Origin of the sequence: Caballeronia ptereochthonis (assembly GCF_001545075.1) — a bacterium.
GTDB lineage: Bacteria > Pseudomonadota > Gammaproteobacteria > Burkholderiales > Burkholderiaceae > Caballeronia > Caballeronia ptereochthonis.
Window position 1 is genome coordinate 1 of the sequence record NZ_FCOB02000006.1, and the last position, 56,284, is coordinate 56,284.

At 66.1% G+C, this 56,284-nt stretch carries 54 protein-coding genes and 1 pseudogene (1 of these 55 cut by a window edge); 23 read left to right on the plus strand and 32 right to left on the minus strand.

What is annotated here, in order from left to right; translation table 11 throughout:
* Positions 1–211: 211 nt before the first annotated feature.
* The 6 genes from pcaF (at position 212) to AWB83_RS07730 (ending at position 10,559) form a co-directional block, all read left to right on the plus strand.
* Positions 212–1,414, plus strand: a complete 1,203-nt coding sequence (pcaF, locus tag AWB83_RS07705; RefSeq protein WP_087043938.1) for a 3-oxoadipyl-CoA thiolase — start codon at positions 212–214, stop codon at positions 1,412–1,414.
* A gap of 12 nt (positions 1,415–1,426) precedes the next feature.
* Positions 1,427–2,947 carry a 3-hydroxyacyl-CoA dehydrogenase PaaH gene (gene paaH / locus AWB83_RS07710; RefSeq protein ID WP_087043940.1) on the plus strand — a complete coding sequence of 507 codons (1,521 nt, stop codon included), beginning with the start codon at positions 1,427–1,429 and terminating at the stop codon, positions 2,945–2,947.
* A 32-nt stretch (positions 2,948–2,979) separates the two neighbouring features.
* Positions 2,980–4,320, plus strand: a complete 1,341-nt coding sequence (paaK, locus tag AWB83_RS07715) for a phenylacetate--CoA ligase PaaK (protein ID WP_087043942.1) — start codon at positions 2,980–2,982, stop codon at positions 4,318–4,320.
* A 243-nt stretch (positions 4,321–4,563) separates the two neighbouring features.
* A complete protein-coding gene (locus AWB83_RS07720; protein WP_087043944.1) occupies positions 4,564–7,752 on the plus strand; it encodes an efflux RND transporter permease subunit in 3,189 nt (1,062 codons plus the stop codon).
* Between the two features lie 27 nt (positions 7,753–7,779).
* On the plus strand, positions 7,780–9,000 hold the full coding sequence (locus AWB83_RS07725) for an efflux RND transporter periplasmic adaptor subunit (protein WP_087043946.1): 1,221 nt from the start codon (positions 7,780–7,782) through the stop codon (positions 8,998–9,000).
* Positions 9,001–9,095: 95 nt separating this feature from the next.
* Positions 9,096–10,559 (plus strand): efflux transporter outer membrane subunit, encoded by a 1,464-nt coding sequence (locus AWB83_RS07730; RefSeq protein WP_341866687.1) that lies wholly within the window; start codon positions 9,096–9,098, stop codon positions 10,557–10,559.
* A 264-nt stretch (positions 10,560–10,823) separates the two neighbouring features.
* Here the strand turns inward: AWB83_RS07730 and AWB83_RS07735 are convergent, their stop codons facing one another.
* From AWB83_RS07735 to AWB83_RS07745, 3 genes are all read right to left on the minus strand, one after another.
* Entirely contained in the window at positions 10,824–11,513 is a 690-nt protein-coding gene (locus AWB83_RS07735; RefSeq protein ID WP_244197617.1) for a class I SAM-dependent methyltransferase, read from the minus strand.
* 203 nt (positions 11,514–11,716) lie between these two features.
* Positions 11,717–12,340, minus strand: a complete 624-nt coding sequence (locus AWB83_RS07740; RefSeq protein ID WP_087043951.1) for a hypothetical protein — start codon at positions 12,338–12,340, stop codon at positions 11,717–11,719.
* 18 nt (positions 12,341–12,358) lie between these two features.
* On the minus strand, positions 12,359–13,753 hold the full coding sequence (locus tag AWB83_RS07745) for a selenium-binding family protein (RefSeq protein ID WP_087043953.1): 1,395 nt from the start codon (positions 13,751–13,753) through the stop codon (positions 12,359–12,361).
* A gap of 183 nt (positions 13,754–13,936) precedes the next feature.
* Here AWB83_RS07745 and AWB83_RS36430 point away from each other — a divergent pair, with 183 nt between their 5' ends.
* Positions 13,937–14,092, plus strand: a complete 156-nt coding sequence (locus tag AWB83_RS36430) for a hypothetical protein (RefSeq protein WP_016345378.1) — start codon at positions 13,937–13,939, stop codon at positions 14,090–14,092.
* Positions 14,093–14,181: 89 nt separating this feature from the next.
* Here AWB83_RS36430 and AWB83_RS07750 read toward each other — a convergent pair whose 3' ends face one another.
* Together AWB83_RS07750 and AWB83_RS07755 are read right to left on the minus strand one after the other, a co-directional pair.
* Entirely contained in the window at positions 14,182–14,502 is a 321-nt protein-coding gene (locus AWB83_RS07750; protein WP_087043955.1) for a hypothetical protein, read from the minus strand.
* A gap of 85 nt (positions 14,503–14,587) precedes the next feature.
* Positions 14,588–15,058: an Lrp/AsnC family transcriptional regulator gene (locus tag AWB83_RS07755; protein WP_087043957.1), complete on the minus strand. Its 471-nt coding sequence runs from the start codon at positions 15,056–15,058 to the stop codon at positions 14,588–14,590.
* A 113-nt stretch (positions 15,059–15,171) separates the two neighbouring features.
* Here AWB83_RS07755 and AWB83_RS07760 point away from each other — a divergent pair, with 113 nt between their 5' ends.
* Both AWB83_RS07760 and AWB83_RS07765 read left to right on the plus strand, forming a co-directional pair.
* Positions 15,172–16,110: a DMT family transporter gene (locus AWB83_RS07760; RefSeq protein WP_087043959.1), complete on the plus strand. Its 939-nt coding sequence runs from the start codon at positions 15,172–15,174 to the stop codon at positions 16,108–16,110.
* Between the two features lie 53 nt (positions 16,111–16,163).
* A complete protein-coding gene (locus AWB83_RS07765) occupies positions 16,164–17,075 on the plus strand; it encodes a recombination-associated protein RdgC (RefSeq protein ID WP_087043961.1) in 912 nt (303 codons plus the stop codon).
* 10 nt (positions 17,076–17,085) lie between these two features.
* Here the strand turns inward: AWB83_RS07765 and AWB83_RS07770 are convergent, their stop codons facing one another.
* From AWB83_RS07770 to AWB83_RS07790, 5 genes are all read right to left on the minus strand, one after another.
* Positions 17,086–18,147, minus strand: coding sequence for a GGDEF domain-containing protein (locus AWB83_RS07770; RefSeq protein WP_087044324.1), 1,062 nt, complete (start codon positions 18,145–18,147; stop codon positions 17,086–17,088).
* Positions 18,148–18,187: 40 nt separating this feature from the next.
* Entirely contained in the window at positions 18,188–18,982 is a 795-nt protein-coding gene (locus AWB83_RS07775; protein ID WP_087044326.1) for a hypothetical protein, read from the minus strand.
* A 626-nt stretch (positions 18,983–19,608) separates the two neighbouring features.
* A complete protein-coding gene (locus tag AWB83_RS07780) occupies positions 19,609–20,502 on the minus strand; it encodes a DMT family transporter (RefSeq protein ID WP_244197618.1) in 894 nt (297 codons plus the stop codon).
* Between the two features lie 66 nt (positions 20,503–20,568).
* Positions 20,569–21,480, minus strand: a complete 912-nt coding sequence (locus tag AWB83_RS07785) for a YihY/virulence factor BrkB family protein (protein ID WP_087043963.1) — start codon at positions 21,478–21,480, stop codon at positions 20,569–20,571.
* A 95-nt stretch (positions 21,481–21,575) separates the two neighbouring features.
* Positions 21,576–21,845, minus strand: a complete 270-nt coding sequence (locus AWB83_RS07790) for a hypothetical protein (RefSeq protein ID WP_143750027.1) — start codon at positions 21,843–21,845, stop codon at positions 21,576–21,578.
* 65 nt (positions 21,846–21,910) lie between these two features.
* Here AWB83_RS07790 and AWB83_RS07795 point away from each other — a divergent pair, with 65 nt between their 5' ends.
* The gene (locus AWB83_RS07795; protein WP_208636724.1) at positions 21,911–23,392 is read left to right on the plus strand and encodes an NCS1 family nucleobase:cation symporter-1; all 1,482 of its coding nucleotides are present in this window, start codon (positions 21,911–21,913) and stop codon (positions 23,390–23,392) included.
* A gap of 7 nt (positions 23,393–23,399) precedes the next feature.
* Here AWB83_RS07795 and AWB83_RS07800 read toward each other — a convergent pair whose 3' ends face one another.
* The 8 genes from AWB83_RS07800 to AWB83_RS07835 all read right to left on the minus strand — a co-directional run bounded on the left by AWB83_RS07800 (position 23,400) and on the right by AWB83_RS07835 (position 33,402).
* Positions 23,400–23,717, minus strand: a complete 318-nt coding sequence (locus tag AWB83_RS07800) for a hypothetical protein (protein ID WP_087043967.1) — start codon at positions 23,715–23,717, stop codon at positions 23,400–23,402.
* Positions 23,718–23,990: 273 nt separating this feature from the next.
* On the minus strand, positions 23,991–24,434 hold the full coding sequence (locus AWB83_RS07805; protein WP_087044332.1) for a diacylglycerol kinase: 444 nt from the start codon (positions 24,432–24,434) through the stop codon (positions 23,991–23,993).
* A 156-nt stretch (positions 24,435–24,590) separates the two neighbouring features.
* Positions 24,591–26,834, minus strand: a complete 2,244-nt coding sequence (locus tag AWB83_RS07810; protein WP_087043969.1) for a CHASE2 domain-containing protein — start codon at positions 26,832–26,834, stop codon at positions 24,591–24,593.
* Positions 26,831–27,529 (minus strand): Crp/Fnr family transcriptional regulator, encoded by a 699-nt coding sequence (locus tag AWB83_RS07815; RefSeq protein ID WP_087043971.1) that lies wholly within the window; start codon positions 27,527–27,529, stop codon positions 26,831–26,833. Before AWB83_RS07815 ends, AWB83_RS07810 begins: the two co-directional genes overlap by 4 nt.
* A gap of 11 nt (positions 27,530–27,540) precedes the next feature.
* A complete protein-coding gene (locus AWB83_RS07820; RefSeq protein WP_087043973.1) occupies positions 27,541–28,188 on the minus strand; it encodes a FecR family protein in 648 nt (215 codons plus the stop codon).
* Positions 28,189–28,196: 8 nt separating this feature from the next.
* Positions 28,197–29,960, minus strand: a complete 1,764-nt coding sequence (locus tag AWB83_RS07825) for a ShlB/FhaC/HecB family hemolysin secretion/activation protein (RefSeq protein ID WP_244197619.1) — start codon at positions 29,958–29,960, stop codon at positions 28,197–28,199.
* The gene (locus AWB83_RS07830) at positions 29,933–32,296 is read right to left on the minus strand and encodes a two-partner secretion domain-containing protein (RefSeq protein ID WP_244197620.1); all 2,364 of its coding nucleotides are present in this window, start codon (positions 32,294–32,296) and stop codon (positions 29,933–29,935) included. The genes AWB83_RS07825 and AWB83_RS07830 overlap by 28 nt, the downstream gene beginning before the upstream one ends.
* Before the next feature lie 188 nt (positions 32,297–32,484).
* Complete coding sequence (locus AWB83_RS07835) at positions 32,485–33,402, minus strand: LysR family transcriptional regulator (protein ID WP_087043979.1); 918 nt, start codon at positions 33,400–33,402, stop codon at positions 32,485–32,487.
* Positions 33,403–33,623: 221 nt separating this feature from the next.
* Between AWB83_RS07835 and AWB83_RS07840 the strand changes: the two genes are divergently transcribed.
* The 3 genes from AWB83_RS07840 to AWB83_RS07850 all read left to right on the plus strand — a co-directional run bounded on the left by AWB83_RS07840 (position 33,624) and on the right by AWB83_RS07850 (position 34,844).
* Positions 33,624–33,947 (plus strand): hypothetical protein, encoded by a 324-nt coding sequence (locus tag AWB83_RS07840; RefSeq protein WP_087043981.1) that lies wholly within the window; start codon positions 33,624–33,626, stop codon positions 33,945–33,947.
* A 29-nt stretch (positions 33,948–33,976) separates the two neighbouring features.
* On the plus strand, positions 33,977–34,222 hold the full coding sequence (locus AWB83_RS07845) for a hypothetical protein (protein WP_244197621.1): 246 nt from the start codon (positions 33,977–33,979) through the stop codon (positions 34,220–34,222).
* 88 nt (positions 34,223–34,310) lie between these two features.
* The gene (locus AWB83_RS07850) at positions 34,311–34,844 is read left to right on the plus strand and encodes a cupin (protein WP_208636725.1); all 534 of its coding nucleotides are present in this window, start codon (positions 34,311–34,313) and stop codon (positions 34,842–34,844) included.
* A gap of 15 nt (positions 34,845–34,859) precedes the next feature.
* Here AWB83_RS07850 and AWB83_RS07855 read toward each other — a convergent pair whose 3' ends face one another.
* A complete protein-coding gene (locus AWB83_RS07855; protein ID WP_087043983.1) occupies positions 34,860–35,810 on the minus strand; it encodes a DMT family transporter in 951 nt (316 codons plus the stop codon).
* Positions 35,811–36,169: 359 nt separating this feature from the next.
* On the opposite strand from AWB83_RS07855, the gene AWB83_RS07860 reads away from it, so the two are divergent.
* Positions 36,170–36,625 carry an ElaB/YgaM/YqjD family protein gene (locus tag AWB83_RS07860; RefSeq protein ID WP_087043985.1) on the plus strand — a complete coding sequence of 152 codons (456 nt, stop codon included), beginning with the start codon at positions 36,170–36,172 and terminating at the stop codon, positions 36,623–36,625.
* A gap of 94 nt (positions 36,626–36,719) precedes the next feature.
* A complete protein-coding gene (locus AWB83_RS07865; protein ID WP_087043986.1) occupies positions 36,720–37,175 on the plus strand; it encodes a response regulator in 456 nt (151 codons plus the stop codon).
* A 58-nt stretch (positions 37,176–37,233) separates the two neighbouring features.
* Here AWB83_RS07865 and AWB83_RS07870 read toward each other — a convergent pair whose 3' ends face one another.
* Positions 37,234–37,509: a DUF1488 family protein gene (locus AWB83_RS07870; protein WP_087044338.1), complete on the minus strand. Its 276-nt coding sequence runs from the start codon at positions 37,507–37,509 to the stop codon at positions 37,234–37,236.
* Positions 37,510–37,707: 198 nt separating this feature from the next.
* Complete coding sequence (locus AWB83_RS07875) at positions 37,708–37,932, minus strand: FmdB family zinc ribbon protein (protein ID WP_087043988.1); 225 nt, start codon at positions 37,930–37,932, stop codon at positions 37,708–37,710.
* A 164-nt stretch (positions 37,933–38,096) separates the two neighbouring features.
* Here AWB83_RS07875 and AWB83_RS07880 point away from each other — a divergent pair, with 164 nt between their 5' ends.
* Complete coding sequence (locus AWB83_RS07880; protein ID WP_087043990.1) at positions 38,097–38,645, plus strand: DUF4142 domain-containing protein; 549 nt, start codon at positions 38,097–38,099, stop codon at positions 38,643–38,645.
* Positions 38,646–38,690: 45 nt separating this feature from the next.
* Here the strand turns inward: AWB83_RS07880 and AWB83_RS07885 are convergent, their stop codons facing one another.
* Positions 38,691–39,392 (minus strand): carbonic anhydrase, encoded by a 702-nt coding sequence (locus tag AWB83_RS07885; protein WP_087043992.1) that lies wholly within the window; start codon positions 39,390–39,392, stop codon positions 38,691–38,693.
* A 274-nt stretch (positions 39,393–39,666) separates the two neighbouring features.
* Between AWB83_RS07885 and AWB83_RS07890 the strand changes: the two genes are divergently transcribed.
* Positions 39,667–39,978: a TFIIB-type zinc ribbon-containing protein gene (locus AWB83_RS07890; RefSeq protein ID WP_087043994.1), complete on the plus strand. Its 312-nt coding sequence runs from the start codon at positions 39,667–39,669 to the stop codon at positions 39,976–39,978.
* 79 nt (positions 39,979–40,057) lie between these two features.
* The gene (locus tag AWB83_RS07895) at positions 40,058–40,564 is read left to right on the plus strand and encodes a CBS domain-containing protein (protein WP_087043997.1); all 507 of its coding nucleotides are present in this window, start codon (positions 40,058–40,060) and stop codon (positions 40,562–40,564) included.
* On the opposite strand, the gene AWB83_RS07900 is transcribed toward AWB83_RS07895, so the two are convergent.
* A complete protein-coding gene (locus AWB83_RS07900; RefSeq protein WP_087043999.1) occupies positions 40,565–41,338 on the minus strand; it encodes a hypothetical protein in 774 nt (257 codons plus the stop codon).
* 859 nt (positions 41,339–42,197) lie between these two features.
* Here AWB83_RS07900 and AWB83_RS07905 point away from each other — a divergent pair.
* The 3 genes from AWB83_RS07905 to AWB83_RS07915 all read left to right on the plus strand — a co-directional run bounded on the left by AWB83_RS07905 (position 42,198) and on the right by AWB83_RS07915 (position 47,378).
* The gene (locus AWB83_RS07905; protein WP_244197622.1) at positions 42,198–43,529 is read left to right on the plus strand and encodes an O-antigen ligase family protein; all 1,332 of its coding nucleotides are present in this window, start codon (positions 42,198–42,200) and stop codon (positions 43,527–43,529) included.
* Positions 43,526–44,845 (plus strand): cellulase family glycosylhydrolase, encoded by a 1,320-nt coding sequence (locus tag AWB83_RS07910; RefSeq protein ID WP_087044001.1) that lies wholly within the window; start codon positions 43,526–43,528, stop codon positions 44,843–44,845. The genes AWB83_RS07905 and AWB83_RS07910 overlap by 4 nt, the downstream gene beginning before the upstream one ends.
* Before the next feature lie 172 nt (positions 44,846–45,017).
* Entirely contained in the window at positions 45,018–47,378 is a 2,361-nt protein-coding gene (locus AWB83_RS07915; protein WP_159463024.1) for a polysaccharide biosynthesis tyrosine autokinase, read from the plus strand.
* A gap of 65 nt (positions 47,379–47,443) precedes the next feature.
* Here the strand turns inward: AWB83_RS07915 and AWB83_RS07920 are convergent, their stop codons facing one another.
* The 3 genes from AWB83_RS07920 to AWB83_RS07930 are packed head-to-tail and all read right to left on the minus strand — an operon-like array spanning position 47,444 to position 49,774.
* Positions 47,444–48,205, minus strand: a complete 762-nt coding sequence (locus AWB83_RS07920) for an SDR family oxidoreductase (RefSeq protein ID WP_244197623.1) — start codon at positions 48,203–48,205, stop codon at positions 47,444–47,446.
* 1 nt (position 48,206) lies between these two features.
* Positions 48,207–49,193: an NAD(P)H-quinone oxidoreductase gene (locus tag AWB83_RS07925; RefSeq protein WP_208636729.1), complete on the minus strand. Its 987-nt coding sequence runs from the start codon at positions 49,191–49,193 to the stop codon at positions 48,207–48,209.
* 35 nt (positions 49,194–49,228) lie between these two features.
* Entirely contained in the window at positions 49,229–49,774 is a 546-nt protein-coding gene (locus tag AWB83_RS07930) for a 2,4'-dihydroxyacetophenone dioxygenase family protein (RefSeq protein ID WP_087044007.1), read from the minus strand.
* 204 nt (positions 49,775–49,978) lie between these two features.
* Here AWB83_RS07930 and AWB83_RS07935 point away from each other — a divergent pair, with 204 nt between their 5' ends.
* Together AWB83_RS07935 and AWB83_RS07940 are read left to right on the plus strand one after the other, a co-directional pair.
* A complete protein-coding gene (locus AWB83_RS07935) occupies positions 49,979–51,667 on the plus strand; it encodes a methyltransferase regulatory domain-containing protein (protein WP_143750028.1) in 1,689 nt (562 codons plus the stop codon).
* A gap of 344 nt (positions 51,668–52,011) precedes the next feature.
* On the plus strand, positions 52,012–52,215 hold the full coding sequence (locus tag AWB83_RS07940) for a hypothetical protein (protein WP_244197624.1): 204 nt from the start codon (positions 52,012–52,014) through the stop codon (positions 52,213–52,215).
* A 153-nt stretch (positions 52,216–52,368) separates the two neighbouring features.
* On the opposite strand, the gene AWB83_RS07945 is transcribed toward AWB83_RS07940, so the two are convergent.
* From AWB83_RS07945 to AWB83_RS07970, 6 genes and pseudogenes are all read right to left on the minus strand, one after another.
* A complete protein-coding gene (locus AWB83_RS07945; protein WP_244197625.1) occupies positions 52,369–53,097 on the minus strand; it encodes a hypothetical protein in 729 nt (242 codons plus the stop codon).
* 46 nt (positions 53,098–53,143) lie between these two features.
* On the minus strand, positions 53,144–53,434 hold the full coding sequence (locus tag AWB83_RS07950) for a hypothetical protein (protein WP_087044016.1): 291 nt from the start codon (positions 53,432–53,434) through the stop codon (positions 53,144–53,146).
* Between the two features lie 178 nt (positions 53,435–53,612).
* Positions 53,613–54,215 (minus strand): annotated as a pseudogene (locus tag AWB83_RS37685) (helix-turn-helix domain-containing protein); the annotation flags it as partial.
* 204 nt (positions 54,216–54,419) lie between these two features.
* On the minus strand, positions 54,420–55,727 hold the full coding sequence (locus tag AWB83_RS07960; RefSeq protein ID WP_208636726.1) for an RNA polymerase sigma factor: 1,308 nt from the start codon (positions 55,725–55,727) through the stop codon (positions 54,420–54,422).
* The gene (locus AWB83_RS07965) at positions 55,724–56,122 is read right to left on the minus strand and encodes a VOC family protein (protein ID WP_087044018.1); all 399 of its coding nucleotides are present in this window, start codon (positions 56,120–56,122) and stop codon (positions 55,724–55,726) included. Before AWB83_RS07965 ends, AWB83_RS07960 begins: the two co-directional genes overlap by 4 nt.
* Before the next feature lie 136 nt (positions 56,123–56,258).
* A protein-coding gene (locus AWB83_RS07970; protein ID WP_087044020.1) for a YciI family protein crosses the window boundary here: on the minus strand, positions 56,259–56,284 show its 3' end. 328 nt of this gene lie beyond the right edge of the window; only the last 26 of its 354 coding nucleotides appear in the window; the start codon falls outside the window, past its right edge — the gene reads right to left on this strand; the stop codon is at positions 56,259–56,261.

Here is a 56,284-nt window from a genome sequence, read left to right on the forward strand (position 1 = left end):
CTTCGTGCTGACTTGCCAGTGTCATCCGGTGAGCGAGCGGGTGGTCGTGAGTTTCGACGAGCGCTGAGCGCCACGCATTTCCCGCGTCATGCGCATCGCAACGATGCGCGCGAAGCCGAAGCATTCAAACCAATCCATTCGCGAAGTCGTTAGCAATGCAAGCATTGCGCGACTTCGCCGCAATCAATCATTCTCCACATCGGGACTTGTCATGACAGCAGCCTTCATCTGCGATGCGATTCGTACGCCCATCGGCCGCTACGGTGGCGTCTTCAAGGACGTCCGCGCCGACGATCTCGGCGCCGTGCCGATCACCGCGCTCATGAAGCGCAACGCATCGGTGGACTGGTCGCAAGTCGATGACGTGCTCTACGGCTGCGCAAATCAGGCTGGCGAGGACAACCGCAACGTCGCACGCATGTCGAGCCTGCTGGCGGGCTTGCCCATCGACGTGCCCGGCTCGACGATCAACCGCCTGTGCGGCTCCGGCATGGACGCGGTCGGCAGCGCCGCGCGCGCCATCAAGGCGGGCGACGGCTCGCTCTATATCGCCGGCGGCGTCGAAAGCATGACGCGCGCGCCTTTCGTGATGAGCAAGGCGTCGAGCGCATTCTCGCGTTCCGCCGAGATCTTCGATACGACCATCGGCTGGCGCTTCATCAATCGCACGATGCGCGAGCGATACGGCGTCGACTCGATGCCCGAAACGGCGGAGAACGTCGCTGTCGATTTCGGCATCTCGCGCGACGCCCAGGACCGCTTCGCCCTGCGCAGCCAGCAGCGCGCGGCGCGTGCACAGGCAGACGGCACGCTCGCGCAGGAAATCGTCGCAGTGAACGTGCCGCAAAAGAAGGGCGAAACGATTTCGATCGATCGCGATGAACATCCGCGCGAAACCTCGCTCGAAGCGCTTGCGAAACTGAAGGGCGTCGTGCGTCCCGATGGCAGCGTGACGGCCGGCAATGCATCGGGCGTGAACGACGGCGCGTGCGCGCTCATCATCGCCAGCGAGGAGGCGGTCAGACGCAACGGCCTCACGCCGCGCGCGCGCATCATCGGCATGGCGACGGCAGGTGTCGAGCCGCGCATCATGGGCATCGGTCCCGCGCCGGCGACGCGGAAGCTTCTCGCGCGCACGGGCCTGACGCTCGATCAGTTCGACGTGATCGAGCTCAACGAAGCCTTCGCATCGCAGGGCATCGCGGTGCTGCGCCAGCTCGGACTCGCCGAGGACGATCCGCGCGTGAATCCGAACGGCGGCGCCATTGCGCTCGGGCATCCGCTCGGCGCATCGGGTGCGCGTCTCGTGACGACCGCGATGTACGAACTCGAGCGCCGCAACGGCCGCCTTGCGCTGTGCACGATGTGCATCGGTGTGGGCCAGGGCATTGCGATCGCGATCGAGCGCGTCTGAGGGCCACGAATCATGACGCAGCCTATTCAGACATCGGCGCTCGTCGGCGTGATCGGCGCCGGCGCGATGGGCGCGGGCATCGCGCAGGTCGCGGCGCTAGCGGGCCATACCGTGCTGCTCCACGACCTCGACGCCAAAGCACTCGACAAGGCGCGTACGGGCATCGCGGCGAACGTGCAGCGTTTGATCGACAAGAAGAAGCTCGATGCAATCGCGGGTCACGCCGCGATCGAACGCGTGCGGCCCGTCACGAATCTGGCGGACATGCGCACGGCATCGCTCGTCATCGAAGCCGTCGCCGAACGGCTCGACGTCAAGCGTGCGCTGTTCACGGAGCTCGAGAGCATCGTCGCGCCCGAATGCATTCTCGCGACCAACACGTCGTCCATTTCGATCACCGCTATTGCCGCGCCATTGAAGCATCCTTCGCGCGTGGTCGGCATGCACTTCTTCAACCCTGCGCCGCTGATGGCGCTCGTCGAAGTGGTCAGCGGGCTCGCCACGTCCGAAGCGGTTGCGCAAACGGTGTATGCGACATCGGCCGCATGGGGCAAGAAGCCGGTCTTTGCGAAGTCGACGCCGGGCTTCATCGTCAATCGCGTGGCGCGGCCGTTCTATGCGGAAGCCCTGCGCGTGCTCAACGAGCAGGGCGCCGACGCTGCTTCCATCGATGCGGTCATGCGCGACGCCGGCGGCTTCAGGATGGGTCCGTTCGAATTGATGGATCTGATCGGCCATGACGTGAACTTCGCCGTGACGCAATCGGTGTTCAACGCCTATTTCAATGATCCGCGATTCACGCCTTCGCTGATTCAGCAGGAGTTGGTGAACGCAGGCTTCCTCGGCCGCAAGACCGGCCGTGGCTTCTATGACTACGCCGCCGATGCCGCGAAGCCGGCAGCGCACATCGAGACGAACACGCGCCCGCCTTCGAGGATCGTGCTCGGTGAAAGCGCACCGCTCCATGAGGGGCTGCAATCCCGCATTGCGCAGAACATCGCGAGCGCGCGCCGCGGCGATCCGTCCGGCCTGATCGCGCAGATCGACGATGCCTACCTCTTCCTCACCGATGGCCGCACCGCGACCGAACGCGCGCATGCGCTCGGCATCGACAATGTCGTGCTCATCGATCTCGCGCTCGACTATGCGAATGCGCGCAGCGTGGCCATCACGCGCGCGCGTCAGTGCGCCGACGATGCGTACGCGGCCGCAGCCGGCGCGCTGACGAAGAGCGGGTACGCAGTGGTCCCGTTCAGGGATGTCGCGGGCATGGCCGTGATGTGCACGGTGGCGATGCTCGTCAACGAAGCGGCGGACGCGGTGAATCAGGGTGTCTGTACGAGCGCCGATCTCGATCTGGCGATGGAGAAGGGCGTGAACTATCCGCTCGGGCCGCTGGCCTGGGGCGAGCGCATCGGCATCGAGCGCATTCACGACGTGCTGCTCCATCTGGCGGCGCATTACGGCGAGGACCGTTATCGCGCATCGCCGCTCATTTCGGCCTTGCGTTACTCGGGCCAGCGCTTTCACTGAAGCGATTTCCGTCATCCATTTTTTGAGCCTTCATGCAGGAGACAACCGTGGTTCAATCCATTGCACAGCAAAGCGAACTGGAGCCGATCGAACGCGCGAGCCGGGACGAGCTTCAGGCGTTGCAACTCGAGCGCCTCAAATGGACGCTGCGTCACGCCTATGAAAACGTTCCGCACTATCGCCGCGCGTTCGACGCTGCCGGCGTGCATCCCGACGACCTGCGCGAACTCTCGGATCTCGCGCGCTTTCCGACCACGTCGAAAACCGATCTGCGCGACAACTATCCCTTCGGGCTGTTCGCGGTGCCGCGCGATCAGGTGGTGCGCGTGCACGCATCGAGCGGCACGACTGGCAAGCCGACGGTGGTCGGCTACACGGCGAAGGACATCGACACCTGGGCCAACGTCACCGCGCGCTCGATCCGCGCAGCGGGCGGCCGCAAGGGCGACACGCTGCACAACGCCTTCGGCTATGGCCTCTTCACGGGCGGCCTCGGCATTCACTACGGCGCGGAACGCCTGGGCTGCATGGTCGTGCCGATGTCGGGCGGCCAGACCGAAAAGCAGGTGCAATTGATCCGCGACTTCGAGCCGTCGATCATTCTCGTCACACCGTCGTACATGCTGAACCTGATCGACGAGATGACGCGTCAGGGCATGGACCCGGCGAAGACGTCCCTCAGGATCGGCATCTTCGGCGCGGAGCCGTGGAGCCAGGGTCTGCGCAGCGAGATCGAAACGCGCGCGGGCATTCAGGCGCTCGATATCTACGGGCTTTCGGAGATCATGGGTCCGGGCGTCGCATGCGAATGCATCGAGACGAAGGACGGTCCGACGATCTGGGAAGACCATTTCTATCCGGAGATCATCGATCCGGTGACGGGGGAAGTGCTTCCCGAAGGCAGCACGGGTGAACTCGTCTTCACGTCGCTCACGAAGGAGGCAATGCCGATGATCCGCTACCGCACGCGCGATCTCACTTCGCTCCTGCCGCCCAGCGCGCGCTCGATGCGCCGCCTCGCGAAGATCACGGGCCGCTCGGATGACATGCTCATCATTCGCGGCGTGAACGTGTTCCCGAGTCAGATCGAGGAGTTGGTTCTCGCGATTCCGCAATTGAGCGGCCAATATCAGTTGTGCGTGTCGCGCGAGGGCCACATGGATTCGCTGTCCGTTTCCGTGGAAGCGCGCGCGGAAATCTGCGCCGCCCTGACCGACGGCGAGCGCTCCGGACTCTCGCGGGAACTTCAGCACCGCGTCAAGACGATGGTCGGCGTCTCGACGCAAGTGCGCGTGCTCGATTCGGGTGAACTGCCGACGACCGCGACCGGCAAGGCGAAACGCGTGCTCGACCTGCGTCCCGCGGCGGCCTGAATCTCCCCTTCGTCAAGCGCCCCGCAATCCGCGGGGCGCAACTCGCTTCCCACCATTTGGAGCGCGCGTTCCATTTCCGGTGCGGCCTTGCATTCTTCAGCGGAATTTCTTCCGCATAAACCCTCGCAACCGTTTGCGCAAATTGTTTTGTAAGCTTCAGTTGTGTCATCGTAGCGGATGCATTCGTGCAGCAATCGAACAGTATTCGAATAACGAACACCAAACGGGGCAGGCGGGACTTCGATGTGGATTGTCAGACTCGCGCTCAAGCGCCCGTACACATTCATCGTTCTGTCGCTGCTTCTGCTGATCATCGGTCCGCTCGTCATCCTGCGCACGCCGACGGACATCTTTCCCAACATCGACATTCCGGTGGTGAGCGTCATCTGGTCGTACACGGGTTTGCCTCCGGACCAGATGGAGCGCCGCATCACGCTCAATTACGAGCGCGGCCTGTCGGTGGCGGTGAACGACATCGAGCACATCGAGTCGGAATCGCTGCCGGGCATCGCGGTGATCCGCATCTTCTTCCAGCCGAACGCGAACGTCGATGAAGCGATCGCCGAGATCACGGCGCTCTCGCAGACGCAATTGCGCTCGCTGCCGCCGGGCATCACGCCGCCGAACATCCTGCGTTTCAATGCGTCGACGGTGCCGATCCTGCGGCTCGCGCTGTCGTCGGCGGAACTCACCGAGCAGCAGCTCTACGACTTCGGCAACAGCTTCCTGAAGACGCAGCTCGCGACCGTGCAGGGCGCGTCGGTGCCGCTGCCGTATGGCGGCAAGCAGCGGCAGATCATGGTCGATATCGATTCGCGCAAGCTGCAGGCGAAGAACCTCGCGCCGACCGATGTCGTCAATGCGATCAGCGCGCAGAACCTGATCCTGCCGACGGGCACGGCCAAGATCGGCTCGACGGAATATTCGGTCGGCCTCAACGCGAGCCCGAACACGATCGAAGGGCTCAACGACATCCCGATCCGCACGGGTCCCGGGGGCACGATCTATATCAAGGACGTTGCGCATGTGCGCGACGGCTTTCAGCCGCAGACCAACATCGTGCGCGTGGACGGCACGCGTGCTTCGCTACTCACGATCAACAAGAGCGGCAATGCGTCGACGCTCGATATCGTCGCGCGCGTGAAGAACCTGTTGCCCACGTTGCGCGGCATGGTGCCCGAGTCGCTGAAGATCGAGCCGGTGGCGGATCAATCGCTCTTCGTCCGCGCATCGGTGTCGGGCGTATTGCGTGAAGCGGTGATCGCCGCGGGCCTGACCGCGCTCATGGTGCTGCTCTTTCTCGGCAGCTGGCGCGCGACGCTCATCATCGCGATCTCGATACCGCTCTCGATGCTCACGTCGATCGTCGCGCTCTCCGCGATCGGGCAGACCATCAACATCATGACGCTGGGCGGCCTGGCGCTTGCGGTCGGCATTCTGGTCGACGATGCGACCGTCGCCATCGAGAACATCAGCCAGAACCTGGAGCAGGGCAAGGAGCTGGAGCACGCGATTCTCGACGGCGCGCAGCAGATCGCCGTGCCGACGCTCGTGTCGACGCTCTCCATCTGCATCGTGTTCATTCCGATGTTCCTCCTTACCGGCGTCGCGCACTATCTCTTCGTGCCGATGGCCGAGGCGGTGGTCTTCGCGATGCTCGCGTCGTACTTCTTCTCGCGTACGCTGATCCCGACGCTTGCGAAGTATCTGCTGCGTCATCACGAGCACATGGGCGGCGATGTCGAATCGATGAAAGGTTCGCGCAATCCGTTCGTGCGCATCCATCTCGCGTTCGAGCGTCATTTCGAGGCCGTGCGTAATCGCTATCGAGGTTTTCTTGAAACACAGCTCGCGCATCCGGGGCGCTTCGCGTCGTTGTTCCTGCTGTGCTGCCTGCTGTCGCTCGCGCTCGCGCCGTTCCTCGGACGCGACTTCTTTCCCTCGGTCGATTCGGGCGTGATCGCGCTGCACATGCGCACGAAAACCGGCACGCGCATCGAGGAGACGGCGGCCCTCACCGATCGTGTCGATGCGCGCATCAGGCAACTGATACCGCGCGGCGAGATTCGCTCGATCATCGACAACATGGGCTTGCCCGTGTCGGGCATCAATCTCTCGTACAACAACACGGGCACGATCAGTTCCGCAGACGCGGACGTGCTCATCAGCCTGAACGAGGATCATGCGCCGACGGAAGGCTATATCCACGCGTTGCGCAAGCGCCTGCCGCAAGAGTTTCCCGGCGTGACGTTCTCGTTCCTCCCGGCGGATATCGTCAGCCAGATTCTCAACTTCGGCGTGCCCGCGCCGCTCGATATCGCGATCACCGGGCGCGACGTGCGCGGCAATCGCGTGCTCGCGAATCGCGTGCTGGAGAAGATTCGCCGCGTGCCGGGGCTCGTCGATGCGCGCATCCAGCAGCCGTCCGATCTGCCTTCGATCAACGTGGAAGTCGATCGAACGAAGGCGCTGCAGGCGGGCTTCACGCAGCGCGATGTCGCGAACAATCTGCTCATCACGCTGTCAGGCAGCCAGCAGACGACGCCCACGTTCTGGCTCAATCCGGTGAACGGCGTGAGCTACAACGTCATCACGTCCGCGCCCCAGTACGACATGAACTCGCTGCAATCGGTCGCGAACATTCCGGTCACGTCGGCGAGCGGCAAGACCAATATCCTCGGCGCGCTCGCATCGCTCTCGCGCGGGGCGCGCGATGCGGTCGTCTATCACTACAACGCGCAGACCACCATCAACCTCTATGCGACCACCGAGCGGCGCGATCTGGGCGCGACGTCCGACGACGTGCAGCGCATCCTCGACGAAGCGCGCGGCGAGCTGCCCAAAGGCTCGTCGATCGAGATGCGCGGCCAGGTCGAGACGATGAACGGCTCGTTCTCGGGCTTGGCGTTCGGGCTGATTCTCGCGGTCGTGCTGGTGTACCTGCTGATCGTCGTGAATTTCCAGTCGTGGCTCGATCCGTTCATCATCATCACCGCATTGCCGGGCGCGCTCGCGGGCATCGTGTGGATGCTGTTCCTCACGCACACGACGCTGTCGATTCCCGCGTTGACGGGGGCGATCATGTGCATCGGCATCGCGACGGCGAACAGCATTCTCGTGGTGAGCTTCGCGCGCACGGCGCTCGCCGAGCACGGCGATGCGGTGCGCTCCGCGCTCGAAGCGGGCTATTCGCGTTTCCGCCCGGTGCTGATGACCGCGCTGGCGATGATGATCGGCATGGTGCCGATGGCGATCGGCCTGGGCGAAGGCGGCGAGCAGAACGCGCCGCTCGGCCGCGCGGTGATCGGCGGCCTCATGGTCGGCACGATCGCGACGCTGTTCTTCGTGCCGGTCGTGTTCTCGATCATCTATCGGCGCATGGAAGCGCGCGGCAAGGGTCCGGGCGCGATGGTCAACGAGGCGACGCACTAAAACAATCGATCAGCAGGCGGAGTCAGAATGGAAGAGCAGTTGTCCCAACGATCGGGCAGCACGAAGCGCGGGCGCCTGTGGCTCGTGATCGCGCTCGTGGTGGTCGTGGCGCTCGTCGCGCAAGGGATACTTTCACGGCGCGCGGCGCATGCGGAGCTCGAGCGCGATGCGAACGAGCACGGCGTGCAGACGGTCGAGGTGATCAAGCCGGCGCGCATGAAGGCATCGCAGGATCTGGTGCTCGCGGGCGATATCCGCGCGTTCTCCGATGCGCCCATCTTCGCGCGCACCAACGGTTATCTGAAGCGCTGGACCGTGGACATCGGCACGAAGGTGAAGAAGGGCCAGTTGCTCGCGGAGATCGATGCGCCCGAAATCAACGATCAACTGCGACAGGCGCGCGCCGATGCGCAGACCGCGCGCGCGAACTATCTGCTTGCGAAGACGACTGCCGAGCGCTGGGCGCTGATGCTGAAGAACAATTCGGTATCGCGCCAGGAAACGGATGAGAAAAACGGCGACATGCTCGCCAAGGAAGCCGCGTTGAATGCGGCGCAGGCGAACGTGTCGCGGCTCGAACAGCTCGTGTCGTTCCAGAAGATCTATGCGCCGTTCGACGGCGTCGTGACCGCGCGCAATACCGATGTCGGCCAACTGATCGACGCGGGCAGCGGCGCCGCCGGCCGCGAGCTCTTCCACATCCAGGATGCTTCGACGCTGCGGGTGTTCGTCGACGTGCCGCAGGCGTACGCGCGGATGGTCACGGTCGGTTTGCCCGCCGAGCTGCTGCTCAACGAGGAGCGCAATCGCAAGTTCGAAGGCGTCACGGTGCGCACGGCCGGCGCCGTCGATCCCGTCGCGCGCACGATGCGCGTCGAGGTCGATGTCAAGAACCCGACCGGCGAGCTGCTCGCGGGCGCGTATGCGCAGGTGCGCTTCCAGCTCACGAGCGCGAATCCTTCATACACGCTGCCCGGTAATGCACTTCTATTCCGGCCCGATGGCGTGCATGCGGCAAGCGTCGATGCGAACAATCGCGTGAAGCTTTTGCCGATCACGCTCGGCACGGACTACGGCACGCGGGTGTCCGTGGTTTCCGGTCTGAATGGCGATGAGCGCGTGATCGTCAATCCGCCGGACTCGATCATCGATGGCGCCGAGGTGCGCATCGGCCGTGCGGCGCCGAGTGGGGGCGCGAGTCAGGGCGCGCGCGGCGGAGCAGGGAAGGCAGAGGGAAGCGAGTCGTGATGATGCGTGCGCCTCTTTCCCGGCAAGCGAAGCGGGTTGCATTGCTAACTGCCGCGACGATGGCGACTTTGGCGACTTTGGCGACTTTGGCGACGATGGCGGGCTGCGCAGTCGGACCGGACTATGTGCGGCCCGAAGTGGCGCTGCCCGCTGCGTACAAGTCGCAGACGCCGCTCGATGCGCCTGCCCCTGCATCGGCACCGGCTTCGCAAGACTGGAAGCCCGCCCAACCCGCCGACGCGAAGCCGCGCTCGCCCTGGTGGGAAGTCTATGGCGATCCGCAACTGAACGCGCTCGAGGAACGCGTCGCGACGTCGAACCAGACCGTAGCCGCGGCCGCCGCGCGTTTTCGTGGCGCTCGCGCGGCGGTGGCGCAAGCGCGCTCGGCTTACTTCCCGACGATCACCGCGAACGCGGCATTCAATCAGTCGCGGATATCGTCGAACGTGTTGTACAAGTCGAGCGCGGGCGTCACCGTGCCCGACTATCTGATCGATGCGCAGATCTCCTGGGAGCCGGACCTGTGGGGCCGCATCTCGCGCGCGGTGGAAGGCGGGCGGGCCGAGGCACAGGCCAGCGCGGCGGACCTGCAAAGCGCCATTCTCTCGATGCAGGCGGAACTTGCGACCAGCTATTTCGATCTGCGCGGCACGGTGGAGGAAGAGCGGCTGCTGCAAGCGACGCTGCAGGCCTATGAGAAGGCGCTCGCACTCACGCGCGACCGCTTCGCGGGAGGCGTCGCCGCGGAATCGGACGTCGCGCAGGCGGAAGAGCAATTGCGCGCCACGCAGGCGCAACTAATCGATCTCGAGACCACGCGCACGAGCCTCGTCAACGCGATCGCGATTCTCGTCGGCGAGACGCCGTCGAACTTCACGCTCGATGCCGCGCCGCTCAACGAGGCGCATGCGCCGCATCCTTCGGCCGCGCTTGGCGCGTTGCCGCTCAGCGTGCCGTCCGCGTTGCTCGAGCGGCGGCCGGACATCGCGGCGGCTGAGCGGCGCGTCGCCGAGGCGAATGCGCGCGTTGGCGTGGCGACGGCGGCATTTTTCCCGAACCTGCTGCTGGCCGCGACAGGCGGCCTGGAAGCCACGCGTTTCAGTTCGTGGCTGGAGGCGCCGAGCCGCTTCTGGTCGCTCGGACCACAGCTCGCATTCACGGTGCTCGACTTCGGCGGCCGCGCCGCGGCCCGCGATGCCGCGCGCGCCGCCTACGACGAGAGCGTCGCCGATTACCGGCAAACCGTGCTGACGGCGTTCGGGCAGGTCGAGGACAACCTGAACGCGCTGGAAGTGCTGCGCCGCGAGAGCGAGGCGCAACGCGATGCGGTCGACGCCGCCCAGCGCGCGCTCGGCAAGGTGAGCAACCGCTACGAGAATGGCGCAATCACGTATCTGAGCGTGGTGGTGACGCAGGCGATCGTGCTTTCGGATCAGCGCACGGCGGTGCGCATCGAGCGCCGGCGGATGGCGGCGAGCGTCGCGCTCGTGAAGGCGCTCGGCGGGGGCTGGACCACGGTCGAACTGCCGAGTGCGGAAGAGGTTTCGCGGCGGGATTGAGCTTGCGTCTTGCATGCGTGATACCGGATGGGATAACGCATGCAAAAGACAAAATGCGAAGGCGGAGGAGCGGGCTTCGAAAAGACCCGGCTCATGAGGCACCAGGCGCCCGCCTTATGCAGACAAAAGGGCATGCAAAACGCCATCCCGCATAACGCATGCAGAATGCCGCATGAAAAGCACCAACGCCGGTCAACTTGCCATTGACCGGCGCGGTGTCATCACGTCATCCTGCACCTGCCGAAACCATCAACCATTACCCGTTCAAGCCTTGGGTTTCGGCCGGCAGATCATGAAGTACTGCGAGCTCATCCACCACGGCGCGATCGGCAGCGGGCTCAGATGCGTGGCATCGATCACGAAGCGCTCGCTCACGACGTCGCGCAACTGGCGGAAATCGAAACCCTTGTGCGTCGTGCGCGGATTCGCCGGCCGGCTCACTCGAATGCCGACCATCGCCTTGAACAGTTCGGAAGGCGAGTACTCGGACTTGAACGAGCGGCTGCGGATCATCCAGTTCGATACTTTCGGCCCGATCGCGAGGCCGTACATGATCGGCACCGAGATGACGAATGCGCCGTTCGGCTTCAGGATGCGCGCCGCGTCCGAGAGCAGCGCATCGAGCTCGTCATCATAGAGATGCTCGCAGACCTCGAACGCGGTCAGCACGTCCACGCTTTCCGATGCCACGGAATCGAGCGACTCCGCGTACTTCACTTCGTCGAACGCCGGCGCCATGAACCTGTCGTGGCCGATCAGCGTCACGTCGGGCCGCGCCCCGCCGAGCGTGTGCAGAAAGAGACCCGGTCCCGCGCCGAAGTCCACGACCGTGCCGCGGTTCGCGCACAGTTTGCTGACGAGATGGATTGCCATCGTCATGCGGGTGCGATGCGCGAAGCGTGCGAGCGGATTGCCGGAATTGACTGTTTGTTCTTCGTATGAAATTTCGCGCATCGAAAAGCTCCCCACGTTGTTATCAGCCTGATGGTTCGGTGGTGCGCAGCGTTATTCGTGTTCTTATCGGGCGATATTGCCGGGAGTGGAAAGCCTGCGCAATCGGCGCCGGTAGGCTTTACCCGCCGAACTTCTGCCGACTTCCGCCATGCCTTGCGCCGCGATTCAGGCATCGCGCGGACGCGCCCTGAAACGGCTCGAGACTACACGAAGAGGACCGCGCCGCATGCGATGAGCGCCACACTCCAGAGCCAATCGACGTTGATCCAGCCGCTGCGCAAAAAGCCGAGTCCGCCGCGTTCCTGGATGGACATCGCGAGCATCGAGATCGCGGCGATCACCGCGAGCATGGCGCCCGTATGCACCGTCAGCGCGAGCGCGCTCGCCTCGAAGGCGCCGTCCGACACCTTGCCGGTGCACAGCGGAAGCAGGGCGGGCACGAGCATGAGGCCCGCGCCATGCGCGCTCGACATCACGAAGGACCATAGCGCGAGCCCGGCGAGGCCGGTGCGCATGCCGACGGTCGGCCGTCCGCGATGTCCGCGCCAGGCGCGCCAGACGCCCCAGCCGATCAGCAGCGCGCCGCAAGCGCGCGCAAGGGCGTCGTGGCCGACGACCACGCCGAGCGCGAGCGCGCCGCCGAGCACGAGCGCGACCGACGCCGCGTGACCGAGCGCGATCGGCACGAGCGAGACGAGCGCGACGCGGCGGCTGCGCGCATAGAGGCCGAGCGCGACGGCGAAGAGCCATCCCATCGCGGGATTGAGGCCATGAAACGCGCCCAAGCCCGCGGCCGTGAGGAGCAGCGCGGGCGACGCGGCGTCCATGCGGGCGGCTCGCGGGTGTCAGGGAAAGCAGTACGAATCCGACGAGCAATCGCCGCCTTGCAGCCGGATCTGATGCGGCCGATGTCCCTTCGGCCAGTCGATGAAGAAGTCCTTGTCGACGGCAAGCCCGCCGTTCGGATCGGTGTCGAGCTTGACCATCCAGCCGTCGATGCCGTCGGGATAGAACTGCGCATCCACCGCGCCGTAGAGCGAATTCGTGAAGTAGACGCGGCGGCCGTCGCGGCTCACCTCGACCATCTGCGGGCCGCCGTTCAGCGCGCCATTCCTTGCGCCGGGATGCGTCGCGCGCGACACCACGCCGCCGATGCGCACCTGGCCGGTCAGCTTCGGCGCGAACGGGTCGGCGACATCGTATTGCAGCATGTCGCCCGTGCCCCAGCACGAGACGTAGAGAAAGCGGTCGTCCATCGAGAGGTCGATGTCGGAGACGAGCGGCGGCACCGCGCCGAAGCCCTTCAGCAGCGGGGGCAGCGCATCGGCATCGGCGGGCTCGGCGGGAATGTCGATGATCTTCTTCACCGCCCATTTGTCCTTGTCGCGATACCAGGTCCAGATCGACGAGGACAGGTCCTTCAGGCTGATCACGCAGTTGACGAAGCCATACGCCTTGGTCGGATCGTGCGCGGGACGCAGCTCGAACACGAGCTGATATTCGTCGCCGAAATCGATCTCCTGCACGTGCTTGCGTTTCGTGAAGTCCCAGAAGTGCAGTTTGCGCCCGTACTTCGCGCCGAGCAGGATCTCGGGCACGAGGCCGTTTTCGAAGGTGTCGGGCGTGCCCCATTCGCTCGTGACCATCGTGTCGTAGCCGAGATGCCACCAGCCGTCATAGGCGAGACGTTGCGGGCCGCGATCCACTTCCCATTGGCCGAGCGGATCGAAGCTCTGCTGATCGAGCATCAGCACGCCGCCGGGCGCCTTGCCTTCGGCATTGCCGAGCGCCGTGATGTAGATGCCGCCCGGCCCGCAATGTACGGTATGCGGGCGCGTATAGCCGGTTTTTTCGGCGAGCTCCTCCGGCTCGATCGTCTTCACGATGACGGGCTGCTTCGGATCGGGCTTCGTATCGAGGATATGAATGCGCGAGGAGCGCAGCCCCGGCACGACGAGATAGCGCCGCTCCACATGCGGATGCGGCGCATTCGGGCACAGGCACGACGAGCACGCGTTCCAGCCGAAGTGATGCAGCTCGTCGCCGGTATCGGGCATGGAAATCTCGCCGACGATCTTCGTGTAGCTGGCCGAATCGGGATCCACATCGACTACCGCGATCTTGTCCGGCGTCTTGCGCTCCGGATCGAATGTCGCGACGTACGCGAGCGTTTCGCGGGGTGCCTTCGCGGCGAGCCGCGGGGAAGGGTAGAAGCTCGGATCCGGTTTCCACGTGGCCATGTTGTATCTCCCGGTTGCGTGATCGTCGGCTGATTCGCTTGCAAAGCACTATAGGACACAAGGGCGCCGCATGCTTTCGATGGCTCCGGAGCGCTTCGATGGATTCGTGCTTTGCATTTGCGCGAGCCGGGTGAATCAGCGCCTAAAATATATGCATCGTCCCTTTACCGACAGGAGGTAGCGATGACCGAGCCGATGATCAGCCTGATGGCGGGAGTCATCCTGGTGTTGTGCATCGCGGTGGTTCTCGTGATGCACCACCGGCACCCGCATATCCACACTCCGAAGGCGCGCTGGCTGGACACGCATCCGCCGCGCGACTGGATGCACAGGCGCTGAACGTGCAGCGCAGCATGTGAAGTAAGCAGGGGACACATCCGGCGCCGGCATCGACCGGCGCATTTTTTTTTTGCGCGATGCCGCATTTTTTAGCGTCTTGGCCCTTTCATGGCTTCGGCTTCCATTGCCGCATGCCATTCCTCGCTGTTCTCGATCGGGTCCATGCCTTCGTCGATGAATGCCGATGCGCGCTCGGCCGCCGAGCGCGTTTCCTCGTCGGTTTCCTCGTCGACGACGCCGTCTTCGTCGACGGGCGGCTCCAGCATGTCCTGCAGCATCGCCTCCAGTTCGGGCGTGTCCCACGGCTCGCCGCGCTGCTTTTTCTTCTTGATGTAATGCCGCACTTCGGCATCCTGCTCGGGCGTCAGCGGAAGCCCGCGGAAGGTGCGGTTGGCGTCGAAGTCACTCATGTTCGCTCCTCTCGCGCATAGCCTGTCATGCGTTTTCAAGCGCCCTTAGTGTAACGCCGTTCCTCTGCACGAAAAACCGTGCGATTCAGCCGAGCGGCGGCAGCCGTCTCTCGATCGGCGTCGCCTTCACGAGGGCCGTGCTCGTCGCCGCGCGTTCCGTCACTTTGGAGAGGATGTCGTCGAGATGCTCGATCGAGCGCAGGTAGAGCCGGCACACGTAGCAGTCGTCGCCCGTCACCTTGACGCACTCGACGCACTCGGGAATGCGCCGGATCGCTTCCTCGACGAGATGCAACTGCCCGGGCAGCGGCTGCACGCGCACGATGGCCTGCAGCGTGTAGCCGAGCGCGCGCGGATCGATGTCCACGGTGAAGCCGCGAATCACGCCTTGCGTTTCCAGCCGCCGCACGCGCTCCGCGGTGCTCGGCGCGGACAGGCCGATGCGCTTGGCGAGCTCGCTGATCGCGATGCGCCCGTCGCTCGCGAGCACGGCGATGAGTTCGCGGTCGATTGCATCGATGTCCGCTTGCGGCGGGCTGCTTAAGTTCTTTGTCATGATGTCCTTCGATTCAAAGGTCGAACGACCGATACGCCTTATTTTAGGCATGGTTTTGCACAGAGCGCATCGCTAGACTTGAACGCATCGAAACTCTTCCTGCGTGGATCGAGATGAACACGGAAAGAATCAATGCGCGCTTCGCGGGCGCATCGCAGGTCAATGACTTGCGCCGCGGCGCGATCGAGATGTCGCTTGCGATGCTGATGTCGGGCACGATCGGCTGGCTCGTCGTGTCGTCGGGGCAGGCACCGTGGAACGTGGTGTTCTTTCGCTGTGTGTTCGGCGCAGCGACGCTCATCGCCGTGTGCGCGGCGCTGGGCTTTCTGAAGAGGCGCTATTTCTCGTGGCGCATGATCGGGCTCGTCCTGATCGGCAGCGTGGCGATCGTCGGCAACTGGCTGCTGCTGTTCGCCGCGTATTCGCGCGCATCGATCTCGATGGCGACGACGGTCTACAACACGCAGCCTTTCATGCTCGTCGCGCTCGGCGTGATCGTCCTGCGCGAGCGCGTGACGGCCTCGACGCTCGCGTGGCTGGGCATCGCGTTCGTCGGGCTCGTGATGGTGGTGCGCGTCGAGCCCGCCGTGCTCGCGCTGCCGGGACAGTATCTCGAAGGCATCGCGTATGCGCTCGGCGCGGCTTTCCTGTACGCGATATCGTCGATCGTCACGAAGCGCCTGAAAGGCACGCCGCCGCATCTGATCGCGATGCTGCACGTGCTGTTCGGCATCGTCATGCTCGCGCCGTTCGCGCGCTTCGATCAGGCGCCCGCGTCGCTCGCGGGCTGGACCGATCTCACCGTGCTCGGCATCGTGAACACGGGGCTCATGTACGTGCTGCTCTATGGCGCGATCCAGCGGCTGCCGACCGCGACTACCGGCGCGCTGTCGTTCATCTATCCGGTGGTGGCGATCGTCGTCGACTGGCTCGCGTTCGGGCAACGGCTCGCGTGGCTGCAAGTCGCCGGGGCCGTGCTCATCCTGCTGGCTGCGGCAGGGGTGAATCTGCAGTGGCGGATCGTGCCGCAACGGCTGCGCGCGAACGATTGACGCCAGCTCGTATAGAATGGCGCCCCTTTCCGACTACATCGAAATCCCGCGCCATGTGGTTCAAGAATCTCCAGCTTCATCGTCTTCCCGCGCACTGGTCCGTGACGCCCAATCAAATGCAGCAATGGCTCGAGCCGCTCGCGTTCAGCGCGGCGTCGAGCGTCGAGAACGAGCGGCGCGGCTGGGTCGCGCCGCGCGGTGACGATGCGCTCGTCTACACCGCGAACCGTCAGATGCTCATCGTTTATCGCGCGGAGAAGAAGCTCCTGCCCGCTTCGGTCGTCACGCAGTTCGTGAAGGAACGCGCGGCCGAACTCGAGGAGCAGCAAGGCTTCAAGCCGGGCCGCAAGCAGCTGCGCGAACTGAAGGAGCAAGTCGTCGACGAGCTGTTGCCGCGGGCCTTCAGCATTCGCCGCGACACGCGCGTATGGATCGATCCGGTCAACGGCTGGCTCGCAATCGATTCGTCGTCGGCGAACCTGTGCGACGACATCATCGGCCTGCTCGTGAAGTCGGTCACCGATCTGCCGCTCGCGAGCGTGCGCACGGCGCGCTCGCCGGTTTCCGCGATGACCGAGTGGCTGCTGTCGGGCGATGCTCCCGCGGGCTTCACGCTCGATCGCGACACCGAGCTGCGCTCGGCGGGCGAGGGCAACGCGACGGTCCGCTACGTCGGCCACGCGCTCGAAGCCGAGGACATGCGCCGTCATATCGAAGCGGGCAAGCAGTGCATGCGTCTCGCGATGACGTGGGACGACCGCGTGTCGTTCGTGCTCACGCCTTCGCTGAGCTTGAAGCGCGTGAGCCCGCTCGACGTCATCAAGGAAGCGGCCGACCCCACGGCGGCGAACGACGACGAGCGCTTCGAATCCGATTTCATCCTGATGACGGGCGAACTCGCGCGCATGCTCCCGGACCTGACCGAGGCGCTGGGCGGCGAAGAGGACTTGCGCGCGGCGGCGTAGCGAACGCGCTTCAGGCAGACGCCGACGCGAACGCGTAGCCGTTCTTGCCGTTGCGCTTGACGGTGTACATGGTGTCGTCGGCGGCGGCCACGAGCCGCCAGTAATCGTTGACGCGATCCGGGAAGCTCGCAATGCCGATGCTCGCGCGCACGAGCGAGAGTCCCATCTGCGCATCGGTTTCGCTGACGCTCGCGATGATCCGCTGCGCGATCGCGGCAAGCTCGCCGTCGCTCGAAAACTCGCACACGAGCAGCGCAAATTCGTCGCCGCCGATGCGCGCGACCATGTCGCCGCTGCGCACCGTCTGGCGGAAGCGCCGCGACACCGCGATCAGGAATTCATCGCCGATGCGGTGGCCGTGCGTGTCGTTCACGCGCTTGAAGCCGTCGAGATCGATATACAGCACCGCGATGCGCGCCGACCCGCGCCCGCTGCTCACGAGCGCGTTCGCCGCTTCCTCCAGCGCTGCGAAGAGCTTGCGGCGGTTGGGCAGGCCGGTCATGGGATCGTGCAGCGAGGCATGCTCGAACTCGTTCGAGATGCCCACGAGCTGCCGGTTGCGCTTCGCGTACATGCCGAGCGCCGTGATGAGCACGCCGAAGACGATTGCCGACAGCGCGATCAGCGTATGCGACACGCTCAGGATCCGCGCGCGCACGTCCGCGCTCGCGCGATCACGCTCGGTGTGCCAATAGGCGTAGGCGGAGTCGAGCGCGGAGCTCGCCTCGCCGAGCGCGGTGGCGGGCGAGAGCACGGCCATCGGCAAGGCGGGAGCCGCCATCGGGCTCGACGAAATCAGCGCGTGCAAAGCCGCGAGCCGCGCGGCCAGCTCGATGCGCGTTTCGCGATACGCGGCCCGATGCTGCGTATCGTCGGCGGGCATGCCCTGCAGGGAAATCGCCGCCGCACGGGCCGCATCGGCGCGTTCGACCGCCTCGAGCACGAGGCCGACGTACTCCTGCTGCAATTGCGCCGAGAAGATCGCGCGTACCTGAAACGCGAGGAAAAGCAGGCCGAGCAGGAGACACAGCAAGGCCGCGCCCGCGAGCGGCGCCGGGCCCGGCACGCGCACGCGTCCGAGCGCGCGCAGCACGCGGCTCGGGAGCGTCTCCTCAGGGGCGTGAATACTCCTCTCGCTGACGGTTCGGGACATTGTGTCGATAGCTCACTCGATGAAAGAACGCGCCCACGCGGGCAAACAGCCCGCCTTCGGGCTTGGCGCGCGCCACGCGCCTGCGTGCCTGCGCAGCCTGGTTGCCGCGGCTGGCGGCAGCCTGCTGCGTCGCCGAACCATTCGCGCGGTGTTGCGCGGCGGTCTGAGCGGGCGGGGCAGCTTGCGGTCCGTCGGCCGCTTGTGCCGCTTGTGCAGATTGTCCTGCTCGTGCCGAGGCAGCGGCCACGGTGGCGGTCGCGAGCGCGGATGCGTCGGAACCGTCGGACGAATCCGCAACCGTGCCTTCGTCGGTGGCGTCGGACGTGGGGGCGTTGTTCGCGAGCGACGCGGTGTCCAGCGGCGTCGGCCCGTCCGACGACGCATACGTGCCCGCGTAGACCGGCGCCGAAGTCGTGGGCGTCTCCACCACGCCCGCCGACTGCGTTCGCGCCGCGATGACGGGCTGGTCGATGCCCAGGGTCTTGCGCGCGCCCGCCATCGCCTCGGCGTACACGCGCTGGTCATGGTTGAACCACATGCTGTAGGCAACGGTGCCGAGCACGCCGATGCCGAGCGCGCTCGCCGACGCCATCCACAGTGCGAGACGCCCGAAGCGCAGTGGCGCGCGCGCGGGCGGGGGTTCGTCGTCGAAATCGAGCGCGGGTTGCGGCAGGTTGATGACGTTGGGATCATTCGCAGGGCCCGCATGGCCCGCGATGCTCTCATCGGGTGGTAGCTCAGCTTGGTGAGGCATGACAGCGCTCTCCAGAACGTATTCGTCAGACGGCGGACAGGCGCGCGGACATGGCGCGCGCTTGCCCAGGAAAGCCGGATGGCGCGGAAGGCAGGAATGCAGCGCATATGCGCGCATGCCATTCGCGCTGCTTCTCGTCGCGCGTCCCATCATATGAACGCATGAGCCGGTGAACGCGACGCGGCTTCGTCAGACGTAACAGCCGGATGCCAGTCCGGTACATGCCGGCTGGCTCTCTTTGCCGAAACAATGTAACTCCCACCTGATGCCGCCACAATTCGGGCGCCAATCAGGCGAGGAAGCTGGACGCGGATTTCCGCGCAACGGCCGGCGCGTCGGTTCTGGCGGCGCCCGACGGGCCGATGCGCGGTGAGTGCCGCATCGCGTGACATGATGGCGAAGCACGTCCGGAAATACCGTAGCATGCTTCGTTCCCGCCCCTATTTAAAGAATCACGCATGCGTCATTCTTCAGAGGAACCCGCTGCGCGTATGTGAGCTAGCGCACATACGAAACACACCGGGCGGGGGGCGGAGTCCGGGTTCACACGTTATCTGCCTTCGTGAACAGCGGCAGGAAAAAGTTCACATGGATTTTCGTTTTTTCGCCATCCGGGATGGAGCGCGTCAGCTCACGCGCCTCGACAGTACGACGAGCGCGATGCCGCCGAGTATCGCGACCGAACTGACGACGAGCCGCGCGGTGGGCGCCTCGCCGAGCAGCAGCACGCCGCCCGCCGCCGTGATGACGGGCACGCTCAGTTGCACGGTGGCCGCCGTCGCGGGCTTCAGGCCCTTGAGCGCCGAATACCAGATGACGTAGCCCATGCCTGACGTCAGCGCGCCGGAGGCGACTGCGTAACCGAAGCCCGCGGCATCGAGGCGTGCGTGCATGAACGCCAGCGCCGAGACCGCGATCGCGAAGGGCAGTGCGCGCAGAAAATTTCCCGCGGTGGCCGCGACCGGATCGGCGAGGCCGCGTCCGCGCAGCGAATACACGCCCCAGCCGATGCCCGCGGCGATCATCAGCGCCGACGAGAGCGGCTCGGGCGCGGCGAGCCCCGGCAGCACGAGCCACACGAGGCCGGTGAGCGCGAGCAGCAGGCCGAGCCACTGGGCAGGTGCGAGGCGCTCGCCGGTCGCGAGCGAGCAGCCGATCATCGTCGCCTGCACGGCGCCGAAGAGCAGCAGCGCGCCGGTTCCGGCCGCGAGCCGCAGGTACGCGTACGAGAACGTGACCGCGTACACGACCAGCGCGAGCGCCGACGTCCAGCTTCCGGCACGAGGCAGGCCGCTCCGGCGCTCGCCGCCGCGAGCGAGAAGAATCGCCTGGAGCACGAGCGCCGCCGCCGCGATGCGCACCAGCGTGAATGTGGCCGCGTCGATCTGCGTGCCCTTCAGCGCGAGACGGCAGAGCAGCGAGTTGCCGGCGAACGCGAGCATCGCGACGACGGTCAGCATGGCGACGCGCCCGTCGTGCGGGCGAGGCGCGGGCAAGGCGCCGGGAGTGAGCTTGGACATCGGCAGCGCGCTGAACGGGGCGCATCACTCTATCGCACGCGCGTCGCGAAGGCATGCTGCGCCGCTTCAATCCGTGGTGAACGGCTGCGGCGGCGCATTCCCGTCGATGCCGAAGCGCTCGAACTCGGAGATGACCTGCGCGCCGAAGAGCAGCAGCGTCGCGAGCGCTTCGAGGCTGAACAGTACGACGATCGAGGTCGTCAGCGAGCCGTAGACCACGCTGACTTGCGAGAGCGTCGCGAAGTACCACACGAGCACGTGGCGCGTGATTTCCCAGAGCACGGCGGCGGTCACGCTGCCGAGGAGCGCGAGCCGCACGGACGGCCGTCCGACCGGCATCACGAGATAGATGGACGTCAGCACGAAGATCTCGCCCGCGACGCCGAGCAGATAGAGCAGCAGCCGCGACACGCCCTTCAGCGACACGTCGATGCCGAGCAGATCGACGCTGCTGCTGCCCATTGCCTGCAACCCGTTCGACACGAACGTGACGATCAGCATGCCGACGCCGAGAAACAGGATGTAGCAGTAAGGCAGCAGCGCGGAGAGCAGAAAGTGCCGGCGGCGGATCGCGACGCGATGCACGAAGATCACCGACATCGCGTTTTCGAGCACGGTGAAGGCGAGCGAGCTGAAGAAAATCATCGTGACGAGCAGCAGCCAGCCGAGCACCGCGCGATGCGCGAGAAAGTTCGCGAGCTCGCGCACGATCGCGCGCGCCTGGCCCGGCACGAGCCATTCGAGCAGATGCGCGAGCGTATCGAGCAATTCCTGCTGTCCGACGAATTTCGACAGCACGATCACGATCAGGATCAGCAGCGGGACGATCGACAGAAGCGCGTAGTACGCCACCGCGCCCGCGAGCAGCATGCCCTGGTTCGCGCGAAAGGCCTTCAGCGTGCGCCGCGCGAAGCCGAGCGGATTGCGCGCGACACTGCGCACTTGCGGGCCCAGCACGGGGCCGAGAATCTTGGACATGGGACCTCCGCGGCGCGAACGCTGCCCATCCCGTATGGACGAGCAAATTCCGCACCAGTGTCCGCGCGCGGCACGGACGCTCCGGAGCCGGCGCGTCAGCCGGGGCGGCGGGCCTCGCTGCGCGCGGCGCCCAGCCGGGCGGCTTCCTCGAACGCGAGATCGAGAATGATATCGACTTCCTCTGCGGGCAGGTCCGCGGCATCGAGGTTGCGCAGGCGGCAGAAGAGCGCCAGCGCCTCGGCCGCGGCGGCGAAGGCGACGTTCATGTCGCGGGCGTTCAGGCGGTTTTTTCTCATGGTTCCCATATCGGCAGCGGCACGGCCGGACTTTAATGTGCGGCGCCGCAACGAACGACGCCGTTTCACCTTCCGTTTCCGATGGATTACTCTTGGTGCATGACGCGAGCCCCGCGCCGGCCAAGGAGGAAACCATGTCTGCTTCCCACGCCACCTCCGCCGCCGATTCCGCCGCGCTGGGCGCCGACGCCGAGATCGTCGACGCCGACGAGCGCCTCTACAATCACGACCTCGCCCCCGTGCCGCGCGCGCGGCGCACCTGGACCGGCTACAGCATCTTCGCGATGTGGATGTCGGACGTGCACAGCGTCGGCGGCTATACCTTCGCCGCGAGCCTCTTTCTGCTCGGCATCTCCGGCTGGCAGGTGCTGCTCGCGCTCACCATCGGCATTCTCGTCGTGTACGTGCTGATGAACTGGGTCGGCAAGCCGAGCCTCGTCCACGGCATTCCGTTTCCCGTCATGGCGCGGGTCTCCATGGGCGTGATGGGCGCGAACATCGCGGCGCTCATTCGCGGCGTGGTGGGCATCGTGTGGTATGGCGTGCAGACGTATTTCGCGTCGAAGGCCGTCGCCACGCTCCTGCTGCTGTTCGTGCCGTCCGTCATCACATGGCGCGATTCCAGCTTCCTCAGGCTCGACATGCTCGGCTGGGTGAGCTTTCTTTTCATGTGGCTCCTGCAGCTCATCATCTTCCAGCGCGGCATGGAGATCATCCGCAAGTTCATCGATTTCTGCGGGCCGGCCGTGTATGTCGTGATGTTCTTCCTGATGGGCTGGATTCTGTACCGCGCGGGGCTCTCAAGCCTCAATCTCACGCTGTCGGGCAAGGTGCTTTCCAGCGACGAGCAACTGCACGCGATGATCAACGCAACCCTGCTCGTCGTGAGCTATTTCGCCGCGCTGCTTCTGAACTTCGGCGACTTCTCGCGCTTCGCAAAGAGCGAGCGGCAGATGAAGATCGGCAATTTTCTCGGGCTGCCGTTCAACTTCGTCGCGTTTGCCATCATCACCGTGATCGTGACGGCGGGCAGCGAGAAGGTGTTCGGCACGATGATCATGGACCCGGTCGAGATCGTCTCGCGCATCGAGAACAAGTTCGCGGTGGCGATCGGCAGCATCACGTTCATCGTCGCGACGATGGGCATCAACATCGTCGCGAACTTCGTCTCGCCGGCCTACGACATCGCCAATCTCTTCCCGAAGCATGTGGACTTCAAGAAAGGCGGGCTCATCGCGTCGATCCTCGCGGTGATCGTATGTCCGTGGATCTTCGTCGACAGCCCGAAGGCGATCACCATCTTCGTGTCCGTGTTCGGCGCCGTGCTCGCGCCGATGTACGGCGTGATGATGTCCGACTACTACCTCGTCAAGCGCCAGCAGGTGAAGACCGCCGAGCTCTACACGATGCAGCCCGGCGGCCGCTTCTATTACGACGGCGGCTGGAACAAGATCGGGCTCGCGGCGCTCGTGGTGTCGGGGATCATCTCGGTCGGCTGGGAGCTCTCGACGCAGATGCTCAAGCTCCTGCCGGCCAACAATCTCGGCTGGCTGATCGGCGCGGCGGCCGGCGCCTTGCTCTACGTCGTGTTCATGCGCATGGCGAATCGCAGATGAAAGCCGCTCATTTCAGCCACTTGCGCACGTCCTGCTCCCATTCGGGCTGGCCGCAGTTCGGCGGATTCTCCGGGCCGAGCACGGTGATGTAGCCCTTGTCCTTCATGCATGCCTCGTAGGCGCGCACCTGTGTGCAGCGGCCCGCGCCGGCTTTCTTCGCGGCGGCCTTGCACGCGGACATGGCGTCGTCCATGCCGCTGAAATCGGCGTCGCCGTCGTTGAAGGAGGGCGGGTTCGCGCTCGCCGAGAATTCGACCGGAGTGGAACAGGCGGCAAGGGCGAGCGCGGCGGCGGGAAGAAGGCACGAGCGGAAGAGTCGATTCATCTGTTGAAGCTCCTTTTCTTGACCTCTTGTTGAAGGCGCGTGAGCCGCCGCCTATTATTCCTCGCGGTTATGGCGCGTGTCGTGTTCTTGCGCCGATTTGTCTCGAATGCGCACGCCGCCCCTGCACGACTTTCTCCCATCTGTCTGCGCCGGAGTTCGGCAAGATCATGGCCGTGCTGTTTCCCGCCGATGCGCTCGCGGATGCGTCGAAGTGCTTCGTCGGCGACATGTTCTGCCGCCGGGTCAGTCGCGCCGCGCTTGCATCGATGCCGTCTACAGATGCAGGCGCACCCAGTGCCACGCGAGCGGCCCGCAGATCACGCCCCATGCGATCGCGGCGATGACGAGCGCAACCGCGACCGCCGCGCTGCCGCAATCCTTGGCGCGTCCCGAGAGCTCGTGATGTTCGAGCGAGATGCGGTCGACGGCGGCCTCGATGCTCGAATTGATGAGCTCCGCGAGCAGAACCAGCAGGATCGAGCCCGCAAGCAGAACGTGCTCGGCAGCGCTCACCCGAACCAACGCGGCGATCGGCAGGAGGACGGCCGCGACGCACACTTCCTGACGAAACGCGCTTTCCTCGCGCCAGGTCGCAACGATGCCCGCCCATGAATGACGCAGCGCGAAGACCACGTGCAGGAGGCCGCGGTGCTTGCGGTCCGCGGCGTTCGAGGACGCCGGCGAAGACCGCGAGGTGGAGGACGTGGACCGGTTCATGAAAGTCATGTTACCGCTTCGGCGGCCGACGCTGACACGGACCGAATCGAAAACAGTCGCGCGCGGCGTTTTCCACGGCCTTCAGGGAGAAGGGCAATGAAGAGCGACAATGGTACGAACAATCGCGCCTCTCACGATGCGGCCCGCCCGATGAAATCACTTCGTATCGAACGCGCTCACACAGTCCCAGTCCTCGGGCAGTTCGACGCCGCGCAACGCATCGATGCGCTTGCGATAGAGCGCATACAGCTGCCGCTCGGGATACTGCGTGGCGAGCGCATCGAGCAGCGCCTGGGCCTCGTCCCACTCGCGCGCGCGATAGTGCGAGAGCGCCGCATGCCAGCGCGCGAGCTCGTCGGTGTTCTGGCGTGACGACTGCGGCTCGAACACCGCGATCGGCGCGGCGCGTCCCTTGACGCGCACCCGGTCGATCTCGCGGAACACCACATCCGGCGCTTGCTCGCGCGTCGCCTCGCCGACGATGATGTCGATATCGAAGCGCCGCGTGAGGCCTTCGAGGCGCGCGGCGACGTTCACCGCATCGCCCATCACCGTGTACGCCTTGCGCACGGAGGAGCCCATGTCGCCGACGGTCATCGGCCCGGTGTTGATGCCGATGCCGACCCACAAGGTCGGCCAGCCGTGCGCCGTGAGCGTACGGTTCAGCTCGACGAGCGCCGCGCGCATGCCGAGCGCGGCGGCGAGCGCATGGCGCGCATGATCCGGATCGTCGACGGGCGCGCCCCAGAAGCCCATGATCGCATCGCCGATGTACTTGTCGAGCGTGCCGCGATGCGCGCGGATCACCTTGGTCATCGTGCCGAGATACTCGTTCATCAGGCGCGCGAGCGCTTCCGGTTCGAGCGTTTCGGCGATCGCCGTGAAGCCGAGCACGTCGCAGAAGAGCACCGTCAGCTCCGCACGACGCCCCGCCATGCTGTAGTCCTCGGGATGACGGCTCATCTCCTCGACGAGCTCGGGCGGCACGTATTGCCCGAACAGGGCGGCGAAGTGGCGCTTGGCGCGCGCCTCGACGAAATAGCCGTACGACATGTTGAGCACGTAGAGCGCGAGCACCGCGAGCAGCAGCGAGGCCACGGGAATCGACCAGCCGGGCCGCGCGAAGGCGAGGAGGTCGGCTGCGACGATCGCGCCGAGCAGGATCGCGGTGAAAAGCGTCGCGCGGGCGGGGAGGCGCCACGGCCAGAGGAAGATCATCGCGAGACCGGCGAGCAGGAGCGCGAGCGCCTGCAGCGTCGCGGCGAAGGGCGGCTGGAAGCGGATCGCGTCATCGAGCATGCCGCTCACGAGGTTCGCGTTCACCTCGACGCCCGGATACACCTCGCCGACGGGCGCCGTGCGCTGATCCATGAGGCCCGGCGCGGTCGTGCCGACGAGCACGATCTTGCCCGCGAGCGCGCCCGCCGGGATGCGCCGCGCGAGAACATCGGCGATCGAGTAGTAGGGGAAGCTGCCGGCCACGCCGCGATAGGGAACGAGCGCCGCGCCGTTGGCATCGACGGGAATGACGCGCACGCCGCGCGGCGTCGCGAGCGCGAGGCCGGAGAGCGGTGCGGCCGGATCGGCCGGATCGTCGAACAGCGGCGTTATCGTGGCGTCGCCGTAGAGCGCGCGGATGACTTCGAGCGAAAGCGCGCCAAATACGCCGTCGCGGTAAGCGGTGACGAGCGGCACGCGGCGCACGGAGCCGTCGAAATCGATCACTGGATTGAAGCAGCCCGCGCGCCGCGCGGCCTTTTGCAGCGCCGGCAGGTTGCCGCCGTAGCTCGTCCAGTCGAAGAGCGTGAACGGATGGGTGCCGAACGCGCTCGCGCTCATCAGCGGTGCGGGGATCGCGCCGCTCGATGCGTCCTGATTCGAGAAGTAGTAGCCGAGCACCACGGGATGGCCCGCGAGGGCATCCGCGAAGCGCTGGTCGTAGTCGAGGCGCGGCGCGAGTTGCGCGAGCGCGTGCCGGTAATCGGCGTCGTTCGCGAGCGCGCCGCGCGCGAGTTCGTCGAGGACGGCCAGGCCCGAGCTCGCGTCGGGCTCCGCGAACACCATGTCGAAGCCGAGCACCGCGATGCGCTCGCGTCCGAACAGCGCGTTCACCAGTTCCGCCATGCGCGCGCGGTCCCAGGGCCAGCGGCCGAGCTCCGCGAGGCTTTTCTCGTCGATGTCGAGTATCGCGATGCGCTGGTCCGTCACGCGCGGCATGAAAAGGCGCACCTTGGCGTCGTAGATCATCGCGTCGAGCGTATCGACGAAGCGAATGTCGTAGCGCGAGAGCGCGTGTCCGGCAAGCGCAAGCAGGATCGCGAGCCCGGCGGCCCAGCGCGCGCCCGAGCGCTTCATCACGAACGCGACGGGCTCGCGATGCGCGCGCGGGCGCCTGCTCATTGCGCCGTCCGGATCTGCTCGTTCGCGGCGACGAGCCGCGCCGCCAGCACGCGCGCGACGAACTTGTGCATGCGCGCGGCGAGCGCCGGATCGTCGGTTTCCAGGCGCTTCAGCATCGAAACGGCGAGCCGCAGCACGACGGTCGGCTCGTCGGCGACGACATCCGCGCTGCGCCGCGCGCCGGTGTACACGGCCATCTCGCCGACGATCGTGCCCGCGCCGAAGCTCCTCAGGCGCAGCGTGCGTCCCTCGCCGACGGACAACGCCACGGTCACGCGTCCGGTCTCGACGAAGCAGATCGAATCGCCGGGATCGGCCTGGCGGAACACGTACTCGCCAGGCGCGAGCGTGAGCGTTTCCAGATGCGGGCGCAGCGCGTCGAGCGTCTCGGGCAGGGTCGATGCGAACGCGCCGGCGTTCGCCGCAAGCGCCGGATGCGCCGCGCGCGCCGCGTTCAGCAGCCGCGTTTCGATCCATTCGAGCTCGTTGTCCAGATCGGCAAAAACATGCGGGCCGCTCGGGTTCTTCGTGAAGATCATCGCGCCGTAGCCCGCGGCGTACGAAAGCGCGATCAGCGCGGCGACCAGGCCCGCGAGCGCATCGAGGCCGAGCGATGACAGCGCCGCATGGACATGCGGCGCGCCCGCGGGCGACGCCCGGCTGAACTTCGGTTCGCGGCTGGCGTTCTCGCTCATGATGATTCCGGCTAGCGGCACGCCGCGGACGGCACGACCGGCGTGACGCGCGTCGCGGGCAGCACGCGAAAGGGCAGCCGCGGGCTCACCACGATCGCGCCTTCGCCCGCGCGCACGATGCGCCTGTCGACCTGATTGATCACGACGATCTGCCCGTCGTAGACCACGATCTGATCGCCCTTGCAATCCGCATTGCCGCCGGGCTCGAGATTCGCGCAATCGGTCACGGAATACTCGGTGCCGCGTATGCCGATGGTCGAGGTCGGCGTCCTCACGCGGTAGTTCTCGGGCTTGCCCTCCTTCGCGACGAGTCCATCCACCGCGCGCAGGCCGCCCTTCACGAGCGAGAGCAGGCTGCGGTCTTCCTGCGGCGCGTTCGCGGCGTAATGAAACTCGTCGACGCGAAACACCGAGCCCGGCTTGAGATACACGCGCTGCCTGTCGGTGAAGATCATCACGATCTCGGATGCGATGCCGGTCTGCACGGTGTCGCCGTTGTCGATGCCGCCGCCCACGGCCGCCACGCGCTGCGCGCCGCTCGCCGACTGGATCGCGACATTGCCGACGAGCGCGGTGATCGTCGCGACCGGCTCGGCGCACACGACGCGCGCGGTCATCGCCAGCATGAGCAGCAGCAGGAAATGTCGGGCGCGCGTCATGTCCGGTCTCAGAAGGACTTCGTGAGCGCGACCCAGAAGCGGTTCGCGTGGCCAGTGCCGAGCGTCGCCGGGACATAGCCCAGCGTGTGCGCGTAGGACATCGAGAGCAGGAAGTCGTGCGGCGCGGCGAAGCTCGCGCCGACGCCCAGTCCCGACAGCCGCACGTGATTGCTGCCCGGCACGACCGGGTGCGCCGCGATCTTGCCGTCGGCCGTGTCGACGAAGCCCGTCAGCGTGACGAGCACCGGCACGAGCGATTGCTTCAAGGCCTGACGCACTTCGAAGGTGGCGACATAGGCTTCGTCGACGGGCGCGTCGCCGGTCGCGTAGGCGCGCACCGCATAGGGGCCGCCGAGCGAGATCTGCTCGGACGAGTCGAGATTGCGCGATGCGGCCTGGCCGTTGAGCGAGAAGTACAGCTGCGTGCCGTTCGCCTGGTCGCCGATCACCTGCGTGTGGGTCAGGGCGAACACGAACTTCGTGAACGAGCCCGCGATCTGCGCGGCCGCCTGCTCGACCTGCGGCGACTTGAAGCGCAGGTTGCCTTGCTGGATGCTCGTGTCGAAGGTCGTGATGCTCTGTTCCAGCGTCAGATTGCCCGACAGCGCGAGGCGCCCGACATCGCTGCTCTTGTCGTCGACGGAATCGAACGCGCCCAGATGGTCGGACAGGAGCTTATGGTCGTAGCCGAGCGTCGCGTACACGTTCGCCGCGGGCGAGCGCAGCAGCGCGTAGCTCACGAATGTGGACCAGACGTTCGCGCTGCCGTAGGCGTCGAGGTCGTCGAACTGGCCGCCGACCGAGTATGTCGAGCGCGTGTAGCCGACGCCCCACGCGAGCCCGCTTCCGCCGAGCGGCACCGTGTAGCCGAGGTTGCCGTAGAACTGCCCGGTGATCGAGCCCAGCAGCCGCGCGACCAGCTGATCGCCGATGCCGAGCGGATTGTTCCATTGCAGCGCGCCGATCAGACGCGCCGTGCCGGTCGTCGTCTGGCCGTAGTTGTCCGCCTGCACGCTGCCGGAAAGCGGCCGCGCCTTCGGCATCTGCAGCGTCATGTTCGACGTGCCCGGCAGAACGCCCGGCGAGATCGTCGCGTTCGCGCCCGTCGTGCCGGCCGCGTCCTGCGCGAGCAGCGTCGCGCGGGTGAGGGCGTGTTCGTCGATCACGTCGCCCGCATGCAGGGAGCCGAGAAAGCCCGCGACGACCGCATCGCGCGTGCGCGACTGATTGTCGATGTCGATGCGCCCGTAGCGCCCCTCGCTCACGGCGATGCGCACGACGCCGTCGTCGATCTGCTGCGGCGGCACCCAGGCGCGCGCGACCAGATAGCCGCGCCGGCGGTAGTACGCGCTCACGCGGTCCGCCGCGCCTTCCAGATCGTCGAGCGAGCGATCGGGACCGATGACGGGGCGCACGGCGTCCAGCAACTCCGCCGCCGGGAAGATCGTGTTGCCGGTGAATTCGAAGCCTTTCACCGCGAAGCGGATGCCGCCCGGTGCGCTCGCCGCCGGCGGCTCCGGCGCGGGCGTCACGTTCAGGCGCAGGTCGGAGGGCGGCGGCGGGGCGGGGGTCTGCTGTTGCTGCTCGCGCAGGATGCTGCCCGCGTTCGGGAGCGTCTGAGCGCGGGCATCGCGCACGTCGCGGGCGGATGCCGCGGCCAGCGCCGCGAAGAGCGCGATCAGCCGTCGCGATGCGGTGCGGCTGTATCGTGCGGGGGGCCGTGAGCGACGCACGCGCCCGGGCCTCACATGCGGCATACGTGACCGGGCCATGCGTCGTCCGGCAGGCGGCTGCCGTCGCTCGACGAATCGGTGCGCTGTCGCACGAGCGGCGCCGATCCCGGCTCGAGTCCCGGTGTCGCGTCGCTCAGGTGCGCGGGATTGGCCGCATCGGTGCGCACGGAATCGAGTATGCCGGGCAGCGTTGTCGCGGTCGTCACGAGCGGTTCCGGGGCCGTCGTCGGCTGCGTCGGCTGTAGCGGCGATGTTGGCGTTTCCGGCGTCACCGGTGTGGTCGGCACGTTCGGCGTGTTCGGCGGCGGCTGCGTCGGCGCGGCCGCGATCCGCAGCGTGCCGCTTTGCGTCGTGATCCGGTAGCCGGTCGGGCCGCCGGTCGCGGTGATGGTGATGATGTACTCCCCGCTCGCCGCGCCCGGTGCGGCGCCCGTGCTCGTCACCGTGAAGACGAACGGTTCGTGGACCGTGGGGCTGTCGGCGAAGGCCTTGCCGTAATTCGAGCCGTCGTAGCGCAATGCGATGGTCACGTCGTTAGGCCCGAGCGTGCGCGGCGTGTCGAACGGCACGTCGATGTTCACGGCCGTGAGCGTGACCTGCTGGAGCGCCGTGAAGGCGAAGCGATTGCCGCCGGACGAAGCGGCGCGCGCATCCGCGCCGCCGGTGTACGAGTCGCCCCAGAGCGCGAGATTGCCGCTTTGCAGGCCGCCGAAGCCATCGGCGTCCGGGGAATCGGAGTAGACGAGCCAGCGGCCGTTGGGCGCGGCGAGTGCCTGCGCCCCCGCGCGGTTATCGAAGGAGGCGGACGCGAGCGTGATCGCGGTGCCGCTCGCGCGGCTCGCCACCGGCGCGGCGAGCGTCAGCGACGGCGCTGCGAGCGTCACTGCGCCGCTCGCGGAGACGCCCGCCAGTCCCGCGACGCTGCCGATCGTGAGCGGCGCCGCGTCGTTGACGACGATCGACGCAGCATCGGCGGCGAGCGTGCCGATGCGGTTCGCCGTGTTCGCGAGCGTGTAGGTTCCCGCGCCGCCTTGCAGCGCGACATTGGCCGCTTCGACGGGCGCGCGCTGGGCCACACCGCCCCCGGTCGACATGGCGAGCGTGCCGTTCGGCGCGGTAATGGGCGCATCGAGCACGATGCCGCTTTGCGCGGCGAGCGACAGCGTGTTCGCGCCGCGCCACGCGACGGGGCCGTCGATCAGCACGAAACCGAACGGCTGCGAGCCGGACGGCGCCGCCGCGCTGATGCTGACACTGGTCGATTCGAGCACGCGCGAGAGCGTCGCGCCCTGGATCGTGCCGAAGCGTCGTCCGAAGCGGTTTCCCGAGCCCACGAGCGCGGCGAAGTCGCTTGCGATGCGCCACGTCCCGGTTTGTCCCGCTGCCGCCGCCGTCGTGATCCGCGCATCCGACGCGACGCGCACCTGCGTTCCTGTCGTCTCGATGATGCCGCCGTTGCCGCCGCCGGGCGCCGACGCGTCGAGCGTGCCGCCCACGCGCGCGACGCCGCCTTCCGCGACGAGCCGGATCACGCCGTTCTCGCTGACGGCGCTGCGCGCGCGAATGATGCCCGTGTTGTTGACGACGCTCGCGAAGAGCGCGTCTTCCGCGTTCGCGGTGAGCCATGCCTGGCCGCCGTCGGCCTGAATCAGCCCGCGATTCGCGACCAGCGCGCGGAGCGTGCCGCGCTCGACCGAGAGGCCGATCATGCCGTGATCGCCGAGCGTGACCGCGACGCGTTCGCCCGCCGCGAGCGCGGCGACGCCGTTGGGCGTGTCGATCGTGCCGGCGTTGATCGCGCGCGCGCCGATCAGTGCGACGTACCCGCCCGGCGCGCTAGTGAGCGAGCCGAGATTGACGACCGCCGCGCCGTCGTCGTGGTCGTGATGCCAGTGGCGCTCGCGCCAGTCCTTGCGGCCGCTGTCGGCGAAGGCGTAATGGCCGCTCATGAAATCGCTCGTGGAGAGGCCGAGCGTCGACGCGAGCAAGCCGCCGACATTCACCTGCGCGCCCGGCCCGAAGATCACGCCGTTCGGATTGACGATGAAGACCTGCCCGTTCGCGTTCAGCTTGCCGAAAAGTGCCGAAGGACGCGGCCCGACGACGCGGTTGAGCGCGATTGCGTTCGCGCCGGGCTGATTGAACGTGACCGATTCGCCGGGCCGCGTGCTGAACGAATTCCAGTCGATGGCGAGCCGATTGCTGTTCTGCTGGATAGTCGTGCCCGGGCCGCTCGTCGCGACGGAGCCTGACCCCGCGACGACGCGCCCGCCTGTCGGCTCCGCGTGCGCATGCGCGAAGGCCGCCCCCAGAAGCGTGGCGGCGCACAGCCGCACCGCAGGGGACGCGGCGCCCGCGCGCAGAGTCTTGATCATGTCGGCCGACTCCTTTCTGCTGCGCTGCATCGACGTGAAGCGATGCGGGCGCACCATCAAGCAGTTTAGTGTTCCGAATCATGCCTGCAATATGCGTCTAGAAAATGCGCGCAAGCGCGGGCTGTGTGCGCTCGACCACGCACGCGCACGCTTCATTCGTCTTAGGGATGCGATGGTTCGTCGAGTGTTCAGGCCGGCTCGCTCGCGAGCGTGTTTTCGACGAATTCCCGCAGGAATGCGACCCAGGTCCGGATCTTCGCGTCGAGGTACTGGCGGGATGCGTACATCGCGTAGATCGTCATGGTCTGGAGTTCCCACTCGGGCAGGACGCGCACGAGCGCGCCGCTCTGCAACCACGGCAGCGCCGCGAGCATCGGCAAGGGTGCGATGCCCAGACCGTTCGCCAGCGCGACGGCGAGCGCGTCGGCCGAATTCACGCGCAGCCGGCCGGGATCCAGCTCGACCTCGACCTGCCCGCGCGCGCCTTCGAAGACCCACCGGTCCATCGGGAAGAACGCCGTCACCAGTTGCAGGCACGCGTGCTTCGGCAGCTGTTCGAGGTTTTGCGGCGTGCCCGCCCGCTTCAGATACGCGGCCGAGGCGCACAGCACGCTCGGCATCGAGCAGATCTTCGTGGAGACGAGCGCGGAATCGGGCAGGGTGGACGTGGTGACCTGCAGAAAGACATCGAAGCCTTCGTCGAGCATGTCGGGCACTTGCTGCGAGAGCGTCAGCTCGACGCGGACCTGCGGATACTCCTCAAGATAGCGCGCGAGCGCGGGGGCCACGTAGTGCTGGCCGAACGTGATGGGCGCATGCATGCGCAGCACGCCGCTCGGCGAGATTTGCGCATTGCTCGCCTCGGCTTCGGACAGATCGACGAGCTCCAGCACTTCCTTGCAGCGCGCGAGGTAGCGGTTGCCGGCGTCGGTGAGCGCGACGCGGCGTGTCGTGCGATTCAGGAGGCGCGTGCGCAGATGCGTCTCGAGCTCGGTCACCGCGCGCGACGCCTGCGCCGTGGTGATGTCCATTTGGTGCGCCGCGATCGTGAAGCTTGCCGCTTCCGCCACGCGCGCGAAGATCCTCATGCTCCGCAACAGGTCCATCGTCCCGCCATCCGTTTGACGAAGCCGGAACTATCCCACGGCGGCGCACGGGCGCGCAACCCGCGCGCGGCGCGCCAGACGCGCCGCGTTTGCGCACATTCGTTTCAGTATTCACATCTGTTACACGGCTTGTAATTCGCCGCCAAAACGGTGCGGCTAACATGAATTCATGGCCGTATGGCGGCCTACATCGCAGCCTTACCAGAACAGAAGAGGAAGAAATGAACGTCAAGGGCTTGATCGGGATCGGCATTGCCGTGTGCGCGGGATTCGCCTGCGAGGCGGCGATGGCGCGCGTGAGCGTCGGCATCAATCTCGGGGTTCCAGTCTATGCCGCGCCGCCCGTGTACGTGGCGCCGGCGCCGGTCTATGTCGCGCCGCCTCCGCCGCCCGCCGTCGTGTATCAGCCGGCGCCGGTCGTCGTCGCGCCGGGGCCCGCCATCGTCGTGGGCTGGCATGGCGACCGCTATTGGGACGGCTACCGCTACTGGGGACGTCGCGACTGGTATGCGCACCACGGTGGCTACGGCTATCGCCACTGGTAAGAACTGAACAATCGGGGAGCGGCACCATCATGGAAAACTCGTCTCGAACCGGCAGCAAGGCGCGCGCCGCACGCGCGCTGATCGTGCCCGTCGCGCTCGTGCTGGCGGCAGGTCTCGGCGGCTGCGTCTACGCACCGCCCTACGGCTATGCGCCCGCGCCGGCGTATGGCTACGCACCAGCCTACGGCTATGCGTATGGCCCGGGGTATTACGCGGCGCCGTCGGTATCGCTGGGCATCGGCTTTGGCGGCGGCGGGCACTGGCACGGCCACTGAGCCGGTTTCGTCCGGCGCGCCATCCCGAGACCTCATACGGGAACGCCTGTTGCTGCGCTTTCCTCGACTCTCCCGGAGAAAGCGCAAGATGGCTGAACAAACCGTGAGCTCGCTCACGCAGAACGCGCGCTGCGAGCATTTCATGCTGCCGCCCAACGGCTGGGTGCCGAATAATTCACGCCTGCCGGTGCTCGTGTGGCGGGGCGCGATCGACCCCCATGCGCACGACGGCGCCGGCCGTTTCGAAGCCCTGTTCGAGCAGAACGGCTGGCCGGCGCAATGGCGCGACAGCGTCTTCGACTATCACCACTTCCATTCGACCGCGCACGAGGCGCTCGGCATCGCCGCCGGCGAGGCCGAACTGATTCTCGGCGGCCCGCATGGCCGCGTGTTCGCCGTCGGCGCGGGCGACGCGCTCGTGCTGCCCGCCGGAACCGGCCACTGCCTGCTGAGGGCCGGACGCCGCTTTCAGGTGGTCGGCGCGTATCCGCCGGGCCAGCAGTGGGATATCCGCCGCGAAGCCATCAGCGAGGCCGAGCGCGCCGCGATGGAGGAACTGCCGTTTCCGAGGAGCGATCCCGTCGCGGGCGAGGACGGGCCGCTCGTGCGCCACTGGCACTGAGCGGGATCGGCGTCGTCACGCCTTGCTTTCCTTCGCACACTGGCTCCGGCGGGCGCCGGCTAGCGGCACGCGCTTGACGACGCCGGTCGCGAGCGCGGTGCCGACGAGCACGATCGCGCATGCCGCCGCCATGCCCGCCGAGACGCGCTCGGCGAGAAACAGCGCGCCCCACAGAATGCCGAAGATCGGAATCACGAACGTGACGGTGATCGCGCGCGCGGGGCCGGCCACCGCGATGAGATGAAAGAACAGCATATAGGCAACACCCGTGCACGCCACGCCGAGCCCGAGGACCGCGCCCCACGCCTGCATCGACACCGCCGCGCCCGGCCACCAGACGAGCGCGAACGGCGCAAGCACGAGGGTCGCCGCGCTCATCGTGCCCGCCGCGATCGTGAGCGAATCGACGCCCATCAGATGCCGCTTCGTGTAGCTGGCGGCGATTCCGTAGCAGAGCGTCGCGCCGAGCGCGGCGAGTGCGGCCAGGGCCGTCGTCATCGGCGAGACGGGCGCGGCCGCGGCGTCGTGCATGAGCATCTGATCCCAGACGAGCGCGAGCACGCCCGCGAAGCCGATCGCGAGGCCGGCGACGCGCATGCGCGTGAGGCGATCGTTGAGCCACAGGAAGGCGACGAGCGCGCCCCACAACGGCGTCGTCGCGTTGATCACCGAGGTGACGCCCGCCGACAACGTGAGTTCGGCATAGGCGAACAGACAGAACGGCGCGGCCGAGTTCAGCATGCCGACGACGAGAAGCGGCCACGCGCGCTCGCGCATCGTGGCCAGGGCCGCGCGGACCGCGCCGCGCAGCACGAGCATCGACAGCAGGAAAAGCGCGCCGATGCCGACGCGCAGCGCCATCAGCGGCGCAACGCCGAGATCGGTCACGCCGACGCGGATGAAGAGGAAGGAGCCGCCCCACAGCGCGGCGAGCACGAACAGTTGAGCGAGATTGACGGGATTCATGGCGGGCTTCGTATCAGGAGTGGATCGCGAAGCCATCGTATCGGTGCGCGGCGGGCCGACGTTTCGGCGCGGCGTGAAACGAAAGATGCGGTTCTGGCGCGCGGCTCGCGGTGCGCCGCTTGTTGCGGGTCGCTCGCCCGGCTTCGCTCTACGCCCGCATCGTAAGGCGCGTGCGCGCGCCGCGACAAACGAGCAATTCTCTCCGTTATGTGAAAAAAATTGCCATATGCCGCGCGGCCCGGCGGCGAGCAGGCGGACGGGTTGCCGGCGGAATGATTCGGTGCGACTCTTGCATCATCGGTCGAAGAAGATCGCTTTTTGCAGTGCGATGGACGCGGTGAACTCTGGAGAGAACAGCCATGGACAATGCAAACGGCAGCACATCCACGATGCAGCCCGATGAAGCTCCGCTCGCGCGCCGCACGGTGGCGAGCGCGATGGAAGCGGCGCTTGCGCCGGGCATGACGCAGACAAGGGAGGCGAGCGTGACGCCGCTTGCGCCCGGCGAGGCGCACAGGCCGGCGATGTACGCGCCGTATCACGTGCACGGCAGCGTGCTCGAGGGCGGCGACAGTCCCGCCGTGCTCGCGCAGCCCGCCGCCGCGACGGCCGAGCGGCAGGGCAGCCAGCTCCATCCGCCGAGGCCCGCCGCACGGCGTGCTCGGGACGTGCTCGCCGACGCGCAGGACGTGCTCGTCGCGCGCTATCGCGACGTGACCGAAGGCACGGACGACTACGTGCACGAGAATCCCTGGAAATCGATCGCGCTGGCGGCGGTCGGCGGCTTGATCGTCGGATTGCTGGCCGCCCGCTGAAGGCAGCGCACCGCCGATTCGCGCGCCGAAAGCGGGCCTCGTCCTTGCTGATTGACGGTTATCGGCACGGTGTTTGCCACCGTGTCGTGCCGCCATGGACAAACGATCGCACGACATGCGCACCGAGCGGTGCGAAATATGGAATTCGCGGACGGCGGCGCTTGCCGGTCCGCGGCGCGTGCTGATCGTACATTCGGAGTCGAGCGTCGGGGAATCCTTCGCGCTGCTGCTGGCCATGCGCGGTTTCGAGGCCGTGCAGGTCGGCGATGCTCGACGCGCGTTGCAGATGGCGGCCCGGTGGCGGCCGCAGGTGCTGTTCGTCGATACGCTCATCGGCGATACGCGCGATCACGCGCTTGCGCGCCAGTTGCGCGAGGCTTTGGCTCAGGATGGAAGCGAAGTCGATGCCGCGCTCCTGGTCGCCCTGGCCGCCGATGCGCGGCGCGATCCGCGCGACGTCCTGTACGAGGCGGGCTACGACGGCTTTTGCCGGAGGCCGTGCCCGGTCTGGTGGATATATGACGTGCTGAAGTGCTTCTATACCCCTTGACGCGGGCGGCACGGCGCATCGGGAAGAAGAGCCGTGCGACGCCGCCCGCTGCGAAGCGTTACATGCTTCGGGAAGTCTTGAAATCGCTGCTTTCCAGCTCGACCGACTGGCCGTGGTTGCGCTCGAGCGCGCGCCGGGCCGCATCTTCGATTTGCACGCGTCCTCCCTCGAACGCGGACAGCAGATCGTGCGAAGACGTCCCGTTGTTGCCGAAGTGATCGTTGAGCGCATCGAGAGAGACGCTGCACCAGACCTCGCGGCCGTCGACCTTCGCCTCGAATGCGACACGCGCTGCCGCCACGACATGACGCCGCCCGCTGAACTCTATCGCCATCCTTATCACCTCCTGTTGTTCGTTTGGAACACGCGGAACGTGCTCATCGCGTTGCGCAGGAACGACCGCACGCCTCGCGATGACGATGCACTCGACGGCGCGCTTCGCCTCGCGCGACACACCGCCGTTCTGCATGATACGCCCGCCATGCCGGGCGGGCGCGTCCCGGTGACTTTGCAACGGCCGTGCCCGGGCGCGCTAGCGGCAGCAGAGGCAGCCGCCGCGATGGCGCATGCCGTAGCTGCCGGCGTCATCGGCGCCGGAGGGCGGGGCGCTGGCACCGCCGACGCTAGGCGCGCCGATGGTCACGCGTGTGGCCGTCGCGCCGCATAGCGGGCAGGCCGCGGGTTCGTCGCGTTCGGCGATGCGGCGGACGGCTTCGAATGCGCCGCAGGACGCGCACTCGTAATCGTAGACAGGCATGGCAATTCCGTTCGAAAGAAGCTCGCTTGATCGTCGAGTTTAACAAGCATGTAGCAAGCGGTTAATCGCTTCGTCGCCGCACACCGTTTCACCATAGGAAGCGATGCGCCGTGGCATCGCCATTGCTGAAAGAAAGGCCGACACGACTGGCTCAAGGAGGCCCCATGAAACGCACAGCAATGCTGCTGGCGGCGCTCGCATCGACCGTCATCGCCGCCATCCCGGCCGGCGCGCCCGCGCAGACCCAAGCGGCCAGCACGACGATCGCCAACGATCTGCCGCCCGTCGACAAGGCGTTCGTGCAGGCGGCGTCTGCGGCGGGATCGACGGAAATCGACGCCGCCAGGCTCGCGACCAGGCAGTCGCAGGACAAGGACGTGAAGAGCTTCGCGCATCACATGATGCTCGATCACACGAAGCTCGCGATGCAGTTGAAGATGGCGGCGCCGCATGGCGTGACCGTGCCGATGGACAATTCGGACCCTTCGGTGCTCGAATCGCTCAAGGCGCTGCACGGCAAGGAGTTCGATGCCGCATATATCCAGAAGGTCGGCGTGCAGGGACATCAGGAGGCGGTGCAGGTATTTCAGAAGGAAGCGCAGGAAGGGCAGAACGCCAAGCTGAAGCAGGCCGCGCAGAAGGCGTTGCCGACGATCGAGCAGCATTTGAAGATGGCGCAGCAACTCGCCGCCAAAAAGGGCGTGCAGCAGTGATGACGTCACTCGCCGCGCGCGTGTGATGCGCGCGGCGCGGTTGCGCTATCGCGCTTCCTTGCGAAGCATGCGCAGGCGCGCTTCCTCCAGCGACTCGAACTTGCCGTCGGCTTCATCGAAGACGGACACCTTCCCCCGCCCGATGTCGTACACCCAGCCCTGAACCTGCAGCTTGCCGAGCGCGAGGTGTCCCGCGACCGCCGGATGCGTGCGCAAATGCGTCAGTTGCAGGCGGATGTTCTCCTCGACCATCGCCTGGACGATGCGCTCCTCCTCCAGCTTTCTCGCCATCACGACGCTGCGCGCGGCTTCAGCGTTGCGCAGCCACGCGTGAACGGTCGGCATTTCATCCGCGATGGTCGCGCCGGACGCGAGGCCTTTCATCGCGCCGCAGTCCGAGTGTCCGCAAATGACGATCTGCCGCACGTTGAGCGCGAGCACCGCGTATTCGACCACCGCCGACACGCCGCCCAGCATCTCGCCATAGGCCGGCACGATATTGCCGATGTTGCGGCACACGAAGAGCTCGCCGGGGCGCGTCTGCGTGATCATCTCCGGTGACACGCGCGAATCCGCGCAGGTGATGAAGAGCGTATGCGGCGTCTGCCGCCGCGCGAGACTCTTGAAGAGCGCTTCGCTGTCGGGAAAGACAAAGCGGCTGAAATCATCGGCGCCCTGCAGGAGATAGAGGAGATCGGGCGTGCCGGAGCCCTTGCGTTCTTCGCTCATCGCGGATCTGTCTGACATGAGGTGGCCTTTATTGTGCGCTGTCGACGCGCGGTGCGCGCCGCTTCAGACCGAAAGCTTGCGGACTTTTGAGATGGATCGCAAGTCACGTTCCCGTCTTCCTCTCATCGTGCAATTCCAATGCCGGCAGATGCACTGTCGTGGTGCAAATAGACCCGTTTACCTCTCTGCCTGGTTCGGTTTTTACGAACTGAAGCCCTCGAAATCTCGCATTTTTCAAGACTGATTCTTTCGTTAAATTGTTTTCATTGAAAGCAAACAGAAAGGATGTCATATGAAATGCCCTGCATGTCCCGCGACTGAACTCCTGATGAGCGTGCGCGAAGGCATCGAAATCGACTATTGCCCGCAATGCCGCGGCGTCTGGCTGGATCGGGGCGAGCTCGATCAGCTCATCCGCCGGGCGGAGCAGGCCTCGCTTGCCGAAGCAAAGGCCGGGCGCGACGAGTGGCGCGAGCACGAGCGACGGCCGCATCGTCACGAGGACTATCGCCACGAGGATTATCGCTACGGCGATCCGCGAGGCCGGCGCGAGCATCCGCGTCGCAAGAAATCCTTCCTCGGCGATCTGTTCGATTTCGACTGAGCGCGCGGGCGGCGAACTCATCGGCGAAACCCTTTCATGCAGCACGGACCGCACGACGCGGGAAACACGGAGAACGGCAATGGCAACGGTGAAGCAGGTTCTGAAAGCGAAGTCCGACGCATCGGTACACACGATCGATGCCGAAGCGAGCGTCCATGAAGCGGTCGCGCTGATGTCGAAGGCGGAGGTGGGCGCGCTCGTGGTGACGGTGGGCGATACGGTGTGCGGCATCGTCACCGAGCGCGACTATGCGCGCAAGGTGATCCTGCAGGACAAGGCCTCGCGGACGACCACGGTGTGCGAAATCATGACCGCGCCCGTGATGTCCGCGAGCCTGTGGACCCCCACCGACGAATGCATGATGCTGATGACGCAGCACCGCATCCGTCATCTTCCGGTGATCGAGGGCGGCAGGCTCGTCGGCATGGTGTCGATCGGCGACATGGTGCGGCATCTGATCGAGGAGCAGGAGTTCGCCATCGATCAGCTGGAGAACTACGTGCGCGGCCCGCGCCCCGACATGCCGACGTGCGCGCTCACGCGACGCAGCCCGATACCGCAGACGCTCGCAGCGCGCTTCGTCTGATCAGGTCGCATCGATGCCCGCGACCGGCTCGACGGGGCGCGCCGGATCGGTCGGGGCGGCGAAATCCCGCCGGAACCGGTTGACGGCCGAGAGTCCCATCGAGAGGCCCGGATCGAGGTAGTGGATGATGAGACTGCGGCGCTGGCCGGCGAGCACGTCGAGATTGCAGTGCTGCATCAGAAAGCCGTTGAACACGTAGACGCTGCCCGGCTTGCCCTTGATGCGCGTGCAGATGCCCTTGTCGAGATGGCGCTGCGTGCGCGCCGCGCGCAGCGGGAAGGGCATGTTGCGTTCGGTCCATTGCACGCTCTTCGCGACTAGATTGCTGCTGCGCCCGGGCAGACGGCGCGGCTTCGTGTACGCGACGAGATCGCCCGCGCGGTCGTCGTCCACGGCGGCCTGAAGCAGAATCACGAGCGTGAGCACGTGCGAATCGAAGTGACGGCAGTGGCTGCCCGACGTCGACGTGCTGCTGCCCACGCGCAGGCCGAACCACGGCCCCACGGTGCCTTTCGCCTTCATCGCCGAGTCGAGCCAGTCGGAGGCGAGCCGCACCGACTCACTTTCCAGTTCCCCGAACGCGGGAATGTCCCGCAACGTATGCACGACGTCCTTCGCGCTGCCATAGAACTGCTTGTGGTCGGGCGTCGCGTCGTATGCGGGGTCGAGCCTGGCCTTGATTTCAGCGAGCGTTTCCAGCGGCACGATCGATTCGAAGATGGCCAGATCTCCCCGGCACGCCCGTTGCAGCGCCGCATGATCTTGTTTGTTCATACGTACCCCGAAATATAACGGCAATTGAACCGCGCTTCGTTGCGGCACCGCAGACGCGTCAGAGGCGGGCATTTTCGTAAATTTCGTTATGTCCGTGCGAGGGTGCGCGGCGCCGGGCATTCTCCCGATCGCGACGAGAGGTCTGTCGCTCGCGATGAGCGTGGGCGTTCATGTCGGTCTTCCGGGCAACGGCACCGGCCTGCACGGGGCGCCCGGCCGGAGTAGCAGGAATGGGTTCAAGCGTCGCGGCATGCCCGCGCGCGGGCATGCCGCGCCCACGGGCGTGCTCTGGATTCGCGCCGTTCATGGTGGTCTGTCCATCCAGCGGCGATGCTGCTGTCCACGGTACTTGTCGGTCTCGCTCATGGCGATTTCTTGTTTTGAGTACTTGGTCCGTGCCGCCTTCCGGTCTCTGCCGACCGTCCTGCCGCCCCGACGCCGGTCTTCGCCGGCACTAACCAGTGAGTACATCTCTCGGATTTTGTTCGCAATCCTATCGGTAAGCGTTCTTGCGGAATGTACGACTGCGCACGTGATGAGTGCCGCGTCGCCCATCGGATAAACCCCTAGCGGTACGACAAATGACGTGCTTGCAAGGCGCGCGCGGCGCGGCGCCGAACGTTTCGCGCGCCCGCGCTATGAGTGCCAGCCGACACAGCAAACGTTCGCATGTGCCGCCGGCTGGGCGATACGTGCGTCCGCGCACGGAGCGCGATTAAGCAGGCGAGTAATTTCCGAACATCAAACGAGCTCGGCCAGGCTCGATTCGCACACCGCGCGACGCTTGCAAAGACCATAGATGATGCGACGGTGACTGCGGCAAACGACGATCCGAAAACGGACATTCGACGGGGTTTCAATGAACAGGGCATCGCTGGAAGACAGACTCTGGGTGGTGACTTTTATCGTCGCCGTGGCGAGCGACGTGCTCTCGGGCGTGATCCGTTATTTCACGTCGATGATCGGTGCGGCCCCCGCCACCTATCTGCCCAAGGTGCTGATGCTCGCCTGGGTGCTCCTCATCCTCATCAAGCGGCCGAAGGCGAGCCACGCGCTCATCGCGCTCTATCTGCTCGCGCAATCGTTCGTGTCGCTGTCTCACGGCGTCGCGCTGGAGGCCGTCGGCTTCTGGGTGTGGACCGTCATGCCGATGCTCTTCGCGCTCACCGCTTCGCCGCAGGCGCTCGAGCTGCTCAACGGCGGTGCGGCGCGCGCGGCGTTCCTCGTGCTGGCCGCGCTGTGCTTCGCCGGCCTGCTGCTGAACAGCTTCTCGCCGATGCCGTGGGTCGGGCAGAGCGTATCGGTCGGCGGCCATAACGTCTCGGTGGCGACGTCGTCGTATGTGGGCGTCGCCTCGCGGCTGACCGGATTCGGGCGCGACAGCGCGTCCACCGGCCTGATGGTCGGGCTGCTCACGACCTGGCTCCTCACGCGCACGCGCTCGAAACTGCTGCAGTGCGCGTTGCTCGGATGCGCGGGCGCGGCGGTCTACGCGACCACCAACAAGACGGCGCCGGTCGCGCTCGCGCTCGTCGTCGGTGCGCACTGCTTGCTCTCCACGTCGACGGTCAGGCGGGCCTGCCTGTGGGCGGCGGGCGTCGCGGTGGGCCTCCCGATCGCGACGTTCGTCGCGACGTCGGCGCTCAATCTCGCAGGCGGCGGTTATGTCATGCTGGCGTCGTTCCAGGATCGCATGTGGAACACCTGGCCGCTCCTGATCGAAGGCCTGCTCAAGGACAATCGCATCTGGCTCGGTCTCGGGCCGGGCGGCTTCGGCTCGGCGGCGACCTATTACGAGAGCGCGTTCGGCTTTAACGTCGCGTATGCGGACAACACGGTGCTGTACGCGGTCGCGAGCTTCGGCTTCTTCGGCGCGCTCGTGCTGGTCTGGGCGCTCGTGCGTCTCATGCTGCGGGCCGAGCCGACCGACCGCGCTTCGTGGATGATGCTGCTCTATCTGCTCTTCGCCTGCGCGAGCACGGACATCTGCGAATCGATCGGCTGCCTGCTGTTCCTCGGCATCACGATCCGCCAGCTGCGCGAAAGCGTGCCCGAGACATACGGCCAGTTGAGCCGCATGCCGGGTCATACGGGCGCGCATGGCGCCGTCGACGAGCGAATCGCGGAGCGCCATCATCACGATGCGCTGCTGCAGGTCTCGCGCGGCGCCTTCGGGAGGCATCTGACGTGAAGCGTCCCGGTCCACGCCTTGCGCGGCGCGTGACACTTGCCGCGCTCCTCGCGTTTTGCGGCGCGCTGCTGGCGGCGTCGCCCGCGCCGACGATCACGCTCGACGGCGCGCCGGGTTCCGCCGAAAAGCCGTATGTCGCGGCGCCCGGCTTCGCGGCCTCGCGTGCGAATACGGGCGTCGCGATTCACGAGATCAACGATACGCGCCTGCTCGATGCCGTGAAGGACGTCGGCTTCTCGTTCGTGCGTACCGACCTGTTCTGGGAGGCGGTGCAGGCGCCCGACGGCTGGCACTTCGGTGCCTTCGACGGCCTCGTGTCGAACCTGTCCGCGCGCGGCCTGGGGGCGCTTTTCATCCTCGGCTACAAGCATTACATGTTCAACCCGGATCGGCCGCCGACATCCGCGCCGCAGCTCGCCGCCTTCCGCACTTATGTCTATCAGGCGGCGTTTCGATATCGCAGCGCGCCGGTGCGCTTCGAGGTGTGGAACGAGCAGGACCACAAGGATTACTGGCTCGCGGAGCCGTCGCCGCGCGCGTATCGCGCGTTGCTCGAGTCGGCGGTGAGCGCGGCGCGGTCGGCGAACCCGGACGTGACGATCGCAACGGGCGGCGTGCAGCAGGTCGATCGCGATTTCATTCGCGCGGTCGGCGACATGAGCGCCACGAAGTCGCGCACCGGGCCGGACGCGGTGAGCGTGCATCCGTATCGCCAGCAATACCCGGAGACCGTGCTCGACGACTACGGCGCGTTGCGCGAAGACCTCTCGACGTATGCGAAGCGCCCGCAAGTGTGGGCCACCGAATGGTCATACCCGAGCTTCGGATACGAATATGTAGCGGACATCGCCAATGGTCACTCGCCCGAAGCGCGCGCGCGCCAGGCGAAGTACGCGGTGCGGCTCCTCCTGATGAACTGGATCGCGCAGGTCGGCCTCACCTCGTACTACGACATGCGCAATGACGGCACGAACCCGCGGGAGATGGAGCACAACTTCGGGTTGCTCGATGCGGACAACGCGAAGCTGCCGGCCTATCACGCGGTGAAGCATCTCTTCGGGTTCACGACGGGCGCGAAGCACGCGCGTTACTTCATCGACGAGAACGAAAAGTACGCCGTGCTCAAGTTCGAGGCGGGGCGCGCGACGAAGTATGTGGTGTGGTGCTACGGCGCCGGCAATGTGATGAATCTCGATGTATCGCGCCTGCCCGCGCGCGCGGTCGTCACCGATCTGTACGGCAGGCAGCGTTCGGAGCGCGGCACGCTGGCAGTCACCGAAGCGCTGGGTCCGGTGTTCATTACCGTGGCCTCGTGAGAGTTGCAGTGAGGGGAAGGGCGGGGTGCGTACGGGGAAGACGCACCCCTGCCCGTATATCGGTTCGGATGACGTAATTGTTTTGCTGACGATGGCCAGTCGCGGCTGACGTGTTTGGTCTTCTCTTCTTTGTTAGGGATATAACATGCTTTCATACAACATGCGCCCCAGCTTGACGCCAGTTCCGCATCGCGGCGACGGAATCGTCGACCTCTGGCGCAGCGTCGTGCGCCACAAGACCTTGCTCGGCGCCGTCACCGGCACGTGCTGTGCGGCGGGCGTGCTCTACATCCTGCTCGCGACGCCGCAATATCGCGCGGAGGCGCTCCTGCGCGTGCAAAGCAAGGCAGGCGTGTCGATCAGCTCGCTGTCGGACGTATCCGGATCGATTGCCGCCGATGGCTCCGCCAGCGACGAAAGCGACGTGCTCACGTCGCGCTCGGTCGTGAGCACGGCGATCGCGCAAACGGGTGCCGAGACGGTCGTCGAGACCGAGAGCTACTTCCCGCTGGTCGGCCGCTGGATGGCCACGCGCCACGCCATCGACCGCGAGCTCGCGCCGGCGCCGTTCGGGCTCGACCAATATGCGTGGGGCGGCGAGCGCCTCACGCCGGGCGTCTTCGACCTGCCGAAAGCCGCGCTGAGGATGAAGTTCCGCGTCGTCGCGGGCGAGAGCGGACGCTGGACGCTCTACGACAGGAACGACACGCGCCTCGCGGAAGGCCGCGTCGGCGAGACCGTGCCGTTCCAGGTCGCGACGCCCGAGGGCCAGGCGCCCGGCGAGCTGCGCATCGACGCGCTGCGCGCGCGGCCCGGCGTGAGCTTCCAGATCACGAAGTATTCGCAGCAGATGACCTTCGACAACGTGCTGCAGCGGCTGCGCACCTCGATTCCGCCGCGCGAGTCGTCGCTGCGCGATCCGGCGCTGATCCATCTGAGCTACCAGGCCGATTCGCCTTTCGAGGCGCAGGCGATGGTCAACGCGATCATCAAGACCTATCAGCAGCGCGACATCGAGCGCCGCGCCGCGCAGGCGCAGACGAGCCTCGACTTCCTGAGGCAGCGCCTGCCCGCGCTCAAGCAGGACCTCGAACGCGCAGAAGGCCGCCTGAATGCGTTCCGCACGCAGACCGGCACGGTCGACATGCAGCAGCAGAACGTCGCGCTGATCGCGCGCATGAGCAGCCTCGAGGAACGGCAGACGACGCTGCAGCTCGCGCTCGACGCCGCGCAGCATCGTTATCGCCCGGAAAGCGACCAGTATCAGAGCGCGCTCACGCAGCTGAACCAGGTGAAGCGCGAGATCGGCGAGGCGTCGAAGACGGCGGCGGCGCTGCCGACCATCCAGCGGCAGTATGTCGAGCTCGCGCGCGACGTCGCCGTGACGACGCAGCTCTACACGAGCGTGCTCACCAACGCGCAGCAGCTCGAAGTGGCCGCGGCGAGCACGCCGCCGGGCATCGCGGTGGTGGACTGGGCCGTCGCGCCCGAGAAGCAGTCGTGGCCGCGCCAGTGGATCGTGCTGCTCGGCTCGATCTTCGGCGGGTTGTTCCTCAGCACGGTGTCGATCTATCTGATCGCGCTGCATCGCCGCGAGCTGCGCAGTCCCGAGGAGATCGATCACTTCTCGCAAGTGCCGCGCCTCGCCGTGATCGCGCGCTCGACCGCGCAACTGCGCCAGGACGTGCGCGCGCTCACACATAACGCCGCGCCCGCCAAGCTGCTCGCGATGACGAGCCCGACGGACCCGAGCGTCGAGGCGCTGCGCTCGCTGCGCAGCAGCGTACGCGCCATGCTCTCCGGCGTGCCGATCGCGAATCATCCGGGTTTTCACGGTCTGAATCCGATCAACCCGCTCAATCCGATGAACCCGATGGCGTTGAGCCACGCGGTCGGCAACACGGTGACCGTGATGAACCCGGGCTACGTCGCCGATGCGACCGACGCCAGCGGCCGCGTGATCCTCTTCACCGGCCCGACGCAGGGCGTGGGCAAGAGTTTCGTGTCGTCGAACTTCGCGTATCTGCTCGCGGAGACGCGCGCCTCGGTGCTGCTGATCGACGCCGACATGCGCCAGGGCCGCCTGCGTCATCTCGTCGACGGACGCGAAGGCCCGGGCCTCGCGGAAGTGCTCGCAGGCACCGCGCACGTGGAGGATGCGATCGTGCCGCTCGGTAACGGCGGCCTGTCGATGATGGACGCGGGCGCGGAGTATCCGGAAAACCCCGCGGAACTGCTCACCCGCCCGGCGTTCCAGGACATGATGGCGATGCTGCGCGACATCTACGACTACATCGTGATCGATTCGCCGCCGGTGCTGCCGGTGAGCGATGCGCTCTCCATCGCGATGCAGAACTGCGATCTCGTGCTGCTCGTGTCGCGCGCGGATCGCACGGGTGCGAGGCAACTGGAGGAGACGCTGCGCCGTCTGGAGAATGTCGGCGCGAAAGTGGGCGGACACGTGTTCAACGGCTTCGCACCGGGACGCTATGGTGCGCGCGAGGAATACGGCATCAGGACGTCCGCGCGATAAGAAGAGCGGCAAGTGGTGTTCGGGCCGGAGCGCTGGGTTGCCAGTCTCCGGCTTTTTTCATGCCGTCATGTCATGAGCCAGCCGCCGGCGACATCGATCACCTGTCCCGTGATGAACGACGCCTCCTGCGATGTGAGAAAGAGGCACGCGGACGCCACTTCGTCCGGCATGCCGAGGCGCTGCAGCGGCGTCTCCCGCGCGACCTTCTCGTTCGCCTCGCGCGCGACGCCGCGCACGAGCGGCGTGTCGATGCGTCCCGGCGCGAGCGCGTTCACCGTGATGCCATGCGGCCCGAGCTCTCCCGCGAGATGCCGCGTCATGCCGATCAATGCCGCCTTGGTCGTGCTGTAGTGGGCGGCGACGATGTCGAGATACGCCTTGCCCGCCACCGACGACATCGACACGATGCGCCCGAAGCGCCGCTCCACCATGCCGGGCGTGACGACGCGGCAGAAGTTGAAGACGCTGTTGAGATTCACGTCGACCACGCGGCGCCATTCGGCGGGATCCATCTGCCAGATCGGCATCGGCTTGCCCGCGTGCTTCGGCGAAATGCCCGCGTTGTTGACGAGCGTATCGATGGGCCCAAGCGCCGCTTCGACCGACCTGCACGCGGCCTCGCACGCGGCGAAATCGCCGACGTCGGCGCGGGTGAAATGCGCCCGCAGGCCGGCATCGGTCAGGCGCCCGGCGAGCGCCGCACCGGTGTCCTCGTTCGCATCGACGATGCCGACCGCCGCGCCGTCGCGTGCATAGCGTTCGACGATCGCCTCGCCGATGCCGCCGCCACCGCCCGTGACCACAACCACACGTTGTCGGTGCTGCACGTCAGTCGTCCCCCAGCTTCAACATGATCTTGCCGATGTGCCTGCTCGATTCCATCAGTTCGTGCGCCGCGCGCACTTCGGCGAGCGGCAGCACGCTGTGAATCACCGGCAGCGCGCGGCCCGCCTCGAGCAGCGGCCACACTTTCTCCCGCAGCGCGTCGGCGATGGCGGCCTTCTGCTCGACGCTGCGTGCGCGCAAGGTCGAGCCGGTGAAGGTGAGGCGCTTGAGCATGATGGGCATCGTGTCGATGGTGACGCGGCTGCCTTCGAGGAACGCGATCTGCACGAGCCGGCCTTCGAGCGCGAGCGCCTTCAGATTGCGTTCGATGTAGCCGCCGCCCACCATGTCGAGAATGACGTTCACGCCGCGGCCGTCGGTGAGCTCGCCCGTCACGGCGACGAAATCCTCCTTGTGGTAGTCGATCGCGCGCTCGGCGCCCGCCGCGATGCACGCCTGCGCTTTCTCCGCATTGCCGACGGTCGTGAAGACGCGTGCGCCGAACGCATGCGCGAGCTGGATCGCCGTCAGGCCGATGCCGCTCGAGCCGCCGTGCACGAGGAAGGTTTCGCCTGCAACCAGCCGGCCGCGCTCGAAGACGTTGGTCCACACGGTGAAGTACGTCTCGGGCAGCGCGGCCGCCTGTAACAAGGTGAGACCACGCGGCACGGGCAGGCAAAGCGAGGCGTCGGTGACGCAGTACTGCGCGTAGCCGCCGCCCGGCACGAGCGCGCAGACTTCGTCGCCCACCCGCCAGCGCGTCACGCGTTCACCCGTCGCCGCGATGCGTCCGGACACTTCGAGACCGAGATGCGGCGATGCGCCCGGCGGCGGCGGATACGAGCCCGCGCGCTGCAATACGTCCGGACGATTCACACCGGCGTAGGCGACTTCGATCAGCACGTCGTCGGGACCCGGCGTGGGCAGTGGGCACGTTGCGAGCCGCATGCAGTCGGGCGGGCCGCCCGCGCCGTGCTCGACATAGGTCATCGAAGCAGGAAGGGTAGAGGCCATTTGCGAACTCCTCACCGGATGATGGCTTCGAGGCGCTCAGCCGGCAGGCCAAGCGACGCGTAATGCTTGCGGGTTGCTTCGATCTTGGTGAAGACGTCCTCGTAGCCCTGTGCGATGCCCTGGGGATCGACATATGTATAGCCGCCGGTCACGTGGAACCACGTGACCATTTCGGGCACGTCGTCGGGCACATAGAGCGTGTGCGTTTCGCCCGCGGGCTCGAACGCGTAGCCGCCTTGCTCGGCGACCCAGTCGTGCTCGAGGTAGTACCAGCGGCCCTTGAGGACCATCGCGTGAACGGCGCCGCTATGGCGATGACGCGACACGACGCCGCTGCCGCGCACGCGCAGCAGGTTGACGTAGTAGCCCTGGCTCGCATTCAGGATCAGCGGCTTGAAGGACACGGTGGACGTGGCGGGCACCCAGAGATCGTCGTCGGCGAGCCAGTCGGTCATCACGCCGCCGTGCACGAGATCCTTCGACATGAACGGGGCCTGCGGCAACTGATAAGCGACGACCTGCTCGTCGGGCCTGACGCGTGCGGCTACGGTGTGCATGTGGGGTCTCCGATATTGGAAAGCATTGCGCAAGTGAGATGAAGTGCTTCGTTCCTCGGGGCAAGTATGAACGAATTGCGTGCGGCTCGCCGATCGTTGCGAACCATGCAATGTGCTCACGCAATGATCGGCCGGTTCATGACGGATGACGGCGTAATGCACCGGCGGCGGCATGAGCGTTGCCGAAGCTGGCGCGGTGCATTCATGGAATTCGACAAATTGCGTCTGGCCAGCATTTACACTGTCCAGAAGCAACGTGTCTGCATAGCGTGTGGGTACGGCGCATCGAAACACGACACCATTCGAACAATCAATTCGGATATCGAAATGAAAAAAAGCACCCGGCAGATTCGCGAGAGCTATGACGATTTTCCGTATCACTCTTTTGCCTACAGCAACAGTGCGCCTGAGAATCTCGCGGCCGTGGCGCATCTGTTCGGTCTCGATACGCCGGATATGCGCAATGCGCGTGTGCTCGAACTCGGCTGCGCATCGGGCGGCAACGCGATTCCCTTCGCCGTGCGCAATCCGAAGGCGCATGTCGTGGGCATCGACCTGTCCGAGGTGCAGATCGAGGAAGGGCGCCGGCGCATCGCGGCGTTGAAGCTCAAGAACATCGAGCTGCGCGCGCTGGACCTGACGTCGGTCACGAAGGCGTTCGGCCAGTTCGACTACATCGTCTGTCACGGCCTCTTCAGCTGGGTGCCGGAAGACGTTCGGCAGGCCATTCTGCGCATCTGCCGGGAGAATCTCTCGGCTACGGGCGTCGCGTACGTCTCGTATAAAACCTATCCCGGCTGGAAGGCGCACGAGATCGTGCGCGATGCCATGCTGCTGCGCGCGGGCCGCGACGGCGACATCAGGAATCGGCTCGCGCTCGGGCGCGGCATGATCGACTTCCTGCGCGCGCATGCGCGGGGCGGCAGCGTGCTCGCGAAGGCGATCGAGCAGGATCACGCGACGATCGCCCGCGCCGACGCGAACTACGTCGCCCACGACTATCTCGCCAGCGTCAACACGCCTTGCTATTTCCTGGATTTCGTCGGGCGCGCCGACGCTCAAGGCATGACATACGTCGCGGAAGCCGATCCCATGGCAATGTTCGTCGTCAACTACGGCGACGAGGTCGCGCGGCCCTTGCTCGCCGAGTGCGACGGCAATCAGGTGCTGCTCGAGCAGTATCTGGATTTCGTCGGCGACCGTTCGTTTCGCTCGACCCTGCTCGTGCACAACGAGCGCAAGGCCGACATCCGGTATCGCATGGACGAGACGCGTCTGCGCAAGCTGCACATCGCCGCGTCGCTCGTCTGTGCGGACGGCGAAGCGCGCTTCGATCAATCGCCTCAGCGGTTCGGCACGCCGGCGGGTGGCGTCATCGTGCTCGATCACGCGGTGTCGAAGGCCGCGGCGCTTGCCCTGATGCATGCCGCACCTTTCACGATGAGCTTCGGCCAGCTGCGCGATGCGGCGCGCGAGCGTATCGGGGATGCCGGCGCCGTGAGCGACGACGTGCTCGACTCGGTGCTGACCGCGCTCATCGAGGCCATCGTGATTCAGGGGCTCGGACGCTATCGTCTCGCTCCGGTCGAGCGGCTCAGGGAGAATCCGTTCCTGACGGATGCCGCTCGCAGCTATCCCGCGCATCGTTCGGAAGGTCAGATTTCGCACACGTTCAACGTATGGCACGAGCCCGTCGTCCTGGATGCGGCCGGCCAGCTGCTGCTGCCTTATATCGATGGCAAGCGCACGCGCGCGGACTTGCTCGTCATGCTGGAGCAAGCCGTGAAGCAGGGCCTGGCGCTCGACGCCAAGCAGGCCGTGCAGGGCGGGCAGGGCGGCCCGGGCGATGTCGAGGCCGTGCTGGGTCGGGTATTGCGCGAACTGTGCGCATGAGCGGGTTTCGTGGGGACATCGCTCGGAAGGGGCTGATTCGCAGCGGTCGCCTCATCACGCCAGCGTGCACTCCGGAGACTGCGATCGGACATTTATGGGCTGCAGAACCCGCAGCAGGCCTCGCTGGATCAGCCGGTCCGCCTTCCTGAGCATTTTCAGGGTTTTTACCGATTAACCACAGCCATCTTGCCGCCGTCATCCTGACAAGGCGCGACCGAATGGTAACGCCGCTTGTGACCGCGCTAACGTTTGCGGCGAGAAAGCAATAGACCATGCCTTTTCGCTCCGTCGGAATGGACAATGCGGCTCGCGGTCTTCGAAAAGCTCGTCAAGGAGGGGGAAACGTGAATTCGATCAAGATCGAGATAGGCCAACTGGAGAAAACGCTGAGCGTACTGGCGCTGCGCCCGCGCCTGATTCGGTTCGACTACTGGGTCTCGCAAATTGAACGACTGTTGGAGCGTTCCGGCTTGTCGGCTCAGGATAAGCAACGGTTAGGAACATTGCACGACTTGCTGGCGGAGGCTGGTGGCCGAGCCAATTCCTAGCACGAGGCTATGCAAGCCGAAAGAAGGGCTTGCTTCATCGTGCGCCTGGCACCAGATGGAAGTCGAAGCCGATCGAGGTGAGCAGGCAGTGGACCGCGCCGGCGCAGTCGACCTCGCGTGCTGTCGTGGCGTATCAGGAATTCAGCGATTCTTCTACGGTCTTCGACGTTCAAGCCGGTTGTGCAATTGGCCTGCGATGAACGCGCTGACGATCAGAGCCAGGTAGAGGGCGACGAGGTCGTGACGCCACGCGGCCAGAGCGAGTTGATGGGCAAGCAGCTTTGGATCGGGAGCCGGGAGCGGAAAGTTCTTCGTCTCGACGGCTCGCATCATCCGGATAAAGCCGCCCGCGGACAGCAGTGGCAACAGGGCCGCGAATGCAAGCAGCGCGGGCTTCATGCGCCACGCCAGCGGATAGTGGCGCAAGCGGAACCACAGTCCGAGGCATCCGTGCACCCAGCCGGGGGCGAGCAGCGCAAGTTGCAGGCCCTGCGTGCCGCTGGTGAGCAGCATGATGACGACGCGTTCATAGTTCGGCTCGAAGCCGTAGAGCGCGGACGCGAGCCGCGTTGTCACCGCGTGGCGGATGAGCAGAAGCGGCAGGCTGAGACCTGCCCAGAGGCGGATCCATTCGGCGGGCGGCAGCGCCCAGTGGCGGCGCCCGTATATGGTGTGCAACGCCAATGCGAAATGCACCGAAGCCGCACCGTACAGTGCGATCGTTCCGGGTGTGCTACGCCAGAGCCGAAGCGCCACTGCGAGACCGCGCCCCGCAAGCTCGAGTGACCAGATTCCCAGTGCGTGATTGGCGAGGTGCATAAAGAGATAAGTCAACAGCACCACGCCCGACCCGAACTGAAAACGGCGCAGAACGGATTGCACCCGAAGCCTCAGCTCGTGGGTATGACGGACGTATCGCCGGAGCTTCTCACTTCAGGCTCCAATGACTGTTGCGCGGCATGCATCGAGCAGGCGCCGCCGTGGCGCCGGCCATTCCCGCATGATCGCTATTGCGCCGGCGTAACCGGCCGGACGGGCTGGCTGCTGATGACCGATGCGGCGCGCAGCTATTCTGATTCGCCGTGCACTGACGTAGCGTCTCGGCGAACCGCTGTAACGCCGATACCGGGCCGCATACGCTCTGGTATTCCTCGCGGCCGATTCTGCCATCGAGGATGACTGTCAATCCCGATGCCCGGGCCATGTCGATGATGTCCATTTCGCTCACCCATTAAGTGCGCCTCATCTACAAGACCGTGAGCAGGCGCCGGTTATTCCTTGGCTCGACGGCTGCGGGTGATGGACGGGCAATGCGGCGGGGCCGTGGGATGGCGTCCGCGCCAGGCAACATCATCGCCGCGCATGCGATCGAAAACTTCCCGCGCTACGACAATGTTCGGTGGCTTCGCGAAACGCGGGTTATAGGTCGCCATGAAGGTGAGGGCATACGCATTGGTTGCGCTACCGTATTGATGCCGCGCAGCCGCAGCTCCTTGACCAGGCGGTCCTGCAGTGTCGGATGAGCACGCTCGACACGTCGCTTGGCCGAGCTGCTGTTCGCGCAGAACGTGTCGATGGTCAGCTCGTACATCGCACGGCCGAAATGGGTCATGCCGTTGCCGGTCTTGCTGGCTGCCGCTGCGAAACACGCTGGCCTTGTCGCTGCAAAAGGCACATGAGCTTCGTCACCGTTTCCTTTGCCAGCCGGATGCCGTGGCATTCCGCAGCTTCTCGGCAGCCAGCGTCAGGCCAAAGTCAGCGTAGCGGTCTCGGATAATCGTCAGCGCCCGTCGGGCCAACTCGACATCCAGTCGCCGATTCCCGGGGCGACCGCGCTTGCGCGACGTCAGCCCAGCCGCGCCGTCTGCCCGATAACGCAATACGAGCCTCTGGATCTGCCGCACGCTCAAGCGCAGCCGTTCAGCGGCACAGCCTGGCTTGAGTTGGCGCCCGGCCACGGCCTGAATTACTCTGAGTCGGTCCAGTTCGCCCGTCGTCATTGTTATCCGTTCTCTTGCGTCTGCCATCGAAGCTCCTGAAGCTGGACCTCCAGCGGGCTGGCAAGCTTACGATGAACGCGAAGCGGACATTTGAACTTGGCTAAAAGCGGACATTACAACTTAGCCGCTACATAACTAAAATGCGCTAATTTGTCTTATGTAAAATATCAAACGCATGCAACCAACCCCCACCAATCAACCCCCTCAACCCATCTCCCCAGCCCGCTCCAGCAAAAACTCCCGCTCCCGCGCATTCTTCGCAAGCGACGCCGCGCGCTCGAACTCCGCGCGCGCCTCGTCCTTGCGTCCGAGCTTCGCCAGCAAATCCGCGCGCACGCTCGGCAGCCAGTGATAGTTCCTGAGCGCGGGCGCGTCGCGCAATGCGTCGACGACCGGCAGCGCCTCCTCAGGCCCGTACGCCATGCTCACCGCGACCGCCCGATTCAGCTCGACCACCGGTGTCGGCGCGGTCTGCATCAGCGCGTCGTAGAGCGCGACAATCATCGGCCAGTCGGTGTCGGCGGCGCTCGGCGCGCGCGCATGACACGCCGCCAGCGCCGCCTGCAGCGCGTATACGCCGCGGGCGCCGCCCAGCGCCTCGGAACGCCGCAAGGCCGCGAGCCCGCGCCGGATCAGGAGCGGATCCCAGCGGCTGCGGTCCTGATCCGGCAACAGCACCGGCCGGCCCTGTCGGTCGACGCGCGCCTTCGTGCGCGACGCCTGAATCTCCATCAGCGCGACCAGCCCGTGAACCTCGCTTTCGTCGGGCATCAGTTCGGCGAGAATGCGCCCGAGCCGCAACGCGTCTTCGCACAATGCCGGGCGCATCCAGTCGTCGCCGGCGGTCGCCGAATAGCCTTCGTTGAAAATCAGGTAGATGACTTCGAGCACCGACCCGAGCCGCGCCGCGCGCGCGTCGGCTTTCGGCACCGCGAACGGCACGCGGGCCGCCGACAGCGTGCGCTTCGCCCGCACGATGCGCTGCGCGATGGTCGGCTCCGGCACGAGAAACGCGCGCGCGATTTCGTCGGTCGTCAGGCCGCCGATCAGCCGCAGCGTCAGCGCGGCGCGCGCATCGACGGACAGCACCGGATGACACGCCGTGAAGATGAGCCGCAAAAGATCGTCGCCGATATCGTCCTCGCGCGCGGCATCGAGCGCATCGACGAAATCGGGCGTGACGTGCGCTTCCTGCGCATCGAGATCGCGTCCGTACTCCTCGTGCTTCCTCGCGTGCAGCGCATGCTGCCGCAGACGGTCGAGCGCCTTGTTCTTAGCTGTCGTCATGAGCCACGCTCCAGGCTTCTCGGGCACGCCCGTCTCGCTCCAGTGTTCCAGCGCGGCGACGAACGTATCCTGCGCCAACTCCTCGGCGAGCGCGACGTCGCGCACGACCCGCGCCACGCTCGCGATCACCTTCGCGGACTCGATCCGCCATACCGCGTCGATGGCGCGCCGGGCGGCATCGTCCGCGGCTCCGGTCTCGCCGATCCTGTCCTGGCGCCCGCTCACGCCGCTTCCGGGTTCATGTGCACGAGCTCCCAGATATGGCCGTCCGGATCCTCGAAGCCGTGGCCGTACATGAAGCCGTGATCCTGCGGCTCGCGCGGCGCCCGCCCGCCAGCGGCGACGGCCTTCGCGACGAGCTCGTCGACCTCCGCCCGGCTCTCGCACGACAGGCACACGAGCGTTTCGGTGCTGCCGTGCGCATCGGCGATCGGCTTTTCGGTGAAGGTCTGGAAGAACTTCTCGACGAGCAGCATCGCGTAGATGTTTTCGCCGATGACGAGGCACGCGGCGTCGTCGTTCGTAAAGGCCGGGTCGAAGCTCATGTCGAGCGCCTTGAAAAACGTCATCGAGCGTTTGAGGTCGCGAACCGGCAGGTTCACGAAAATCTGCTTGTGCATGGCGCATGTCTCCAGAGTGGAAGGCGGCGTCTGCGATGCGAGGCTCGATCGCAGCCGTCAATTGCACGACGAACGGCGGGCGAGGAAATCGACACGACAAGCGGCGCGAATTTACCGATTCAGGGAAACTACCCGGTCAGGAATAGCAAGGGCCCACTTTGC

Excerpts from the sequence above, each read along its gene's own strand:
- pcaF (WP_087043938.1), top strand. The coding sequence starts at position 212 with ATGACAGCAGCCTTCATCTGCGATGCGATTCGTACGCCCATCGGCCGC.
- paaH (WP_087043940.1), top strand. The coding sequence starts at position 1,427 with ATGACGCAGCCTATTCAGACATCGGCGCTCGTCGGCGTGATCGGCGCC.
- paaK (WP_087043942.1), top strand. The coding sequence starts at position 2,980 with ATGCAGGAGACAACCGTGGTTCAATCCATTGCACAGCAAAGCGAACTG.
- AWB83_RS07720 (WP_087043944.1), top strand. The coding sequence starts at position 4,564 with ATGTGGATTGTCAGACTCGCGCTCAAGCGCCCGTACACATTCATCGTT.
- AWB83_RS07725 (WP_087043946.1), top strand. The coding sequence starts at position 7,780 with ATGGAAGAGCAGTTGTCCCAACGATCGGGCAGCACGAAGCGCGGGCGC.
- AWB83_RS07730 (WP_341866687.1), top strand. The coding sequence starts at position 9,096 with ATGGCGGGCTGCGCAGTCGGACCGGACTATGTGCGGCCCGAAGTGGCG.
- AWB83_RS07735 (WP_244197617.1), bottom strand. The coding sequence starts at position 11,513 with ATGCGCGAAATTTCATACGAAGAACAAACAGTCAATTCCGGCAATCCG.
- AWB83_RS07740 (WP_087043951.1), bottom strand. The coding sequence starts at position 12,340 with ATGGACGCCGCGTCGCCCGCGCTGCTCCTCACGGCCGCGGGCTTGGGC.
- AWB83_RS07745 (WP_087043953.1), bottom strand. The coding sequence starts at position 13,753 with ATGGCCACGTGGAAACCGGATCCGAGCTTCTACCCTTCCCCGCGGCTC.
- AWB83_RS36430 (WP_016345378.1), top strand. The coding sequence starts at position 13,937 with ATGACCGAGCCGATGATCAGCCTGATGGCGGGAGTCATCCTGGTGTTG.
- AWB83_RS07750 (WP_087043955.1), bottom strand. The coding sequence starts at position 14,502 with ATGAGTGACTTCGACGCCAACCGCACCTTCCGCGGGCTTCCGCTGACG.
- AWB83_RS07755 (WP_087043957.1), bottom strand. The coding sequence starts at position 15,058 with ATGACAAAGAACTTAAGCAGCCCGCCGCAAGCGGACATCGATGCAATC.
- AWB83_RS07760 (WP_087043959.1), top strand. The coding sequence starts at position 15,172 with ATGAACACGGAAAGAATCAATGCGCGCTTCGCGGGCGCATCGCAGGTC.
- AWB83_RS07765 (WP_087043961.1), top strand. The coding sequence starts at position 16,164 with ATGTGGTTCAAGAATCTCCAGCTTCATCGTCTTCCCGCGCACTGGTCC.
- AWB83_RS07775 (WP_087044326.1), bottom strand. The coding sequence starts at position 18,982 with ATGCCTCACCAAGCTGAGCTACCACCCGATGAGAGCATCGCGGGCCAT.
- AWB83_RS07780 (WP_244197618.1), bottom strand. The coding sequence starts at position 20,502 with ATGTCCAAGCTCACTCCCGGCGCCTTGCCCGCGCCTCGCCCGCACGAC.
- AWB83_RS07785 (WP_087043963.1), bottom strand. The coding sequence starts at position 21,480 with ATGTCCAAGATTCTCGGCCCCGTGCTGGGCCCGCAAGTGCGCAGTGTC.
- AWB83_RS07795 (WP_208636724.1), top strand. The coding sequence starts at position 21,911 with ATGTCTGCTTCCCACGCCACCTCCGCCGCCGATTCCGCCGCGCTGGGC.
- AWB83_RS07800 (WP_087043967.1), bottom strand. The coding sequence starts at position 23,717 with ATGAATCGACTCTTCCGCTCGTGCCTTCTTCCCGCCGCCGCGCTCGCC.
- AWB83_RS07805 (WP_087044332.1), bottom strand. The coding sequence starts at position 24,434 with ATGAACCGGTCCACGTCCTCCACCTCGCGGTCTTCGCCGGCGTCCTCG.
- AWB83_RS07810 (WP_087043969.1), bottom strand. The coding sequence starts at position 26,834 with ATGAGCAGGCGCCCGCGCGCGCATCGCGAGCCCGTCGCGTTCGTGATG.
- AWB83_RS07815 (WP_087043971.1), bottom strand. The coding sequence starts at position 27,529 with ATGAGCGAGAACGCCAGCCGCGAACCGAAGTTCAGCCGGGCGTCGCCC.
- AWB83_RS07820 (WP_087043973.1), bottom strand. The coding sequence starts at position 28,188 with ATGACGCGCGCCCGACATTTCCTGCTGCTGCTCATGCTGGCGATGACC.
- AWB83_RS07825 (WP_244197619.1), bottom strand. The coding sequence starts at position 29,960 with ATGGCCCGGTCACGTATGCCGCATGTGAGGCCCGGGCGCGTGCGTCGC.
- AWB83_RS07830 (WP_244197620.1), bottom strand. The coding sequence starts at position 32,296 with ATGATCAAGACTCTGCGCGCGGGCGCCGCGTCCCCTGCGGTGCGGCTG.
- AWB83_RS07835 (WP_087043979.1), bottom strand. The coding sequence starts at position 33,402 with ATGGACCTGTTGCGGAGCATGAGGATCTTCGCGCGCGTGGCGGAAGCG.
- AWB83_RS07840 (WP_087043981.1), top strand. The coding sequence starts at position 33,624 with ATGAACGTCAAGGGCTTGATCGGGATCGGCATTGCCGTGTGCGCGGGA.
- AWB83_RS07845 (WP_244197621.1), top strand. The coding sequence starts at position 33,977 with ATGGAAAACTCGTCTCGAACCGGCAGCAAGGCGCGCGCCGCACGCGCG.
- AWB83_RS07850 (WP_208636725.1), top strand. The coding sequence starts at position 34,311 with ATGGCTGAACAAACCGTGAGCTCGCTCACGCAGAACGCGCGCTGCGAG.
- AWB83_RS07855 (WP_087043983.1), bottom strand. The coding sequence starts at position 35,810 with ATGAATCCCGTCAATCTCGCTCAACTGTTCGTGCTCGCCGCGCTGTGG.
- AWB83_RS07860 (WP_087043985.1), top strand. The coding sequence starts at position 36,170 with ATGGACAATGCAAACGGCAGCACATCCACGATGCAGCCCGATGAAGCT.
- AWB83_RS07865 (WP_087043986.1), top strand. The coding sequence starts at position 36,720 with ATGGACAAACGATCGCACGACATGCGCACCGAGCGGTGCGAAATATGG.
- AWB83_RS07870 (WP_087044338.1), bottom strand. The coding sequence starts at position 37,509 with ATGGCGATAGAGTTCAGCGGGCGGCGTCATGTCGTGGCGGCAGCGCGT.
- AWB83_RS07875 (WP_087043988.1), bottom strand. The coding sequence starts at position 37,932 with ATGCCTGTCTACGATTACGAGTGCGCGTCCTGCGGCGCATTCGAAGCC.
- AWB83_RS07880 (WP_087043990.1), top strand. The coding sequence starts at position 38,097 with ATGAAACGCACAGCAATGCTGCTGGCGGCGCTCGCATCGACCGTCATC.
- AWB83_RS07885 (WP_087043992.1), bottom strand. The coding sequence starts at position 39,392 with ATGTCAGACAGATCCGCGATGAGCGAAGAACGCAAGGGCTCCGGCACG.
- AWB83_RS07890 (WP_087043994.1), top strand. The coding sequence starts at position 39,667 with ATGAAATGCCCTGCATGTCCCGCGACTGAACTCCTGATGAGCGTGCGC.
- AWB83_RS07895 (WP_087043997.1), top strand. The coding sequence starts at position 40,058 with ATGGCAACGGTGAAGCAGGTTCTGAAAGCGAAGTCCGACGCATCGGTA.
- AWB83_RS07900 (WP_087043999.1), bottom strand. The coding sequence starts at position 41,338 with ATGAACAAACAAGATCATGCGGCGCTGCAACGGGCGTGCCGGGGAGAT.
- AWB83_RS07905 (WP_244197622.1), top strand. The coding sequence starts at position 42,198 with ATGAACAGGGCATCGCTGGAAGACAGACTCTGGGTGGTGACTTTTATC.
- AWB83_RS07925 (WP_208636729.1), bottom strand. The coding sequence starts at position 49,193 with ATGACCTATGTCGAGCACGGCGCGGGCGGCCCGCCCGACTGCATGCGG.
- AWB83_RS07930 (WP_087044007.1), bottom strand. The coding sequence starts at position 49,774 with ATGCACACCGTAGCCGCACGCGTCAGGCCCGACGAGCAGGTCGTCGCT.
- AWB83_RS07935 (WP_143750028.1), top strand. The coding sequence starts at position 49,979 with ATGGAATTCGACAAATTGCGTCTGGCCAGCATTTACACTGTCCAGAAG.
- AWB83_RS07950 (WP_087044016.1), bottom strand. The coding sequence starts at position 53,434 with ATGGACATCATCGACATGGCCCGGGCATCGGGATTGACAGTCATCCTC.
- AWB83_RS07965 (WP_087044018.1), bottom strand. The coding sequence starts at position 56,122 with ATGCACAAGCAGATTTTCGTGAACCTGCCGGTTCGCGACCTCAAACGC.